This is a genomic window from Streptomyces sp. HD (assembly GCF_028369295.1).
Taxonomy (GTDB): domain Bacteria; phylum Actinomycetota; class Actinomycetes; order Streptomycetales; family Streptomycetaceae; genus Streptomyces.
Genome location: NZ_JAQMYP010000068.1, coordinates 1 through 43,383 on the forward strand (window position 1 = coordinate 1; position 43,383 = coordinate 43,383).

The 43,383-nt window shown below is 72.8% G+C and carries 28 protein-coding genes and 1 pseudogene; 17 read left to right on the forward strand and 12 right to left on the reverse strand.

Annotated elements, in window-relative coordinates:
• Window positions 1-9 precede the first annotated feature (9 nt).
• Window positions 10-1,554 (reverse strand): ATP-binding protein, encoded by a 1,545-nt coding sequence (locus tag POF73_RS40730; RefSeq protein ID WP_443049730.1) that lies wholly within the window; start codon window positions 1,552-1,554, stop codon window positions 10-12.
• A gap of 491 nt (window positions 1,555-2,045) precedes the next feature.
• On the opposite strand from POF73_RS40730, the gene POF73_RS40735 reads away from it, so the two are divergent.
• The 6 genes and pseudogenes from POF73_RS40735 to POF73_RS40760 form a co-directional block, all read left to right on the forward strand.
• Window positions 2,046-3,806 carry a fatty acyl-AMP ligase gene (locus POF73_RS40735; protein WP_272124450.1) on the forward strand — a complete coding sequence of 587 codons (1,761 nt, stop codon included), beginning with the start codon at window positions 2,046-2,048 and terminating at the stop codon, window positions 3,804-3,806.
• 128 nt (window positions 3,807-3,934) lie between these two features.
• Window positions 3,935-17,770: a type I polyketide synthase gene (locus POF73_RS40740; RefSeq protein ID WP_272124451.1), complete on the forward strand. Its 13,836-nt coding sequence runs from the start codon at window positions 3,935-3,937 to the stop codon at window positions 17,768-17,770.
• Window positions 17,771-17,862: 92 nt separating this feature from the next.
• Window positions 17,863-20,160, forward strand: coding sequence for a thioester reductase domain-containing protein (locus POF73_RS40745; protein ID WP_272124452.1), 2,298 nt, complete (start codon window positions 17,863-17,865; stop codon window positions 20,158-20,160).
• Window positions 20,157-21,305, forward strand: a complete 1,149-nt coding sequence (locus POF73_RS40750; RefSeq protein WP_272124453.1) for an alpha/beta hydrolase — start codon at window positions 20,157-20,159, stop codon at window positions 21,303-21,305. Before POF73_RS40745 ends, POF73_RS40750 begins: the two co-directional genes overlap by 4 nt.
• A gap of 66 nt (window positions 21,306-21,371) precedes the next feature.
• On the forward strand, window positions 21,372-22,151 hold the full coding sequence (locus POF73_RS40755) for an alpha/beta fold hydrolase (protein WP_272124454.1): 780 nt from the start codon (window positions 21,372-21,374) through the stop codon (window positions 22,149-22,151).
• A gap of 32 nt (window positions 22,152-22,183) precedes the next feature.
• Window positions 22,184-22,454, forward strand: a pseudogene (locus POF73_RS40760) (endo-1,4-beta-xylanase); the annotation flags it as partial.
• Here the strand turns inward: POF73_RS40760 and POF73_RS40765 are convergent.
• Window positions 22,418-23,134 carry a lipoprotein gene (locus POF73_RS40765; RefSeq protein ID WP_272124476.1) on the reverse strand — a complete coding sequence of 239 codons (717 nt, stop codon included), beginning with the start codon at window positions 23,132-23,134 and terminating at the stop codon, window positions 22,418-22,420. The pseudogene POF73_RS40760 and the gene POF73_RS40765 overlap by 37 nt on opposite strands.
• A 100-nt stretch (window positions 23,135-23,234) precedes the next feature.
• Between POF73_RS40765 and POF73_RS40770 the strand changes: the two genes are divergently transcribed.
• Window positions 23,235-24,026 carry a maleylpyruvate isomerase family mycothiol-dependent enzyme gene (locus POF73_RS40770; protein ID WP_272124455.1) on the forward strand — a complete coding sequence of 264 codons (792 nt, stop codon included), beginning with the start codon at window positions 23,235-23,237 and terminating at the stop codon, window positions 24,024-24,026.
• A gap of 10 nt (window positions 24,027-24,036) precedes the next feature.
• Here the strand turns inward: POF73_RS40770 and POF73_RS40775 are convergent, their stop codons facing one another.
• Entirely contained in the window at window positions 24,037-24,672 is a 636-nt protein-coding gene (locus tag POF73_RS40775) for a M15 family metallopeptidase (RefSeq protein WP_272124456.1), read from the reverse strand.
• An 87-nt stretch (window positions 24,673-24,759) separates the two neighbouring features.
• Here POF73_RS40775 and POF73_RS40780 point away from each other — a divergent pair, with 87 nt between their 5' ends.
• Together POF73_RS40780 and POF73_RS40785 are read left to right on the forward strand one after the other, a co-directional pair.
• Window positions 24,760-25,455 (forward strand): response regulator transcription factor, encoded by a 696-nt coding sequence (locus tag POF73_RS40780; protein ID WP_272124457.1) that lies wholly within the window; start codon window positions 24,760-24,762, stop codon window positions 25,453-25,455.
• Window positions 25,448-26,572 carry a sensor histidine kinase gene (locus POF73_RS40785; protein ID WP_272124458.1) on the forward strand — a complete coding sequence of 375 codons (1,125 nt, stop codon included), beginning with the start codon at window positions 25,448-25,450 and terminating at the stop codon, window positions 26,570-26,572. The genes POF73_RS40780 and POF73_RS40785 overlap by 8 nt, the downstream gene beginning before the upstream one ends.
• Here the strand turns inward: POF73_RS40785 and POF73_RS40790 are convergent.
• The gene (locus POF73_RS40790) at window positions 26,517-27,215 is read right to left on the reverse strand and encodes a VanZ family protein (protein ID WP_272124459.1); all 699 of its coding nucleotides are present in this window, start codon (window positions 27,213-27,215) and stop codon (window positions 26,517-26,519) included. The genes POF73_RS40785 and POF73_RS40790 overlap by 56 nt on opposite strands.
• A gap of 214 nt (window positions 27,216-27,429) precedes the next feature.
• Here POF73_RS40790 and POF73_RS40795 point away from each other — a divergent pair, with 214 nt between their 5' ends.
• Complete coding sequence (locus tag POF73_RS40795) at window positions 27,430-28,089, forward strand: class I SAM-dependent methyltransferase (protein ID WP_272124460.1); 660 nt, start codon at window positions 27,430-27,432, stop codon at window positions 28,087-28,089.
• A gap of 25 nt (window positions 28,090-28,114) precedes the next feature.
• Here the strand turns inward: POF73_RS40795 and POF73_RS40800 are convergent, their stop codons facing one another.
• Complete coding sequence (locus tag POF73_RS40800) at window positions 28,115-29,716, reverse strand: glycerol-3-phosphate dehydrogenase/oxidase (RefSeq protein WP_272124461.1); 1,602 nt, start codon at window positions 29,714-29,716, stop codon at window positions 28,115-28,117.
• A complete protein-coding gene (locus POF73_RS40805) occupies window positions 29,713-30,312 on the reverse strand; it encodes a TetR/AcrR family transcriptional regulator (protein WP_272124462.1) in 600 nt (199 codons plus the stop codon). Before POF73_RS40805 ends, POF73_RS40800 begins: the two co-directional genes overlap by 4 nt.
• A gap of 73 nt (window positions 30,313-30,385) precedes the next feature.
• On the opposite strand from POF73_RS40805, the gene POF73_RS40810 reads away from it, so the two are divergent.
• Both POF73_RS40810 and POF73_RS40815 read left to right on the forward strand, forming a co-directional pair.
• A complete protein-coding gene (locus POF73_RS40810; protein ID WP_272124463.1) occupies window positions 30,386-31,984 on the forward strand; it encodes an FAD-binding oxidoreductase in 1,599 nt (532 codons plus the stop codon).
• Between the two features lie 124 nt (window positions 31,985-32,108).
• Window positions 32,109-32,990, forward strand: coding sequence for a YegS/Rv2252/BmrU family lipid kinase (locus tag POF73_RS40815; protein WP_272124464.1), 882 nt, complete (start codon window positions 32,109-32,111; stop codon window positions 32,988-32,990).
• 43 nt (window positions 32,991-33,033) lie between these two features.
• Here POF73_RS40815 and POF73_RS40820 read toward each other — a convergent pair whose 3' ends face one another.
• Complete coding sequence (locus tag POF73_RS40820; protein ID WP_272124465.1) at window positions 33,034-33,399, reverse strand: helix-turn-helix transcriptional regulator; 366 nt, start codon at window positions 33,397-33,399, stop codon at window positions 33,034-33,036.
• Between the two features lie 135 nt (window positions 33,400-33,534).
• Here POF73_RS40820 and POF73_RS40825 point away from each other — a divergent pair, with 135 nt between their 5' ends.
• From POF73_RS40825 to POF73_RS40835, 3 genes are all read left to right on the forward strand, one after another.
• Window positions 33,535-34,197, forward strand: a complete 663-nt coding sequence (locus tag POF73_RS40825; protein WP_272124466.1) for an anti-sigma factor antagonist — start codon at window positions 33,535-33,537, stop codon at window positions 34,195-34,197.
• Between the two features lie 64 nt (window positions 34,198-34,261).
• Window positions 34,262-34,714 (forward strand): flavodoxin family protein, encoded by a 453-nt coding sequence (locus POF73_RS40830; protein WP_272124467.1) that lies wholly within the window; start codon window positions 34,262-34,264, stop codon window positions 34,712-34,714.
• A gap of 119 nt (window positions 34,715-34,833) precedes the next feature.
• The gene (locus POF73_RS40835) at window positions 34,834-36,924 is read left to right on the forward strand and encodes a DUF1996 domain-containing protein (RefSeq protein WP_443049732.1); all 2,091 of its coding nucleotides are present in this window, start codon (window positions 34,834-34,836) and stop codon (window positions 36,922-36,924) included.
• A gap of 284 nt (window positions 36,925-37,208) precedes the next feature.
• Here the strand turns inward: POF73_RS40835 and POF73_RS40840 are convergent, their stop codons facing one another.
• Both POF73_RS40840 and POF73_RS40845 read right to left on the reverse strand, forming a co-directional pair.
• The gene (locus POF73_RS40840; RefSeq protein ID WP_272124468.1) at window positions 37,209-37,970 is read right to left on the reverse strand and encodes a YqjF family protein; all 762 of its coding nucleotides are present in this window, start codon (window positions 37,968-37,970) and stop codon (window positions 37,209-37,211) included.
• A 48-nt stretch (window positions 37,971-38,018) separates the two neighbouring features.
• Window positions 38,019-38,669: a TetR/AcrR family transcriptional regulator gene (locus tag POF73_RS40845; protein WP_272124469.1), complete on the reverse strand. Its 651-nt coding sequence runs from the start codon at window positions 38,667-38,669 to the stop codon at window positions 38,019-38,021.
• 57 nt (window positions 38,670-38,726) lie between these two features.
• Between POF73_RS40845 and POF73_RS40850 the strand changes: the two genes are divergently transcribed.
• Window positions 38,727-39,413: a class II aldolase/adducin family protein gene (locus tag POF73_RS40850; RefSeq protein ID WP_272124470.1), complete on the forward strand. Its 687-nt coding sequence runs from the start codon at window positions 38,727-38,729 to the stop codon at window positions 39,411-39,413.
• Window positions 39,410-40,339: a carbohydrate kinase family protein gene (locus POF73_RS40855; RefSeq protein WP_272124471.1), complete on the forward strand. Its 930-nt coding sequence runs from the start codon at window positions 39,410-39,412 to the stop codon at window positions 40,337-40,339. Before POF73_RS40850 ends, POF73_RS40855 begins: the two co-directional genes overlap by 4 nt.
• A 33-nt stretch (window positions 40,340-40,372) precedes the next feature.
• On the opposite strand, the gene POF73_RS40860 is transcribed toward POF73_RS40855, so the two are convergent.
• From POF73_RS40860 to POF73_RS40870, 3 genes are all read right to left on the reverse strand, one after another.
• Window positions 40,373-41,365 (reverse strand): TAXI family TRAP transporter solute-binding subunit, encoded by a 993-nt coding sequence (locus POF73_RS40860; RefSeq protein ID WP_272124472.1) that lies wholly within the window; start codon window positions 41,363-41,365, stop codon window positions 40,373-40,375.
• Entirely contained in the window at window positions 41,362-42,780 is a 1,419-nt protein-coding gene (locus tag POF73_RS40865) for a sensor histidine kinase (RefSeq protein WP_272124473.1), read from the reverse strand. The genes POF73_RS40860 and POF73_RS40865 overlap by 4 nt, the downstream gene beginning before the upstream one ends.
• A gap of 9 nt (window positions 42,781-42,789) precedes the next feature.
• The coding region (locus POF73_RS40870; protein ID WP_272124474.1) for a response regulator transcription factor at window positions 42,790-43,383 on the reverse strand (594 nt) is incomplete at its 5' end.

Below are 43,383 nucleotides of genomic sequence, written 5' to 3' on the forward strand. Positions count from 1 at the left end.
TTAATTTTATTATAAGACGGGCGTCTCGGCCGACGCGGCGGCCACCCGCGAGCGGCGCCGCCGCTGCGGCAGACCACCGGCTTCGCGCGCAGCGTGATGCCCGGACGCAGTGCCTGAGGCGTCGTGATCGTGTTCGGCCCCGTACCCGTGCGAGGTGCCGGACGCCTCGCCCCGGGAGCCGACGGATGACTCACCCCGGCGGCCGACGGCCGCCGTGTCCTGCGGGCCGGCGGCTGTCTCGTCCCCGGCCTGCACGGGCGCCTCGCCCCGGGACCCGACGGGAGCCTCGCCCCTGGCGTCGACGTGTGCCTCGCCCCGGAACTCGACGCGTGTCTCGTCCCTGGCTTCGACGGCTGCCTCGTCCCCGGTCCCGGCGAGTGATTCGCTCCCGGTCCCGGCGGGTGGTGCGTCGTCCCGGGAGGCCCTGCGCGTGGAGCGCGGCGCGCTGGCGGCGGGTGGGCGTTCGGCGGAGTCGATGTGGCTGAGCAGGTGGCTCTCGACCCGCAGGACCGCCCGCACCCCGCCGTACGGCGACGGCGACGACACGTCCACGCTCAGGTCGAACTGCCGGGTCAGCTGCCCGATCGCGGCGAACCCCATGCGCGGCGGATCGCCCAGCTCGGTGAGCAGGATCGGCTCGGAACCCGCCACCAGCCGCTGCGCGCGGGCGCGTTCGTCCTGGGTCATGCCCAGACCGGCGTCGTCGACCGTGACGCAGACGCCGTGATGGACCTGCTCCAGGTTGACCACGACGTCGGTGTCCGGCGCGGAGTGCCGAAGGGCGTTGTCGAGGAGCTCGGCGACGATGATCGCGACCGGCTCGACGGCATGCGACACCAGCCCGGTGCCCGCCGCGAGATGGTTGTGCACCCGGATCCGGTGATAGCCCGCGAGCCGAGCCTGGCCGCCGGTCACCGCGTCCACCAGATGCGACTCCTCGCGGGCCAGCCCGACCCACGCCCCGCACACCACGGCGGCGACCTGGGCACGCCGCAGCGACTGCTCGTTCTCGTGGTCGAGCCGGAACAGGGTCTGTGCCAACTCGGGGTCGTCGTACTTCTGTTGAAGTCCGCGCAAAGCGTCCTGCAGCCGGTACAGGGCCGCCTGGATCTCGCGTGTCACCCCGCGCATGCCGGCCTGTGCGGCCGCGTCGATCCGCGTGCGCTGGGTGGCCAGCTCGGTGCGCAGCCCGACCAGGACATGCTCCAGTGCCACGGCCGACGGTGACCCCGCGGTCCGCGGGTCCAGCGGACCGGGCACGGTGACATGCGGGTGCGCCAATTGCCGGGCCGCGGCCGGGACACGCCGTGCCGCCAGATGCTCCACCTCGGCCGTGAACGCCTTGACCGCGCCGTCGAGTTGGTGGCGCAACGCGGCGATCTCGGCGCGCTGCCGCGCTTGTTGCCGCTGAGCGCGCAGCAGCCCGCCGCCCAGGGCGAGCGCGGACAGCATGCCGACGGCGAGCCCGCCGGTCGCCAGGTCCGGTAGTTCGATCATCGAGTCGGTTTCCCAGGTCGGTTCGGGGGCGTTCGGGCAGGGCTGTGCCAGAGCCATGGGACGAGGCGCTCGGAGCACAGTACACACCGTCATCGATCGATCTCGCACGGTCGGCGGACACTTCGATTCGAAACTGCCGGACTCTGCTCGCTTCTGCGTCAACTGTCGGAAATGGCGTACAGCAAGCGGGAGTTGGGGTGATTGCGTGACTCCGGGAACGCGTGGCCCGGTATCGGGAGTTATGGCGTCCCGGTGTACGGCACTTGCTTCGTCAACCACCTTTTGGACACGTAGGGTTTACTTTTGTTCGGCCCGTCGGACCGTACGGAGTTGCTATGGTGTTACTCGCCGGTAGCAAACTGGACGAGGGCGCGGAGTGTCGGCCGACCAGCGCCACGACTCGACCGGTGCCGCAACTTCTCGGCGGGTCGTCGAGAGGGCAGGTCCGGCAAGGGGGCCGGATCGACCGAGGCGTCCGCGCGTCCGCCTGACGCGCCCCTCGAACTCCACTTCCTCGCCCACCGATCCAGACAGGTGAGACTCGCAACATGGTTCGTTCCCTGGTCGATCTGCTGACCGAGCACGCCTCGCACCACCCCGACCGAACCGCCTACCGCTACCTCGTCTCCGGCGACACCGACGGTGAGATCCAGGAAATCTCGTACGGCCGTCTCGCCGACCGCGCCCGGGCCATCGCGGCCTGGCTGCAGGAACGCGGCCTGGCCGGTGCCCGCGCCGTGCTGCTCTACCCGCCCGGCCCCGAGTTCATCAGCGGCTACCTGGGCTGCCTGGCGGCCGGTGTGGTCGCCGTACCGGGCGTCCCTCCGCAGGGCCGCGCGCAGAACCACCGTGCCCTGATACGGATGAAGCGCCTCGTCGCCGACGCCGAGGCCAAGGTGATCCTGGGCGGCCGCGAGGTGATCACGGCCCTGTCCGGCATGGCCGAGCACCTGCCCGAGCTCGCCGACATCACCCGCGTCGCCACCGAGGACATCCCCGACGAGGCCGCCGCCTCCTGGCGAGAGCCCGACCTCACCGCCGACTCGGTCGCCTTCCTCCAGTACACCTCCGGCTCCACCTCCGCCCCGCGCGGCGTGATGGTCACCCACGGAAACCTGCTGGACAACGAACGGGTCATCACCGAGCGCATGGGCCACACGCCGGACGCCATCGCGGAGCACGGCCACGAGATGTTCGTCAGCTGGCTGCCCGTCTACCACGACATGGGCCTCATAGGTCCCGTTCTCAACACCGTCTACCTCGGCGTGACCGCCACCCTCTTCTCCCCCCTGCACTTCCTGCAGCAACCCCAGCGCTGGCTGACCGCGATCAGCCGCTACCGCCCGCACACCAGCGGCGGCCCCAACTTCGCCTACGAACTCTGCCTCAAGCACGCCGGGCCCCGGCTGCTCGACGAACTCGACCTCTCCAGCTGGAAGGTCGCCTTCAACGGCGCCGAACCGGTACGCGCCGCCACCCTGCGACGCTTCGCCGACACCTTCGCCCCGGCCGGCTTCCGCCACCAGGCCCTCTACCCCTGCTACGGCCTGGCCGAGGCCACCCTCATGGTCACCGGCAGCACCGTCCACACCCCGCCGACCCTGCTCCAGGCCGCCGAAACCGGCCCGCACGCCGGCCAGTCCGACGCCGCCGCCGTCAGCTCCGGCCGCCCGGGCCCCGATGTCACCGTCGCCATCGCCGACCCGGAGCGGTGCGAGGAACTCCCCGAGGGCGAGACCGGCGAGATCTGGGTGCGCGGCGCGAGCGTCGCCAAGGGCTACTGGCGCAACGCCCTCGCCACCCGCGACACCTTCCGCGCCACCCTGACCGGCCACGACGGCCGCTTCCTGCGCACCGGTGACCTCGGATTCCTGCGCGACGGCGAGCTGTTCGTCACCGGTCGCCTCAAGGACCTCATCGTCATCGACGGACGCAACCACTACCCACAGGACCTGGAGCTGACCGCCGAGATGGCCCACCCGGCCCTGCGCCCCGGCTGCACCGCCGCGTTCTCCGTGGACGGCGAGGCGACGGACGACGGGGAGCCCAGGGGTGACGGGGCGGCCGACGGTGAACAGGCCGTCGTCGTCGCCGAGATCGCCATGGACGCGGTGTCCGAGGCGGAGAAGATCATCGATGTCATCCGCAGCGGGACCGGCGAGGCCCACGGCCTGTCGCTGCGCGACGTGGTCCTGGTCCGGCCCGGCACCATCCCCAAGACGTCCAGCGGCAAGATCCAGCGCCACGCCACGCGGGCGGCCTACCTGAACGGCACCCTCGACGTCGTCGACGCGCCCGCCCCGAGCTGACCCCGCCCGGACCGCTGTCGTACCCGGCGCGCCGGCGCCGCGGCGGCCGCAGCAGCCGTACCGACACCCGCGCCCCGCGGGCCGTACGGCCCCAGCCCATGCCCGAATCCACGAGGACACCTGTCTAGATGCCTGCGCACGAGTCCCCGAAGCAGTCCCTCAACCCGTCTCTGACCACCCCGCAGAGCGTGCGGACCTGGCTGGAGTCGGCCGTCGCCGAGGCGACCGGGCTCGACCGGCCGGCCGTCGAGCCGGACCGGCCACTCGCCGAACTCGGGCTGGGATCAAGGCAGTTGGTGACGCTGGCCGCCGAGCTGTCCGCGCTGACCGGCCGGACCCTGGACCCGTCCCTCGTCTTCAACCACCCCTCCATCGCCGAGCTCGCCGAAGCGGTCTTCGAGGACGGGCCGACGGCGGCGACGCGCAGGGGCACCGGGAGCCCCGCTCCGGCCGTCGACCCCGTTCGGCAGCACGACGACATCGCGATCATCTCCATGGCCTGCCGCTTCCCCGGCGGCGCCGACGACCCCGAGGCGCTGTGGCGGCTGCTGGCCGCGGGCGAGGACGCCATCACCGAGGCGCCGGCGGGCCGTTGGGACACGCGAGGGCTGCACGACCCCGACCCGGAGGCCACCGGCAAGGCGTACTCGCTGCACGGCGGCTACCTCACCGGCATCGACCGCTTCGACGCGGCCTTCTTCGGGATCTCACCGCGTGAGGCCGCGGCCATGGACCCCCAGCAACGGCTGCTCCTGCAGACCGGCTGGGAGGCAGTAGAACGCGCCGGGATCGTCCCGGAGACACTGGGCGGCAGCTCCACGGGCGTCTACATCGGCCTGTACGACAGCGGCTACCTGGCCTCGGCCGCCCTGGACCAGCTCGACGGGCACGTCGGCACCGGCTCGGCGTCCAGCGTGGCGTCCGGCCGCATCGCCTACACGCTCGGCCTCCAGGGGCCGGCGGTCACCGTCGACACCGCCTGCTCGTCCTCCCTGGTCGCGCTGCATCTGGCGGCGCGGGCGCTGGCGGGCGGCGAGTGCGACCTGGCGCTCGCGGGCGGTGCGACGCTGCTGGTGACACCGCGTGGGCACGTCGAGTTCAGCAGGCTGGGCGGGCTGTCGCCGTCCGGGCGGTGCAGCCCGTTCTCGGCCGACGCGGACGGTGTGGTGTGGGCCGAGGGCTGCGGTGTGGTGCTGCTGAAGCGGCTCGCAGACGCACGCCGCGACGGTGACCGGATCCTCGCCGTCGTCAAGGGCTCGGCGATCAACCAGGACGGCCGCAGCCAGGGCCTGAGCGCCCCCAACGGCCCCGCCCAGGAACGCGTCCTGCGCGCCGCCCTCGACGCCGCCGGGCTCCGGCCGCACGACCTGGACCACATCGAGGCGCACGGCACCGGCACCCGGCTGGGCGACCCCATCGAGGGCCGCGCCCTGGCCGCCGTCTTCGGCCCCGACCGCCCCGCCGACCGCCCCCTCGGCGTCGGCTCCCTGAAGTCCAACATCGGCCACACCCAGGCCGCCGCCGGCATCGGCGGCGTCATCAAGACCGTACTGGCCCTTCACCACGAACGCATACCGGCGTCCCTGCACGCCGAGGCCCCGACCGAGCACATCGACTGGGCGCACAGCGGGCTGCGGATCCTCAGCGAGGCCCGAGCCTGGCCACGGGACCCCGAGCGGATACGGCGGGCCGGGGTGAGCGCCTTCGGCATCAGCGGCACCAACGCCCATGTGGTGCTGGAGGAAGCGCCGGAGGAGCAGCCCCAGTCGTCCGGCGACCTCACCGGTACGACCCTCTTCCCGCTGTCCGCCCGCACCCTCCCCGCACTCCGGGGGCAGGCGGACCGCCTCCTCGAAACCCTCGACCGGCAGCCCGAGCCGCCGCTCCCGGCCGTGGCCGCGACGCTCGCCCACCACCGTACGCACTTCGAGCACCGGGCCGTCGTCCGGGCGAGCGACCGGGCCGAACTGCTCACCGCCCTGCGCGCACTCGCCGAGGACCGGACCGACACGGACCTGACCGTCGGCCCCCAACAGGGCCTCCCCGCAGGCAAGTTGGCGTTCGTCTTCCCCGGGCAGGGATCCCAGTGGCCCGGCATGGCACGCGATCTGCTCGACCGCGACCCCGTGTTCGCCGACGAACTCGACCGCTGCGACGCCGCCCTGCGCCCGTTCACCGACTGGTCGGTGACATCCGTGCTGCGCGGCGACGCGGGCGCCCCGGACCTGGACCGCGTCGACGTCGTCCAGCCGGTGCTCTTCGCCGTGATGGTGTCGCTGGCCGCGGTGTGGCGGGCTCGCGGCGTCCGGCCGGACGCGGTCGTCGGACACAGCCAGGGCGAGGTCGCCGCCGCCTGCGTCGCCGGGGCGCTCAGCCTCAACGACGCCGCGGCCGTGGTCGCCCTGCGCAGCCAGGCCCTGACCGAGCTGTCCGGCACCGGCACCATGGCCGTCGTCGCCCTGCCGCACACCGAGGTCGAGGCCCGACTCGCCGACCACGACGGCCGGATCGGTGTCGCCGCCGTCAACAGCGGTCGCTCGACCGTCGTCGCCGGCGCCGTGGACGCCGTGGAAGCCCTGCTCACCGAACTCGACCGGCAGCAGATCTTCGTCCGCCGCCTCGACGTCGACTACGCCTCCCACACCGACCGGGTGGAGCCCCTGCGCACGACGATCCTCGACGAGCTCGACGGAGTCGCCACCTGCCCCACGTCCGTGGCCTGGTACTCCACGGTCACGGGCGAGCCGGTCACCGAGGAACTGGAAGCCGACTACTGGTACACCAACCTGCGCGAACCCGTCCGCTTCGCGCCGACCGTCGAACGCATGGCCGCCGACGGCTACCGCTACTTCGTCGAACTCGCCCCGCACCCCTCCCTGCTCACCGCCCTGCGCACCGTCGACGAGGACCTGGTCGCGGTCGGATCGCTGCGCCGCGACGAGGACGGCCCCGCCTGTCTGGACCGCGCCGCAGCCGAACTCCACGTCCACGGACGGCGGATCGACTGGCGCCGCCTGGTCCCGCACACCACCCCCGCGGACCTGCCGACGTACGCCTGGGACACCCAGCGGCACTGGACCGAGCCCGCCGCCTGCGCCACCGCCCCCTCTCTCTTCGACCGCGCGGCGCACCCGTTGCTGGGCATCCAGCTCCAGTCGGCCGACGAGACCCGCTGGACGTTCCGCAACGAGTGGTCCCCGGCGACCGCCGACTGGCTGCCCGACCACACCGTCTTCGGCCGGACCGTGGTCTCGGGCACCACCCTGCTGGAACTCTGCCGAGCCGCCCTCGACGTGGCCCGCCCGGACGCTCCCGCCGACGTCACCGACCTGCTCCTCCTGGCGCCCCTCGTCCTGCCGGGCACCGGCACGGTCGAGGTGTCCGTCGAGGTGGTGACCTCCGGTCCCGCACCGGAGATCACGGTCCACAGCCGACCACGCGACCCGGAGGCGATGGACTGGACCCTGCACGCCACCGCGTCCGCCGCCGAGCCGACCGCCCCGCCGTCCGACGAGCCACCGGCATGGCCCGAGACGGCCGAACCGGCCTGGTCCGAGGACACCTACGAGCGGCTCACCGCACTCGGCCTCGGCTACGGCCCCGCCTTCCAGGGCGTACGACAGGCAGCCGCGACCGGCGACGGCACCCTCCTGGCCCGCCTCTCACTGCCGCCCGTGGCCCGCGACACGGCCGACCCCTACCCGGTGCACCCGGCCCTCCTGGACGCCGCCCTCCAGGTGACCGCCGCCCTCGACACCGCCGACCAGCAGGTCCTGTTGCCGGTCGCGGTGGGCCGCTGTGTCCTGCCGCCCGGCGGCCCGACCGACCTCACGGCGTCCGTACACCGGACCGGCGGCTCCGGCACGGACCTCACCCTGGACGTGAGTCTGTGGGACGCCGACGGCTTTCCGGCGGGCCGCCTGGAGGGGGTACGTCTGCGTGCCGCGAGCCCGGCCGACCTGAGCAGCGGCTCGGCGAACGGCCGCCATCTGTACGAGGTGGCGTGGACGGCCGTACCGGAGACCCCCGGCGAGGCCGCCGAGAAGGGCGCTGACACCGTCGTACGAGTCTGGCCCGCCCCGACGCCCGGCACCGAACCGGTCGCCGCGGCACACGAGTTCGCGGCCACGGCCCTGGCCGAACTCCGGACGCTGATCGCCCTCCCCTCCGAAGAGGCGCCGACCCGCACCGTCTGGGTGACCCGCGGAGCGATCGCGGCCGCCGACGGGGACCCGGTGCCCCGGCTCGCCCAGTCGGTTCTGTGGGGGCTGGCCCGCGGCTTCCGTGCGGAACACCCCGACCTCGGATTGACCCTGCTCGACCTCGACGATGACGTCGACGTGTCGTCGCGCGCCGACCTGCTCCGCGCGGCCGAGCACGCCGACGAGCCCGAACTCGCCCTGCGTGACGGTGAGCTGCTCGCCCCGCGCCTGGTCCGTGCCCGTCCCGCGCCGTCCGACGGGTCTGCCCGGATCCCCGCCGACGGCACCGTGCTGATCACCGGAGGTCTTGGCGCGGTGGGCCGCCACATCGCCCGCCTGCTCGCCGAGAACGGCGCCCCGAGCCTGCTGCTGACCTCCCGTCAGGGCACCGCCGACCCCCGAGCGGCCGAAGTCACCGCCGAACTGACCGCGCTCGGCGCCGAGGTCGAGGTCGCCGCATGCGATGTCGCCGACGCGGCGGCGGTGGCGGCCCTGCTGGCCGGTATCGGCGACGGGGCGCCCCTGCGCGGTGTCGTCCACTGTGCCGGTGTCCTCGCCGACGGCGTGGTGGCGGAACTGACACCCGAACGGCTCGCACAGGTGCTGCGCCCCAAGGTCGACGGCGCCGCCCACCTGCACCGGCTCACCGCCGGACACCCGCTGGACCTCTTCCTGCTGGTCTCCTCGGCCGCAGGCGTCGTCGGCAACGCCGGCCAGGCCAACTACGCCGCCGCCAACGCCTTCCTCGACCAACTCGCCCACCACCGACGTGCCTCGGGCCTGCCCGCTGTCTCTGTGTCCTTCGGCGCCTGGGCAGGGGAGGGGCTCGCCGCCGAGCACGCCGACCTGGAGCGGATGGCCCGCCTCGGCCACCGTGCCCTCACGCCCGAACAGGGCCGTGAGCTGACCGAGCTGTCCCTGCGCCGCGACGCCGCGCACCTCGTCGCCTGGGCACTGGACCTGCCCCGGCTGCGCACCGCCGCACCGGCCGGAGCACTGTGGCGCTCCCTGCTTCCCGAACTCCGCCCCGACCGCCACGGCGGCACCGGCGTCCACACCCTGGCGGACCGGCTGGCCCGGCTTCCGGAGGCCGAGCGTGCCGCACGCGTCCTCTCCCTGGTCCGCGAGGAGGCCGCGCACGCGCTCGGGCTGCGCTCGGCGGAGTCCGTCCGCCCCGACCAGCCGCTGCGCGACCTCGGCATGGACTCCGTGACGGCGGTCGACCTGCGCAACCGCATCAGCGCGCGCATCGGCACCAAGCTCCCCGCCACCCTCCTCTTCGACCACCCGACGCCCACCCGCCTCGCCGACCACCTGCTGACCGGCGCCCTCGCGACAACCGCCCGTGCCGATCGTGCGGCGGCGCCCGCGCCCAAGGCCTCCCCGGACGAGCCCGTGGCCCTCGTCGCCATGGCCTGCCGGCTGCCCGGCGGCGTCAGCGACCCGGACGGCCTGTGGCGCCTCGTCGCGGAGGGACGTGACGCGGTCGGCCCCTTCCCGGCGGGACGCTGGGACGTCGAGTCGCTCTACGACCCCGACCCGGACGCCCCCGGCAAGTCCTACGCCCGCGAGGGCGGCTTCCTCGACGGCATCGACTCCTTCGACGCGGGGTTCTTCGGCATCACCCCGAAGGAGGCGGCGGCCATGGACCCGCAACAGCGCCTGCTGCTGGAGACGGCCTGGGAGTCGCTGGAGCGCGCCGGAATCGTGCCCGCCGACCTGGCGGGCAGCACCACGGGCGTGTACGTCGGCATGTTCGGCAGCGACTACCTCTCCGGCACCCGGCTCGACCAACTCGACGGCTACGTCGGTACGGGCTCCGCCCTGAGCGTCGCCTCGGGACGGCTCGCGTACACGCTGGGGCTGAACGGCCCCGCCCTCACGGTGGACACCGCGTGCTCGTCCTCGCTGGTGGCCGTGCATCTGGCGGCGCAGGCGCTGCGTGCGGGCGAGTGCGATCTGGCGCTCGCCGGTGGCGTCACCCTGATGGTCACGCCGCAGACCTTCGTCGAGTTCAGCCGGCTGCGCGGCCTGTCGCCGACCGGCCGCTGCCGCTCCTTCTCCGACGGCGCCGACGGTGCCATCTGGGCCGAGGGCGCCGGCATGGTCGTACTGAAACGACTGAGCGACGCCCGGCGCGACGGTGACCATGTCCTCGCCGTGCTGCGCGGCACCGCCGTCAACCAGGACGGCCGCAGCCAGGGCCTGTCCGCACCGAACGGACCGGCCCAGGAGCAGGTGATCCGGCGTGCGCTGGAGCAGTCCGGACTCCGGCCCGCCGACATCGACCACGTCGAGGCCCACGGCACGGGCACGACCCTGGGCGACCCGATCGAGGCGAACGCCCTCGCGGAGGTCTTCGGCGGCACGCGGCCCGAGGGGCGTCCGCTGTACCTGGGGTCGCTGAAGTCCAACGTCGGGCACACACAGGCGGCTTCGGGCGTGGTCGGCCTGATCAAGGTCGTGCAGTCGCTGCACCACGAGACCCTGCCGCCCACGCTGCACGCCGGCACACCCAGCCGCCACGTCGAGTGGGCGGACAGCGGACTGCATCTGCTGCGCGAGGAGGTGGCCTGGCCCGCGTCGGCGGAGCGGGTGCGGCGTGCGGGGGTGAGCGCGTTCGGGATCAGCGGCACCAACGCGCATGTGATCGTGGAGGAGGCTGAGCCCCTCGGGCTCGGGTCCACGGACGCACCTCCCGCGGGCAAGCGCCTGTTCGTCCTGGCCGGCCGCGGCGAGGCGGGTCTGCGCGGCCAGGCCGCCGCTCTGGCGCGTCATCTCGCCGACGACTCCGCCGCGCTGCCGGACGTGGCCCACACCCTGGCCCGCCACCGCAGCCACCTTGAGCAGCGAGCGGCGTTCGTCGCCGAGGACCGGAACGAACTGCGGTCCGCACTCGGCGAGTTGGCCACCGGACGGGTCCCGCTTCCCCCGCCGCGTGAGGAACAGACCGGCAAGGTCGCCTTCGTCTACGCCGGGCACGGTGGCCAGTGGCCCGGCATGGGGCTCGACCTGATGCGGGAGTCGGAGGCGTTCCACGAGGAGCTGACGCGGATCGACGAGGCCGTACAGCGGCACGCCGGCTGGTCCGTGCTCAACGCGCTGCGGGCGCCCGAGGAGTTCTCCCCCCTGGAGCGGACCGAGTATCTGCAGCCCACGCTGTTCGCGGTGAACGCGGCGCTCACGGCCGCCTGGCGCTCGCTCGGCGTCACCCCCGACGCCGTGACCGGCCACAGCCTGGGCGAGATCGCCGCCGCGTACAGCGCGGGCGCCCTCACCCTGGACGACGCCGTCGCCGTGGTGACCGGGCGTGCCGCGGCGGTCGTACCGGCCGCGGGCCAGGGAGGCATGCTCTCCCTGGACGTGCCTCGCCCCCGGGTCGAGGAACTGCTCGCCCCGTACGCAGGCCGGCTGTTCGTCGCCGCCGTCAACAGCCCGCACGCCACGGCCGTCTCCGGCGACGGCGACGCACTGGCCGAGCTGCGCCGGAGCCTGGACGAACAGGGGATCGAGGCCCGGCCGCTGTCGACACCGTTCGCCTCGCACACCCCGCTGATGGCCCCGCTGCGTGACGAACTGCTCGACCGCGTCCGCGGCATCCGGCCCGCCGCGCACCCCGCGACCGCGCTGTACTCGACGGTCCTCGCGGAGCCCGTGCCCGGCGACCGCCTGGACCCGGAGTACTGGTACGCCAACCTCAGCGAGCCGGTCCGCTTCGCGGACACGGTCCGTCGCATGCTGGACGACGGATACCGCTACTTCGTGGAGCTCAGCCCGCACCCCTCGCTCGGCTCGTCCATCGAGGCGGTGGCGGCCGACGCCGGGATCGACGCGGTGAGCGTCGGCTCACTGCGCCGGCAGCGGGGCGGGCGGGACGTACTCCTGGGCAGGCTGGGCGAGTTGTACACGGCCGGTCACACGCCCGACTGGGCGGCGCTGTTCCCGGCGGGCCACCGTGTCGACCTGCCGACCTACGCCTTCGCCCGCGAACGCCACTGGCTCGCACCCGCCCCGGCCGCCGCGACCGGCGCCTCACCGCTGCTCGGCACCCATGTGGAGGCCAGCGACGAAGCCGACCGGCATCTCTTCCAGAGCGAGGTGGACCTGCGGGACAGCCGCTTCGCCTATCTGACCGACCACAAGGTCACCGGCGAGGTGTGGCTGCCCGGCGCCGCCTTCCTCGGCATGGCGCTGGAGGCCGCGGCAGCCGTTCAGGACAGTGCCGAGGTACGGCTCGCCGACGTCAGGTTCGTCAGCCCGCTGCGCCTGGACGAGTCCCGGCCGACCAGGCTGCAACTGATCCTGCGCCCCGCAGCCGACGGCTTCCGGGACTTCACGGTCGCCTCGGCGCCTGCCGGGCCCGGAGGGCGCGCACACTGGGAACGCCATGTGAGCGGCCGCATCGCCGTCACCGAGGCCGAGCCCGACGCCGATGCGGGCGAGTCGCTCACCGCCCTGCGCGCACGGTGCACGGAACAGGTCGACCTCCCCGCCGTCTACGGCGCACTCGCCGCCCTCGGCATCGACTACGGCCCCGCCTTCCGAGGCCTGGAGTCGGGGCACCGCACCCACTCCGCGGGCCTCGCCCGACTGGCCGACCGGCCCGCCGCCGGTCATCTGCTGCACCCGGCCGTCCTGGACGCCGCCTTCCACACGGCCGCACTGCCCGCCGACGCACCCCAGGGCCGGGCGTTCGTGCCGGCCGGCGTCGGCCGGCTCCGCCACACCGGACGGCACACCGCGCCCGTCTGGGTGACCTGTGAACTGCGCTCCACGTCCGGCGACACCGCCACCCTGGACCTTCGGCTCTACGACGAGGACGAGCAACTCGTCCTGGCGGCCGAGGAGTTCGAGCTCGCCGCGCTGTCGCCTCTGGACGGCGCACTGTTCGAGACACGCTGGCAGACTCGTCCGGCCGCCAACGAGCCGCCCACGCCGGGGAGTTGGCTGATCCTGGCCGACGAGTCGGGTGTGGCCGACGAACTCGCCGACCGGCTGGGCGCCTCGGTGCCGTATGTGATCGCCCGCAGGGGCGCGGAGTTCGCCGCCGAGGGTTCCGGCCGCTATGTCCTCGACCCGGCCGACCCGCAGCACCTGGGCCGTCTCCTCGACGAGGCCTTCGCGAACGAACCGCCCGAGCGAGTCGTCCAGCTGTCGGCCCTCGACGCGCCCGCGATCGAGGACGCCGCCACGGCCGAGGAGGCCGCCCGGCTGTGCTGCCTGAGCACCCTGCATCTGGTGCGGACGCTCGCCGGCCGGGCACAGGGCCGGGCACCCCGCCTGTTCGTCGTCGTCCGGGGCAGCCAGGCCGCGGGTGACAGCACGCAGGTGACCCATCCTCAGCAGGCCCTCGCCTGGGGCTTCGGCCTCGCCGTGGCGCAGGAGCACCCGGAACTGCGGGTCACCCTTGTCGACCTCCCGCCGACGGGCGGCGCCGACGCCCTGTGGACCCAGCTGCGGGGCGCCGACGACGAACGGCTCGTCGCGCTGCGCGGGACCGGACGGCTGGTACCCCGCCTGACCCGCACCCGCCCGGACGACGGCGGCCACGGTGCCGTCACCGCCGACGGCGTGTATCTGATCACCGGTGGCCTCGGCGGCCTGGGGCGCGTCGTCGCCGAGCGACTGGTCCGCCGAGGCGCGCGCCGGCTGGCCCTGATGAGCCGCGGCGCACCCAGCGGGGACGCCGTGGACTGGATCCGGGATCTCGAAGGGCGGGGCGTGAGCGTGCACCTGGCCCGCGCGGACGTCGCCGACCGCGAGGGCCTCACCACCGCCCTGGACGCCGTACGGCACGCACTCGGCCCGATCACCGGCGTCGTCCACGCGGCCGGTGTCCTGGACGACGCCACGATCGCCAACCTGACCGACGAGCGCGTCCTGCGCGTCCTCGCCCCCAAGGTCCTCGGCACCGCCCTGCTCACCGAACTCACCCCGCACGCGGCGGACTTCGTGCTCTTCGCGTCGGCGGCGGGCCTGCTCGGCTCGGCCGGACAGAGCCCGTACTCGGCGGCGAACGCCTTCCTCGACGCCTGGGCCCACCACCTCTCCCGCACCGACCGCCGGGCACTGAGCCTGGACTGGGGCGCCTGGTCGGGCGTGGGCATGGTGGCCGGGTCCGGTGCCCGCGAGACCGAGACGGCCCGCTCCGGCCTGGTCGCCTTCTCCGCGCAGGACGGCGGCGAGCTCTTCGAACGCGTCCTGACCACCGCCCGCCGCCAACTCGCCCCCCTGGCCCTGGACTGGGAGCTGCTGGCCCTCGACCCCGACTCGGCCCGCACCCGTCCGATCCTGGCCGACCTGATCACCGTGCCCACGGGCAGCCCCGGCACGGACGACCTCGTCAAGAAGGTGTTCGCGGCGACGACCGAGACCGAACGGGCCGTACGACTGGAGGCATACGTACGCGCCCGGGTCGGTGAGGTCTCCGGCGGCGCGGTCCAGGCCTCCGCGACCACGGCCCTGAAGGAACTGGGCCTCGACTCCCTGATGCTCGTGCGGCTGCGCAACGCCTTCGCCCGTGAACTCGGCGTCGAACTCCCCGCCGCCACGGTCTTCTCGGCCGCCGACATCCGCGGCCTCGCCCAGGCCCTCGGCACGGCCCTCCCCGAACGGGCGACCACCGCGGAGGAACAGCCGCAGCGCACGGCGGACACCCCGGTGACCGAACTGCACCCGGCGACCCGCGATGTCGTACGCCTGCTGCGCAGTGCCGGGCCCGGCATGCCGGACGCCGCTCACGCCGTGGGCCTCGCGGTACGCCTCACCACGCCGACCACCCGCGAGACCCTCACCGGCATCATCGCCCGCCTCACCGCACGCCACGCGGCCCTGCGCACCTCGATCGTCACCGCGGACGGGGGCGGACGGCAGCTGAGCGTGCACCGCGAACTGCCGGAACCACTGCTGCGATGGACGGTCGTTCCACAAGGCAGGGCCCTAGGGCGTGTTGCGAAAGTCCCGCCTGCCGAGCGACGCCCGGCAGGCACTCTCGCCGCACCGGACGAAAGCCCACGTACAACCAGTACGAGGGCTTCCGCCCGGCACGCCGAGAGCACGCACCGGACGCCACTCGGCCCGCCCTGCGGGCGGACGACGGGACTTTCGCAACACGCCCTGGACGCGGCCGACCGGCTGCGCGAGCTCCTGGAGCCGCCGTTCGACCTGACCGCCGCACCCCTGTGGCGTTTCGAGCTGCTGGACGGCGGCGAGCACGGTCAGATCCTGGTCTACGGCGCCCACCACGCCGTCAGCGATCTGCAGTCACTGCTGCTGGTGGCGGGCGAGATCGACGCCGAGCTGTCCGGCGACGCGCTCGGCGACGGCGTCACCAACCGCGACGTCCATCTGCTGATCGAGGCACAGCAGACCGACGAGCAGCCGGGCGGGAGCACCGACGCGAGCGAGTGGCGCGAGGCCTTTCAAGGCAGCGGACGCCTCGACCTGGCCCTCAGCCGACCGCGTCCGCAGACCCGTTCGTACCGGGCCGGCAGTGTCACCGTGCCGATCCCCGACGGGCTCATGGACCGGATCTCGGCCGCCGCGAGCCGTCTCGCCGTGACCCCGGCCGCCTTCTGCCTCGGTGCCGTGACCGTCCTGCTGGCCAGGCGGCGCGAGCGCGAGCGTTTCGTCCTCGCCGTGCCCGTGGACACCCGCATCCACGCCGACGCCTACGACGCGGTGGGCTTCTTCGGCGTGCCGGTGCCCTTCCCCGCCGAGGCGAACGCGGGGGAGCGTGTCGAGGAGGTGCTGCGCCGCACCGACGGGCGTCTGCAGCGGGTGCTGACCAAGGGCGCCATGTTCTCCGACGTGCTGCCGGTGCTGGCCGGACAAGGCCTGTACCGGGCCAACGCGCCGCTGGTGGAGGTGTACTTCAACTACGTGCGCGCCGCGCGTGGGCTGACCGGCCTGGAGGTGCTGCCGGCGGGGACGGGCTACTCCGACCTCGACCTGATGATCACCATGACCCCGGACGCGGGCCGTGTCCGCCTCGACCACAACCTCGACATCCTGGACGCGGCGGCGGCCACCGGGCTGGGGGAGGAGCTGCTGCGTCTGCTCGCGGAGACGGCCGAGGATCCGTCGGGGCCGGTTCGTGCGACGCCGACCGGACGGGGCGCAGAGGTGAGTGCGGGGTCGCCCGCCGAGGAGCCCGAGTCGCGGCAGCCGCGCACCGACACCCTCGCCCTGGCCGCCACTTTCGCCCTCGGCAACCTGCCCCTGATGTGCGAGACGGCGGTCAGCGAGTCGGTACGGGACGGCAGCGTGACGACCGTCGCGGAGGCCCCGTACCACCACGTCCTGGCGAGCCTGCGCGACCCGTCCGGCGTGTTCGCCGACCAGGCCACCACGGCGGGCGTCGTCCTGCTGCGCGCCGCGGACCTGCAACGCTTCGGCCCGGTGGACGACGCGATGCTCGCCGAACTGCGCACCGCCTACCCCGCCGCCCTGCGCGCGGTGGCCGAGCGCACCCGCAAACCGCTGATCGTCGGCTTCCCGCCCACCGCACAGCACGAGGACCGCTTGAGCCGGTGGGAGCAGGAGATCGCCGCCGAGCTGGCCGACGTGCCCGGCATCGCCGTGCTCGGCCCCGACGACTGGACCCGCCACCACCCCGTCGAGCAGCCCTTCGACGAGCGCACCGAACGCCTGGCCCACCTCCCGTTCACCCCGCACTTCCAGGCGGCCGTGGCCCTGCGCCTCGCCGAGGTCGTCCGTGCGGCACGGCGTCCCGCGCCGAAGGTGATCGCGGTCGACGGCGACGAGACCCTGTGGGGCGGCGTGGCCGGGGAGATCGGCCCCGAGGCCGTCGACCTGACCGGCCCACGGGCCCTGCTCGCCCACCGGTTGGTGCGGTGGCGGGCGGCGGGCGCGCTGCTCGTGCTGGTCAGCAACAACGACGAGGACACGGTGCGTGCCGTACTGGACCGCGCGGACAGTCCCCTGGACGCGGAGCACTTCAGCGTGCTGTCGGCGCAATGGGGCCCGAAGCCCACCCGCCTGGCCGAGGCGGCGCGCACGCTCGGCCTCGGTCTGGACAGCTTCCTGTTCCTCGACGACAACCCTGCGGAAATTGCCAAGATGCGGGCCGCGCTGCCGCAGGTGCTGTCGGTGACCTGCCCGCCGGAGGCCGAACTGCCGGAGTTCCTGGACCGGTTGTGGCCGCTTGTTCCGGCGGCCGCGACCGCCGAGGACGCGCTGCGGGCCCGGTTCTACGAGCAGGAGCGGGAGCGGGACGCCGCACGGGAACAGGCCGGGTTCGAGGAGTTCCTGGACCAGCTGGAACTGGAGGTCGACATCCGGGCCCTGTCCGATGCCGATGTGACCCGGGCCGAGCAACTCGTCCGCCGCACCAACCAGTTCACGCTGCGCGCCCGCTCCGCCGACGGCGGCGACGTCGCCCGGTGGCGCGAACGCGGCGAGGTCTGGACGGCGTCCGCCCGGGACCGCTTCGGCGACTACGGCCAGATCGGCCTGCTCGCCGTGCGCCGCGAGGGCGACCGACTCGACGTCCTGGCCTGGCTGATGAGCTGCCGCGCGCTCGGCCGGGGCGTCGAGGAACGCCTGCTGCAATGGCTGGCCGATCGCGCCGAGGAACTGGACTGCGCCAAGGTCCGCCTGACCGCGGAACGCACCCCGCGCAACACCCCGGCCCGCCGTCTGCTGTCGGCACTGGGCGGCGGCGACCGGGACGACGAGCGGCTGGAGACCGTGGTCACGCCGGAGCACCTGAAGACGTTCCGGTCCTGGCGGCGGCCATGACGGCGCCGGGGCGGTGCCGAGCACGTGCGGACAAGCAGCGATGAGCGGACAAGCAGCGACGAAAGGACAGGGCAACACCGTGAAGGGCTCTCATGCGTGACGTGAACGACAACGGGTCGGCAGCCGCCGACCAGCGGGAGACCGCGGAGGCGATCGAGCGCGGCGGCATCGGCCTGACCGTGACCGACCTGCTGGCCAGGGTCACGGGGCCGGCCGAGCCGGCCGAGCGGCCGCGTGACCTCGGCGGACTCGCCGCGGCCATCGCGGCCTTGGCGGGCCGTTACGTCCCCGCGGGACAACTGGCGCCCGACGCCGACTTCTTCGACGCCGGGGGCACCTCCGTGAGCGCCGTGGAACTCGTCTCGGCGCTGGAGCAGGAGCTGGGCATGTCGGTCGACCTGGACGAGGTGTTCGCCGACGCCCGGCCGGTCGCCCTGGCCAGGCGCGGGCTGAACAGCGCGCAAGCCGCGACGGTCGTACCGGAAACGGCTGCTCCTACGGCACTTGAGGCTCCGCCGACGGCCGCCCCGCGCCGCGTCGCCACGCCGCCGGACTCCACGGCCCGCCCCGAGGACCTCACCCAGATCCTCGCCGACCTCGCCCTCGCCGACCGCCTCCCCTTCACCGCCGCGCCCGACCCCCTCCCACCCCGCCGCATCCTGCTGACCGGGGCCACCGGCTTCCTCGGCAGTCACATGCTCCTGGACCTGCTGCGCCACAGCGACGCCCACGTCACCTGCCTGGTCCGGGCCACCGACGAGGAAGCGGCCACCGCCCGGCTCGGCGAGGCACTCAAGGGGTATGCGCTGCCCTGGTCGTCGGAGGTCCGCCGCCGCATCACCGTGCTCCCCGGCGACATCCGCGACCCCCACCTGGGCCTGTCCGACGATCTCTGGAACACCCTCGCCCACGAACTGGACAGCGTCGTCTCGGTCGCGGCCGCCGTGGACTTCCTGCGCGGCTACCAGTCACTGCGCGCCGGCAACGTCCTCGGCGCCCTCACCCTCGCCGAACTCGCCGCGACGGGCCGCCCCAAGCCGCTGCACCACATCTCCTCCATCGCCGTCTTCAACGAGGTCGGCATCCCCTCCATGGGCGAGGACGACCCCCTCGCCCACATCGACCGCCTCGTCGCCGGCTACGACCAGACCAAGTGGGCCGCGGAAGTCGCCCTGCGCCGCGCCCGCGACCACGGACTGGTCGTCACGGCCCTGCGTCCCGGCGGCATCGGCGGCCACACGAAGACCGGCGCCTACAACGCCCAGGACCTCAGCAGCGGCCTCATCTCGGCCTTCGGCCGCTTCCGCACCGTCCCCGCCTTCCGCCATCTCAACGCCGCCCCCGTCGACTGGGTCAGCCGCGTCGCCGTCGCCGCCATCTGCGAACCCGACGCCTGGGGCTTCGACTACAACCTCACCGGGGTGTCCAACACCCTCGACGACGTCGTACGCGACATGGCCCTGGGCGGCATGCACGTCCGCGTCCAGGACTGGGACGAGTGGCGCACCGACGCCCTGGCCCGACTGGAGGCCGACCCGGTCCCCGAACTGGGCTTCCTCACCCGCGTGTTGCAGAGCCCGACGGCCCTGAAGCTGTGCGAGGCCACCCTGAAGGGCCCGGCCGCCACGGCCGACCGCACCACGGCACTCGTAGCGGCCCTCGGTCTCACACCCGCGGCTCGCTATGACGCCCGCGCCCAGCTGAAGACGTTCGAACGCCTCGCGCACGACGGCCTGGCCCGGCTGCCGCACAAGGACGACCAGCCCTACCTGTGGTTCACCGAGACCACCGAAGGCAGCGTCGGCCCCGTCGGAGCCACCCCCGACACCCCGTGCTCCATGTCCCTCACCCTCTCCGTCGCGGGCATGCACCAGCTGGTCACGGACCGCCGCATCGACGTCCGAGGCGAGGTCACCTGCCCGGCCCTGCACCCCGAGCCCCTGACCGTGGAACGCGGCGACATCTGGATCCGCCCCGAGGAAGGCATCCCGCACCGGCACGGCCTGCGTCACCAGCTCCTGCGCTATCGGCTTGAGTTGACCGGCCCCGACGGTGGCCGCTGGTGGCTGGAGGGCCACAAGTACGCCCGCGCCCGCCGCGACCTCTGGCGCCAGACCCGCGCCCTGACCGTGGAACTCGGCCGCGAGGGCGAACCCGCGAGCCTGGCGGGCGAGGTCGTCGTCCCCGCCGACTCCTACGTACGCGACCAGATCGACGGCATCAAGGTCGACCCGCGCCTCACCAGCCAGGAGAAGCGCGCCGCCAAGCTCGCCTGGCTCGCCTGGTTCGGCCTGGAGATGGGCCGCGGCCTGCTCGGCCCCTTCGCCCGGGCCACCGCGGACCTGCTCGACCTGCGCCGCACCCAGACCCCCACGGAGCACCACCGATGATCTTCCGCGCCACGAACCCCAGGACCACCGCCCGGCCCGCCCTGCGCAGGGTCAGGACCACCACCACCCTGCGCCCCCTCCACCACCGCCTCGACCCGGCGAAGGTCGAGGAGATCCCGTTCACGGCCGGTGACGGCGTACGCCTCGGCCTGACCCGCATCGATCCCGGCACCCGCGACCGCGACCGCCCCGCCGTCCTGCTCCTGCACGGACACACCGCGTCCGCCGACATGTTCCTGCTGCCCGAGACCCGCAACCTGGTCGACGTCCTCCTCGACGACGGCTACGAGCCCTGGCTGCTCGACTGGCGGGGCAGCTGCCGACTGCCCTACAACGAGACGGGCCGCCGCTACACCTACGACGACGTCGCCCTGTACGACATCCCCGAGGCCGTCCGCCACATCCGCACCCGCATCGGCGACCGCCCCCTGTTCGTCGTCGCCCACTGCATCGGCTCCCTCACCCTCTCCCTGAGCATGACGGCGGGCCTGGTCCCCGGCCTGGCGGGTGTCGTCTCCCAGGGCGTCTTCCTCACCCCCAAGCTCGCGGGCCGCACCTCGCTGCGCATGACGCTGGCCGGGGAACTCCTCAAGTCCCGTATCGACCACATCCCCGTCGACTTCCGCAAGGTCGGCCTGCGGTCGAAGTACACCCCCCTGTTCGCCCTGGCCTCCCGCAAGGCGCACTGTCCGGACCCCACCTGCCAGATCCTGCACAACTCGGCCTGGGGGACCGGCGCCTCGCTCTTCGTCCACGAGCATCTGACCGACACCACCCACCAGCGCCTCGCCGAACTCCTCGGCCCCGCCCCGCTGTGGATCCTGCCGCACCTGCGCCGCATCGAACTGGCCCGCACCGTGGTCCGCTGGCACGACGGCGACCACCGCTACCGGGCCCTCCCGCAGAACGCCCTCGACGCAGCCGCCGCCATCGACACCCCGGTCCTGCTCCTGTCCGGCAGCGAGAACGGTCTCTGGCTCGACTCCCAGCAGCTGTGCCGCGACGTCCTCGCCCACCGCCAGCCCCAACTGGACGTCAGGTACACCGAGATACCGGGCTACGGCCACCTCGACACGTTCCTCGGCCGGGGCGCCGCCCTCGACGTCTTCGGGCACATCCTCGACTTCCTGGGCGAACGCCGGTGACGGCAGCCGGTGCGGCCGGATACCGTACCGGTCAGTAACCACGGAATGCACTCCAGGAGGCCACCCATGCCGCAGCTCGAAGTCGACGGCGCAGCGCTGACGTACGACGACGCGGGCCCGCGCGACGGCGACGGTGTGCCCCTGGTGTTCGTCCACGGCTGGACGGCCGACCGGCACCGCTGGGACCACCAGATGGCCCACTTCTCCGAGCAGCGGCGGGTCGTCCGGCTCGACCTGCGCGGGCACGGGGAGAGCACCGGGGCGGGAGTACGGACGGTCGACGCCCTGGCGGCGGACGTCCTCGCCCTCCTCGACCACCTCAAGATCGAGCGGTTCGTGATCGTCGGCCACTCCATGGGCGGCATGATCGCCCAGACCATCGCCCTCTCCCACCCGGAGCGGGTCGAGCGCATGGTGCTGGTGAACTCCATCGCCAAGATGGCCTTCAGTCGCGGCCGGGCCCTGCTGATGTCCGCCTCGACCCTCGCACCGTTCAAGCTGTTCGTCGCCGCGAACATCCAGCGCGCCTTCGCCCCCGGACACCCGCGCGAGGAGATCCGCGAGTACATCCGTGCCTCCGCCGACACACCCCGAGACGTCGTCATGACGCTGTACGGCGCCATGCGGGCCTTCGACGTGCTGGACAGGGTCGCCGAGATACGGACGCCGACCCTGATGGTGCACGGCTACCACGACATCCAGCTCCCGGTCTCCCAGATGCTGCGGATGGCCAGGGCCTACCCGGACGCGGTGATCCGCATCGTGGACGCCGGCCATGAGCTGCCGGTGGAGAAGCCCGCCGAACTGACGACGGCGCTCGACCGCTTCCTCACCGACCATGGGTGAGCAGTCGTAGAGCCGGGCGAAACTCTCGAACCACCGACAAGTACTCGTGGCGCCCTGACAGAACGCCCCTGCTGTTCGACGGCAACTACAACAAGAAGCCCGCGTGCAACGCGGTGCCGACCATGCTCGGCGGCTCCTCCGGCGGCGGCACGCCGGGGCCCCGCCTGCACGGCCACCTACAGCAAGGCCGGGGAATGGAGTGACCGCTGCAACGGCAAGGTCACCGTCACCGCGGGAAGTTCGGCCGACCCACCGGCTCCTGCCGCTCAGCCGACCCGCAGGGTCCGCTTGGCGAGTTCGTAGGCCGGCAGCATCTGCCGGTGTTCCTCGGTGTCCATCCCGCCGAGGTGGATGACGACCGGGCCCTTCTTCGTGGTGACGGCCAGGGCGGACTCCTCCTTCGTCTCCTCCAGCAGCTTGCTGGTGAAGAGGTACTTCACCTCGACTCCGGAGAGACCATTCGCCTTGAACGAGCTGTACTTGGCCTTGCTGGTGTTCTTCTCCGCCGTCACGAAGGCCTCCAGCACGGCGCGTGCGTCGTCGTCACCCGGCTTGCCCGTCCAGATGCGGAGGAAGCCGATGTTGCCCGCCGGCTTGGCGTCCACCTCGCAAGCGGCCGTGACCGGGCCCTGGTGCAGCAGTGCGTCGGCGATCTCCTGGGCCAGCTCGGCCTTCTCGGGATCGGCGGAACCGCTGCCGCCGTCGGCCGCCTTCTCCTCGTCCGCCCCGGTTTCGACGGCCTCCGCCTCCCAGTACTGGGCGATGTCGAACGTGACCGGCAGCTCGCAGGCCGACCCGGCGCCGCCGATGGTGCCGCCGCTCTTCACCGCCGTACCGCTGTCACCCGCCGCCTCGGCCGACGCCGAAGCACCGGCCGAGGCCTTCGAGTCGTCCTCCGCCGCGTCCGAACAGCCCGTCAGCACCCCGGCCAGCAAGGCCACCTGGGCCAGCCCGCACCGGACTCGTCTCGCCCCCACCAGCATCGTGATCTCTCCCCACCCCTGATTTCTGATCTTGCTCAGCTGCATACGGTATCCGAGGCCACCGACAAGGCGGTGCTCCGCCCTGCGGCATCATGAGGCGATGACCTCGCTGACCTTCGACCGCCACTGCGAAGAGATCGTCACCCAGACCGAACGGCTCACCGCCCATGTGCGGGGCGCGGACATGACCGCGCCGGTGCGCTCCTGCCCGGGCTGGAACCTCGGCCAACTGCTGCGGCATGTGGGCGGCGACCATCGCTGGGCCGAGGAGATCGTACGGACCCGGGCGACTGCCCCGATCCCGGACGACCAGGTGAACGACCTGTCGGCCTACACCAGTGAGGACGAGTCGTTCCTGATCCCCTGGCTCCTCGAAGGCGCCGAACGCCTCGGCGCCGCCCTCCGCACCGCCGGACCCGATGCCCATGCCTGGAATCCCTCGGAGGACGGGTGCGCGCCGGTGGCGTTCTGGGCCCGGCGCATGACCTACGAGACCGTCGTGCACCGCGCCGACGCGGCACAGGCGGCCGGAGCGGAGTTCGCGCTGGAGAGCGACCTCGCCGTCGAGGCGGTCGAGGAGTGGCTGGAGTACTCGACGTTCCCCGAGGCGTTCGAGCCCCGGCCGGACCTGCCCGACCTGCTGGCCCCCGACCGCACACTCCACTTCGACGCGACCGACGCCGGAGCATGGCTCGTCGACCTCACCGGCGAACGCCCCGCCTGGCGCCGCGGTGCCGACCACGCGACCGCGACGGCCCGCGGGCCTGTCAAGGACCTGCTCCTGTACTTCTACCGGCGCCCCGCACCCACCATCGAGACCCAGGGCGACCCGGCGCTGCTCGACCTCTGGCGCACCCGCGCGGGCTTCTGGCTGGAGGCGCCGGGCGAGTGAACCGGACCGGTCACTGCTGCATCCTCGGGTCCTGGGTGGGGTCGGCATACATACGCGGGCAACCACGAGCGATCGCATCGGTGCGCAGTTCGTAGTGCCAGGGTTCGTTCCGGTAGATCTGGCACAGCCCGTACTCGGCGCCATGTTCGGACAGCCATTCCGTGGCATTGGAGCCCCCGATGTCGATCGCGTCCCCCGACACATGAGGAGACGTGTCCGCGGTGGCCACCCATCGGGCGGCTTCGTCCTCCGAGCCGTACTTCGAGACCGCCTCACGAAGAAGCTGGTTCTGGCGCTCCGGGGAACGCCAGCCGCTGTTGACGTAGAACTTGACGCCGTCCTCGGCGGCATCCGTCGCCGCCGCGCGCAGGGCGCGCAGCAGATCGGGGCGGAGTTTGGCCACGGCGGGATAGCCGTCGTCGAACACCGTCACACCGTCGGGGACGGCACCGCCGGCCTCGCCGAGCGCAAAGGGCTGCTCACTGCGCGGAGGGTTCAAGGAGGGGGCGGCCGAAGAGGATGAGGCATTCTGCGACCGGAAGCCGAGGGCCGCGGCGATCGCCGCTACGACGAATAACAGGCCGACGACATGGAGCCGGCGAATCCGGCGGGGCGTTTTCCGTGCGGATGGTTGGGTTCGAGGCATGCTTCCAGGCAAGGCAGCATGGTGTTGTCAGCACGTATGGGGATTTCGATATGCCGACGATATGCGCCGGCTCGTAGCATCGAGACCATGCGTGTGCTGGTCGTCGAGGACGAGCCCTATCTGGCGGAAGCCATCCGCGACGGCCTACGCCTGGAAGCGATCGCGGCCGACCTCGCAGGTGACGGCGACACCGCTCTGGAACTGCTGAGCATCAACGCCTACGACATCGCCGTCCTCGACCGCGACGTGCCCGGACCGTCGGGTGACGAGATCGCCAAACACATCGTCGCCTCCGGCAGCGGCCTGCCGATCCTGATGCTCACCGCTGCCGACCGCCTCGACGACAAGGCCTCCGGGTTCGGACTCGGCGCCGACGACTACCTGACGAAGCCGTTCGATCTGCAAGAACTCGCGCTCAGACTCAGAGCACTCGACCGCAGGCGCGCGCACAACAGGCCGCCCGTGCGGGAGATCGCAGGTCTGCGGCTGGATCCGTTCCGCCGCGAGGTCCACCGCGACGGCCGCTACGTCGCGCTCACCCGGAAACAGTTCGCCGTGCTCGAAGTCCTCGTCGCCGCCGAAGGCGGTGTCGTCAGCGCCGAAGAGCTGCTGGAGCGGGCGTGGGACGAGAATGCCGACCCGTTCACCAACGCCGTGCGCATCACCGTCTCAGCACTGCGCAAACGCCTCGGCGAACCCTGGATCATCGCCACCGTGCCGGGCGTCGGCTACCGCATCGACACACGACCGGAGGCCGGACATGAGGGAGGCGACGGTGGATAGAGCGCCCGGGCTGAGCGTTCGCTTCAAGCTCACCCTCAGCTACGCCGGATTCCTCATCGTCGCAGGCGCCCTGCTGCTCGCGGCGGTGTGGCTGTTCCTCCTGCGTTACGTCCCCAACAGGGCGATGCTGATCAACCCCGACGACAAGCCCACCAGCGGTGTTTTTCCCGTCCGGTCCGCCCTCCTGAACGTCTTCGCTCCGAGGGCAGTAGCAGTGATGGCGTTCCTGCTGGTGTTCGGCCTCGTGGGAGGGTGGATCCTCGCCGGCCGGATGCTCGCCCCGCTGACCCGGATCACCAACGCCACACGCACCGCCGGGGACGGATCACTCTCCCACCGGATCCGGCTGCCGGGCCGCAGGGACGAGTTCCGCGAACTCGCCGACGCCTTCGACGCGATGCTTGCACGGCTCGAAGAACACGTCGCCGAGCAGCGGAGATTCGCCGCCAACGCCTCGCATGAGCTGCGCACCCCGCTGGCGGTCTCGAAGGCGCTTCTCGATGTGGCCCGGGCGGATCCGACACGCGACGCCGGCGAAGTCATCGACCGCCTCCACGCCGTCAATACCCGGGCGATCGGCCTCACCGAGGCGTTGCTCCTGCTGAGCCGTGCCGACCAGCGGTCCTTCACCCGAGAACGCGTCGATCTGTCCCTCCTGGCGGAGGAAGCCACCGAAGCGCTCGTCCCCCTCGCCGAGAAGCGTGGCGTCACCCTCGAAACCTCCGGCGACATCACCCCCACCATCGGCTCGCACGCGCTCCTGCTGCAGCTGACGACGAACCTCGTGCACAACGCGATCGTCCACAACCTGCCTTCACAGGGCACCGTGTGGGTGAAGACGAGCGTCCGCGCCGAGACGGTGGCGCTCACGGTCGAAAACACCGGCGAGAACCTCACTCCACAGCTGGTCTCGACGCTCACCGAACCGTTCCAGCGCGGCACCGAGCGCATTCACACCGACCACGCGGGCGTCGGCCTCGGCCTGGCCATCGTCAAGTCCATCACCCAGGCGCACGACGGAACGCTCACCCTCACCCCGCGTCCTGCCGGCGGGATCCGCGTCACCGTGGAACTACCGGGACCGATCGAGGTCGGTCCGACGACCCTCCGGCCGTAACGCGCCACCAGGGGAGGGAGGCCAGGGCGGCCAGCCCGGCTCCGGCGGTGTTGAGCAGTACGTCGTCCACGGACGACACCCGGTCCAGCCGCAGGACGTACTGCACGGTCTCGACCAGGACCGAGCAGCCCCCCGCGAGCGCCAGGATCCGCGGTACCGACGCCAGCGCCGCGAACCGCAGCGGGGCGAGGAACCCCAGCGCCGCGAACACCAGCAGGTTGCCGATGATCTGGCTCGTCTCCATCATGAGCAGGTCCCGCAGTGGTACCAGGCTCACGACGGCGCCGTCCTCGTCGCCCGGCAGCAGGATGATCCAGACCCACGGCACTGTCCCGTAGACGATGCCGACCTCGGCCAGCGACAACCGCCACGCCGAAGTGACGCCGGTGGCACTGCGACGGCGCGCCAGGGCCCACACCGCCAGTGCGGCCAACGGCAGTGCGGCCACCGTGATGAGTGCCACGCCGTTGAACGTGCCGAACAGGACGTGCCATGTCGGCCTGCGCAGCGGCATGAACAGCATCCTCAGTACCGTGTCGACGGGCCCGAACGCTGCGATCGCCGCACCGAGGACCGCCAGTGCGGCGATCACGATCCTGCGCGTACGACGGGCCGGGGCTGACAGTGATGTGCTGTGGTCCATGCCTGCATTGAAGGCGGGAGGCGATATCGCGGGCGTATGCGTTTCCGTACTCCTCCGGTCCACGGTCGCCCGGTCCGTGGCCGTCGGCCGCCCGGGCGTTTTTGCCGAACCGGCAAGACCCTTCGCCCGAGTTCGTGGAGTCGCGCAGGCTGGCTGAACGTGGATCCGGTCCCGGACGGGTCCCGCCCCGACATCCGTGCACCCAGGAGGCGACATGACCGAGACCCCCGACGTGACCCAGCCCCCCGCCCTCAAGGCCGCCGAGTTCTGGGAGGCCCGCTACCGCGACGGCGGCCCTCTGTGGAGCGGGCGTCCCAACACGCTGCTCGTCCGCGAGGCCGGTGACCTCGGGCCGGGCACCGCGCTCGACCTGGGCTGTGGGGAGGGGGCCGACGCGGTGTGGCTCGCCTCGCGCGGCTGGCGGGTCACCGGCGTCGACATCTCGCACACGGCTCTGGAACGTGCCGCCCTGCACGCCGCCGAGGCAGGGGTGGGCGACCGTACCGTCTGGGAACGCCATGTGCTGGGAGAGACGTTCCCCGAGGGCTCCTTCGACCTGGTGAACGCGCAGTTCCTGCAGTCCCCGGTCGCACTCGACCAGCAGCGCGTCCTGCGTCAGGCCGCGGCGGCGGTGGCGACGGGCGGCACCCTGCTGATCGTCATGCACGCCGGCTGGCCTTCGTGGCAGACCGAGCCGCCCTTCGAGGCGGAGTTCCCGACACTGGAAAGCGTCCTCGACGAACTCGTCCTGTCGAAGACCGACTGGACCGTGCAGACCCGGGAAACGGTGCGCAAGGCGAGCGTCTCACCCGAGGGCGCCGAGGGCTTCCGGGACGATCACGTGTGGCGGATCCGTCGGCGCTCGGACGCCTGACGCACTCGCCGCCCGCCCCTACGGCTCACCCACCCGAGTACGGCTCACCCACCCCAGTCGATACCTCGCCCAGCACCTCGCGCACCGCGTCCAGCGCCGCCGCCCGGTCCGCGGGCACCAGCCCGATCCGGGTACGCCGGTCCAGCAGATCGGCCTCGTCCAGGGCACCTTCATGGCGTACGGCCCACAGCAGTTCGGCTCCGGTGACGGGATGCCCCGGCAGCACGGGTTCGTCGAGCCGGGGATCGTGCGCACCGAGCGCCCGCACGGCCGCTGCCTCGGTGCCGTAGCGCTGGACCAGGCGACGTGGTGCCCGCACGGAGCCGAGGGTGTCGGGCGATGCGGCGCCGACGAGGGGGAGGGATGCGGTCGGGGAGGGGCCGGCGGTGAGGCGGCGGGTGGCGACGGCCGCGTCCACGGCGTCCTCGGCCATGCGCCGGTAGGTGGTGAGCTTGCCGCCGACCACCGTGATCACCCCCTCCGACGAGGTGAGGACCGCGTGCCGACGCGAGATGTCGGAGGTCCTGGGCGCGGCGCCGGAGCGCTCGCCCGGTGTCGTGTCGAGCAGCGGTCGCAGCCCCGCGAACGCCCCTACGACGTCGTCGCGTCGGACCGGTACGTCCAGGACGGAACCGAGGACGTCGAGGAGGAAACCGATGTCCGACTCGGGCACCTCGGGGACGTCGGGGATGTCACCGTCGACGGGCTCGTCGGTGAGGCCGACGTAGACCCGGCCGTCGCCCTGGGGCAGCACGAGGACGAAGCGGTTGGTCTCCCCGGGGACCGGGACGTGCAGTCCCGCGGGCAGCGGGCCGAGGTGCTCGGAGCGCAGGACGAGATGGGTGCCGCGGGACGGGCGGATCCGGATGCCGTCCACCAGGCCGCCCGCCCAGACGCCGGAGGCGTTGATGACTACGCGGGCCCTGATCTCGCCCTCCTCGCCGGTGAGTTCGTCGCGTACGCGGGCGCCGGACGCGGTGAGCTCCAGGGCCCTGACGCGGGTCAGGACGCGGGCGCCCCGGGCCGCGGCGGTGCGGGCGATCGCCGTCACCAGACGGGCGTCGTCGGTGAGCCGGCCGTCCCAGGACAGCAGGCCGCCGCGCAGGCCCTGGGTGCGCAGGGCGGGGGCGAGGTGCCGGGTCTCGACCGTGGAGAGGCGGCGTGGGGCGGGCAGGGTGGCGCGGGCCGTGCGGGCGGCCAGGCGCAGCGTGTCACCGGCCCGGAAGCCGGCCCAGGCCAGGGCGGACTGGGCGCGGGACACCAGGGGCGTCAGGGGCAGCACGAACGGCTGGGCCCGCACCAGGTGCGGTGCCGTGCGCTCCATCAGCACCCCCCGCTCGACCGCGCTCTCGTGCGCCACGTCCAGCTGCGCCGAGGCGAGATAGCGCAGTCCGCCGTGGATCAGCTTGCTGCTGAAGCGGGAGGTGCCGAACGCCAGGTCATGGGCGTCGACGGCGGCCACCGTCAGACCCCGCGCCGCGGCATCCAGGGCGGCGCCGGCGCCGGTCGCGCCCAGCCCGACGACCAGGACGTCCACGACCGGACCGCCGACGGTCTCGGCCAGCTCGCGCGCGCGCCGGGCCGCGGACAGCGACGAACCGGGGACCGGGGGAGTGGCAGTGCTCATGGGGTGAGGGTCCTCTCCAGGATGCTGCGCAGCTCCGCCAGGAAGGCCTCGCTGCTCAGGTCGGTGTCGTCCTCGTCGGTCATCGTCCGCAGCGAGAGCGTGAAGGACTGGACGATCAACAGCAGGGCCCGCGCCTGCCGTTCGACATGGCCGTCACGGACGGACCCGTCGGCGTGCCCCTCCCGCAGCGCGTCCGCGACCAGGGCGAGCAGGGCCTCCTGGCTCGCGCCGCGGCGGTCGAGGACGTACGGCAGGAGCAGTTCCGGATCGACGTCCACGATCTTCTGGAAGAGCGGGTGGGCGCGGAAGTCCTTCGCCCCGGCCACGAGCCCCTCGACGATCAGACCGCGCGTGTCCGTCCCGGGCCGGCGCTCGGGCATGGCCCCGGTGGCCACCGCGACCCACTCCCGGGTCATCAGGTCCCCCACCAGCGAGCGCACATCGGGCCACCGCCGGTACAGCGTCATCCGGGAGACACCCGCGCGGCGGGCCACGTCGGTCAGCGTCGTACGGCGGACTCCGACGGCCAGGACACAGTCGCGCACCGCGTCGAGCACCGCGTCGCCGTCCGAGTGGTTGTGACGAATAGGCGTCATGTGTCACAGTGTAACGCCTGCGAGGCCGTGCGGGACACGGCATCGCTCGAATCGACCGGTGAGGACGACCGCCATGGACATGTTGTGGAGCGGCTGGGGCGACCCGGCCAAGGCGGCGCCGCTGCCCGAGACGGCGACCGGGCTGCTGCGCGACTGGCTCGGCGTCAAGCCGCGCACCGCCGGGCCGATCGCCCTGGAGGACATCGCCGTACCCGAGCCGGGACTCGAACCCGCCGCACGCCGGGCACTGGCCGACGCGGTCGGCGGCGAGGAGCACGTCCGCCACGACGCGGAGACCCGCATCCGGCACACCCGCGGCAAGTCCACTCCCGACCTGCTGCGCATCCGCGTCGGCGAGGTCGACGACATCCCCGCGGCCGTCGCGCTCCCCGCCACCCACGACGACGTGCTCGCCGTCCTGCGTGCCTGCGCCGAACACGGCCTGCCCGTCGTCCCGTTCGGCGGCGGCACCTCCGTCGTCGGCGGCCTCGCCCCCACCCGGCGCGGCCCCTTCGTGGCCCTGGACCTGCGCCGCATGGACCAGCTCCTCGCCCTCGACCCGGTCTCCCGCACCGCCACCCTGCAACCGGGACTGCGCGCCCCGCAGGCCGAGGCGCTGCTGGCCGAACAGGGCTTCACGCTCGGCCACTTCCCCCAGTCCTACGAGTGGGCCACCATCGGCGGTTTCGCCGCCACCCGCTCCAGCGGCCAGGCGTCGGCCGGCTACGGCCGCTTCGACGAGATGGTGCTGGGCCTGACCCTCGCCACCCCCGACGGCACCCTCGACACGGGCCGCGCACCGCGCTCGGCGGCCGGCCCCGACCTGCGCCAGCTCCTGCTCGGCTCGGAGGGCGCGTTCGGCGTCATCACGTCCGTCACCGTGCGGATCCGGCCCGTCCCCGAGACCCGTGTGTACGAGGGCTGGCGCTTCGCCTCCTTCGAGGAGGGCGCCGCCGCGCTGCGCCGCCTCGCCCAGGACGGCCCGCGACCGACGGTGCTGCGGCTGTCCGACGAGACCGAGACCCTGATCGGCCTCGCCCAGCCCGACGCGATCGGCGCCGCCGTCGCCGGACAGCAGCCCGCCGGCTGCATGGCGATCGCCGGCTACGAAGGCACCGACGAGGACACCACGTACCGCAGGGAGCGTGCCCGGGACGTCCTGCGGGAGTGCGGCGGCACCCCGCTGGGCGAGGAACCCGGACAGCGCTGGGCCCACGGCCGCTACTCGGCGCCCTACCTGCGGGACTCCCTGCTGGACGCCGGGGCGTTCGCCGAGACCCTGGAGACGGCGACCTTCTGGTCACGCGTCCCCGAGCTGTACGCGTCCGTCCGCGACGCCCTCACCACCACGCTCACCGAGTCCGGCACCCCGCCCCTGGTCATGTGTCACATCTCCCACGTCTACGAGAACGGTGCCTCGCTGTACTTCACCGTCGTCTCCGCGCAGGGCGACGACGCGGTCGCACACTGGGAGAGGGCCAAGCACGCCGCCAACGAGGCGATCCTGGCCGCGGGCGGCACGATCACCCACCACCACGGCGTGGGCACCGACCACCGGGACTGGTACGTCCGTGAGGCGGGCCCCCTCGGCATCGAGGCGCTGCGGGCGGTCAAGCGCCGGCTGGACCCGGCGGGCCTGCTCAACCCCGGCGTCCTCCTGCCGCTCGACTGACCCGGGCACCAGGACCGCCACCCCCCACACCTGCCCCGAATACGCCACCCCCCACACCCACCCCCCACACCCACCACCCGCCCGCCTCCGGCAGCTCCCTCCCGTCGGCCCGAAAGGCACCCCGATGAGACAGTTCACCGCCATCGTCAACCCCACGGCGGGCGGATCCGCCTCAGCCGCCGCGCTGCTGGACGTGGCCCGGCCGCTGCGGGAGGCCGGGGCCGACCTGGAGACCCAGTACAGCCGCAGCCTCGCCCATGCCCAGGAACTGGCGCGGGACGCCGCAGAGCGGGGCCGGGTGGTGCTCGCCGTCGGCGGCGACGGAATGGCCGGCGGCATCGGCGGAGCCCTCAGCGGCACCGACGCCCTGCTCGGCCTCGTCCCGGCCGGGCGCGGCAACGACTTCGCCCGGGCGCTCGGCCTGCCGACCGAGCCGTCGGCGCTCGCCCGGGTGCTGCTCCACAACGAACCCCGCAGGGTCGACACCATCGAGGTGGAGTCGGCCGTCCACGACCGGGCGGTGGTCCTCGGCAGCGTGTACGCGGGTGTGGACGCACTCGCCAACCGGCACGCCAACAACGCCACCCTGCTGCGCGGCGCCGCGTCCTACTACGCGGGCGGCCTGCGTGCCGTCACCGGCTGGCGCCCCGCCCGCTACCGGGTCACCGTCGACGGCCAGGAACACCTGCACACCGGCTACACGGTCGTCGCCGCCAACTCCGGCTACTACGGCTCCGGCCGTCTCATCGCCCCCGACGCCCGCGTGGACGACGGCCTGCTCGAAGTGGTGATGATCCGCGAGGCGCCGCGGCTGCTGTTCTTCACCCTGATGAACGAGCTCAAGACCGGCGCCCATGTCCACCGCCCCCAGGTGACGATCCTGCGCGGCAAGGAGATCCGCATCGCGGCCGACCGAGAGGTGCCCTACGGCGCCGACGGCGAGGTCGAGGCCACCCTCCCCGTCACGGTCAGGGTCCTGCCGGGAGCGCTGCGCGTGCTGTGCTGAGCCGCTGCCACGGGGGCTTGCGCGCCCTGGCCGGGGCGACGGATCACCCGCCGTCCAGCGGCCTGCGCGGGCGCGCCGCTCTCAGCTGCTCGGACGCCGTGCCGCGATCGACCTCGTCCTGGAGGAGCAGCGAGAGCAGCGCGGCCACCGGCAGCCCCGCTTCGGCGGGGTGCCGCAGCAGCTTGCCGGGCTCGATCCGGTAGGTGTTGGTGCGTCCCTTGCGCATGTGGGACAGATAGCCGTCCTGCTCCAGATCGGAAATGATCTTCTGGACGGCCCGTTCGGTGAGGCGGCAGTGCGCCGCGATATGCCGGATGCGGACGTTCGAGTTGTCGGCGATGACCGCCAGCACACGGGCATGGTTCGTCAGGAAGGTCCATCCGGTGTGCGGCTCAGGGGCTGCGTCCATGGTTCAACACTACGACTAGGCATTCACGTATACAAAAACACGTACTGCATTTCATGTATCTGTTGACGTGTTCGGTGGTTCGGGTTCAGTCTGGTACGGACGGATAGGAGACGAACACCCGAGGGGGAGGCGGTCATGCCTGAACTCGCGTCCCGCACACCGGTGGCGAGCCTGCTCGTGACACGCCTGCGCCCCGACGGCGACCGGGTCGTGGTCACGGTCCGCGGAGAACTCGACCTCGACACCAGCGAGCAGTTCCGAGAGGTCCTGCGGGAGGCCCTGAACCGTTCGGTCCACGGCATCCGTCTGGATCTTGAGGCCGTCTCCTTCTGCGACTGCTCCGCCCTCAACATCCTGCTCACCGTGCGCGACCTGGCCCTGGCGCAGGCCAAGAGCGTCTCCCTGCACTCCACCAGCACCGCGGTCGAGCGTCTTCTCAACCTGACCGGCGCGCGGACACTGTTCGCCAATGAATCCGAAGGCACCGACTCCGAAGGCACCGGCTCCGAAGCCACCGGTTCCGAAGTCACCGACGGCGATCTGCGGATCGAACTCGCCCAGCTGCGCCGGGCCATGCAGACCCGGCCGACCATCGATCTGGCCCGGGGCATCCTGATGGCGTCCTTCGGCCTGAGTACCGAGGAAGCGTGGAAGGTCCTCGTCGCGGCCTCCCAGAACACCAACACCAAACTGCACTCGCTGGCCGGCGAGGTGGTCACCGCCATCAAGGGCGACCCGCTGCCCGAATCGGTGCAGGAGCAACTCTCGTCCGCGGTCTCCAGGGTCACCTCCTCCTGAGCGCCCGTCAGCCGCCAAAGCGCCCCGGTTGCGCCGATCGGCAGCGCGACGGCAGGGTTCGGGTGTGCCTACCTTGCTGATCGTCCATCACACCCCCTCGCCCAACTGCCAGGCCATGCTCGAAGCCGTCGTCTCCGGGGCCACGGACCCGGACATCGAGAACGTCGAGGTCGTACGGCGCCCGGCGCTGTCGGCCACCGCGACCGACGTACTGGAGGCCGACGGCTACCTCCTGGGCACCCCGGCGAACCTGGGCTACATCTCGGGGGCCCTCAAGCACTTCTTCGACCAGGTCTACTACCCGTGCCTGGACGCCACACGGGGGCGGCCCTTCGGCTACTACGTGCACGGCGGCAGCGATGTCACCGGGGCCGTGCGGGCGATCGACTCCATCACCACCGGCCTCGCCTGGCGACCCTCCGCGCAGCCGGTCACCGTGACGGGCGAACCCGGCAGGAACGACATCGAGGCGTGCTGGGAACTGGGCGCGACACTCGCCGCCGGCCTCATGAACTGACCGTTGCGATAAGAAATTTCTGTGAATTCGTGAGGCGTTTGAACACGATGCGGCCCGCCTCCGTATAGGACCGGGGGATTTTCATGCCCTGACCGACCACGAGGCGTAGGAGTACTTCCTTGGGACGCAGCACGCGAAGACGCCCCACGGGCGCACGGCGAGCGACCTTTGCAGCGGTCGCGCTGATGTTGGGGGGCGGCGGCCTGGTCGCGGCCAACGTCTACGCCTCCGCCACCGAGGACGGGGGGACGGACCAGGCCCGGACCCTGTCCTCCCCGGCCGGCACCATCGACTGCCCGGACGTGGGCACAAAGCTCACGGCCGTACCGGAGGGGGCGAAGGAGGACGTCGCCAAGGAACTCGCCCTCCTGGACCAGCAGATCGCCGACGCCTACCAGCGACTGCAGGAGTCGGCACAGGCCATCCAGCAGGACGCGGGCTTCGCCGACAACGCGATCATGAATCCGCTGAAGGAGAAGCGCGGCGCGACGATCGAACGCATCGCCATCGCCGTCGACCGAGAGGGGGACCGGCCGCAGGGCCTGGAGTCCCTCGCCTCCTGCACGCTGCGCGCCCCCGACGGCGGCCAGGGCAACGGCGGCCAGGCCGACGGCGGCGACCAGGCGGGTGCCGAGCAGGGCGCCCAGCAGCCGGGCGACGGCGGACAGCAGCCCGGCAACGGCGGTCAGGCGGGCAACGGTGGCCAGGCCGGAAACGGCCCCGTCGCCGCGGACTACGTGGACATCAAGGCCGTACAGCCGAACGTGCCGAGCCCGGCCCTGCAGTCGGATGCCTCCCGCGGCACCTTCGCCACCAGCTGCGGAGTGAACGAGAACGGCCTGTTCAACTCCGACAACGTGATCGTGGCCCCCGGCGTCTCCAACGGCGCCCACCACTTCCACGACTACATCGGCAACCAGTCCAACACCGCCTTCGCGAGCGACGAGGACCTGGCGAACGCCGAGACGAGCTGTGTCGACCAGGGCGACAAGTCCACGTACTACTGGCCCGTGATCCGTCTGCAGAACGGAGCGCAGGAACAGGACGCCAACTCGCCCGGCGGCGGCATCGAGGGCAACGCCGGCGAGATCGTCACTCCCAAGGAAGTGACGCTGAACTTCGTGGGCAACCCGCGCAGCAAGGTCACCGCGATGCCGCGTCTGCTGCGCATCATCACCGGTGACGCCAAGGCGTTCGTCAACGGCACCGCCAACGCCAACGCCTCCTGGAGCTGCACCGGCCTTGAGGACCGGCAGCTGAAGGACAAGTACCCGCTGTGCCCGCAGGGCAGCGACGTGGTGCGGACCTTCAAGTTCCAGAGCTGCTGGGACGGCCAGAACATCGACAGTGCCAACCACCGCACCCACGTGGCGTTCGCCGCGGCCGACGGCAGCTGCGCGAACGGCTTCAAGGCCATCCCGCAGCTGGTGCAGCGGATCGTCTACGACGTCGACACGCCCAGCCTGCAGGACGGCGGCAAGACGACCCCGCTGTTCGCGGTGGACTCCTTCCCCGAGCAGCTGCACAAGCCGGTCACCGACCACGGCGACTTCATCAACGTCTTCAGCGAGGACCTGATGGGCGAGATGGTCGACTGCATCAACGCGGGCCGCAAGTGCGGCGCCGGCGCGGACGAGGGCGGCGACCCGGGCCAGGAGGAGCCGACCGAGCAGCCGACCGAGGCCCCCACCACTCCGCCGGCCGGTGACGACAAGCCGGAGCAGCCCGGCAATGGAGGCGACGAGCAGACGAAGCCGCCGGTGACCGACGAACCGGCCACCGAGGCCCCCGAGACCGAGGCCCCCGAGACCGAGGCCCCCGAGACGGAGGCCCCGGCGAACGAGGACCCCGCCACCGAGGCCCCCTCGAACGGCGACGCGGGTGACGACCCCGGTGCCGACGACCCGGCGAACGACGACAAGCCGACCGTGTCCAGCACGGTCGCGCCCAAGTCGTACGGCACTCCGTCGGCCGCCGCGGGCGACGACCAGGCGCAGGGTGGCTCGGGCGACGACGAGAACGCGGGAGGCGCCGCAGCGCAGACGCAGCCCCCCGGCGACGACACCGAGGACAGCCTGGGGACGAAGCCGCAGGCGGTCGGGGGCAACCTCGCCGAGACGGGCACCACGCTGTGGCCGGCCGCGGCCGGTGCCGTCCTCCTCATGGGCGGTCTCCTGGTGCTGGTCCGCGCCAGGCGCAGCGCCCGGTAGAGGTGACGACGCGAGGAAACGGCGCGTGAGGCGCTGACGCTCCGCAAGGGCCCGGACCGGTCGACCCGGTCCGGGCCCTTGCGCGTTCTCCGCCACGGCACGACGTCGGCAGCCACGCCCCCGACGTCCGCGAGGGTCGCCGCCGCCCGGCCGGGATTCCGGCACCCCGTCGGACCTCAGGGTCGCGATCCGGATGCCGTCCGGCCCGGCTCGGCCGCCAACTGGCAGCGCCAGCCTCATCCGCTACGTCGGCGCCGGGCCCCGGACTTCGACGGCCGGGCGGATCACGGAGTGGGAATGCCCGCCGGGCGCGCGGGCCGGCCCAGACGGACCGGCACGCCGGGGGAGTACAGGACGCTCACCGGGGCGGCGTCCGGAGCGGGCAGCCCGGCCGCGGCGACCAGGTTCTCCTCGCAGGCGATCAGCTCGGCGCGGTACAGGGGCCAACGCGGGTGGTCGTTGGGCAGGTACGCCAGCGGCTCGGGCCCGCCGAAGAAGGCGTTGTGCATGCCCCAGCGTGCAGTGAGGAAGTGCTCCAATTCGGTCGGCTCGTCGATGCGTTCGCCGGTGCGCACGCTGATCCGGCTGGACGCGCCGCGCGGGCCGGGCCAGCGCCGGGAACTCGTGTAGGTGACGGTGTCGCCGTCCGCGTGCACGGTCATCCGCGACCACAGGTACGGCAGCCGGAAGCCGACGCGCCCCATCACGACCGGGATCAGCCGCGACGCGTCCATCGACCGGAACACCACGCCGCGCCGCCCCTGCGCGTCCACGGAGTACAGGCGCACATTGGTCTCGGGAAAGGTCCCGAGATACGGCATCCCGGGCAGCCGCAGCCAGCCGACCCGATGCATCCGGAAGGCGACGAGCCCGATGTACGTGACCCCGTCGTGCGTGTCCGGAACGGTCCCCCTCGGCAACAGCCCCGCCACCGCGTCCGGTTCGACGGCCCAGTGGACGAAGGCGAGGTCGAGCCACTGCTGGGTGAGGAGCGGGGCACGTATCAGGGCGGGCGCGTCCGGGGTGACCGGCGTGGTATTCGGCACGACCCCCAGGATGGCAGAGCCCGGATCCGCCCCGCTGCGGGCCCCGAGTCATCGGTAGCGCGCGGCGACACCGGTGAGATAACCGCGCAGCATCAGCCCGGCTTCGTCGAGGAGTCCCGGATCGCCCTCGGGGTCGCGGCGGAACGCCTCCTGGGCGAGGGCGTCGGCCGCGAGGACCGCGGCGTGGCAGGCACGGGCGAGTGCCTCGTCGTCGTGGGCGAGGCCCAGGACCAGCAGAATACGCCGGACTCCATCCGCCATACGGCGCTTGTGCTCGCGGTCCGCCGCGCGGGTCTGCTCGGTCAGGCTGCTGCCGAACCACAGCGCCCGGAACCCGTGTCCGGTGCGGTAGATCGCGGCGTACGCGTCGATGAGGACGCCGACCGGGTCGTCCCACCGCTCCGCCTCGGCCGCGGCGACGAGATCGTCCATCGCGGCTTCGAGACGGGCGAGATAGCCGGCCGCGAGGGCGTCGATGATGGCGTCGCGGTCGGGCAGGTACTGGTACAGCGAACCGACCGAGACGCCGGCCTCCGCCGCGACCCGGGTCGTGGTCAGCGCCTGCACCCCCTCGCCGACCAGGACACGCTCGGCGGCTTCAAGCACCCGGGCCAACCGCGCTCTGCTGCGCGCCTGCTGAGGAGTACGGCGCAGCGGAACGGGCCAGCTTCCGCCGTCTGCCGCGGCCGGATCACCCATGCTCGGCCTCCAAAGCTGAACGTGACTTTGTTTCAGGTTTACGTTACCGTCGCGCACATGACAGGCTCAAGCTCGGTGCTGGGTCAGGAACGCGCCGCCGTGGCCGAGGCGTGCCGCCGGCTGGGGGCGGAGCGGCTGCTCATCGGCACCGCCGGCAACGTCAGCGCACGGGCGGACGACCGGGTCGCGATCACGGCGACCGGCGCCGTACTCGCCGAACTCACGGCCGACGAGGTGACCGTGGTCGACCTCGACGGAAACATCGTGGCCGGGACACTGGAGCCCACCTCCGAACTCGACCTGCACCTCGGCGTCTACCGCCGCTACGGCGCGGGCGCGGTCGTCCACACCCACGCCCCGCTGGCCACCGCACTGTCCTGCGTGCTCGACGAACTGCCCTGCATCCACTACCAGTTGCTCACACTGGGCGGCTCGGTGCGGGTGGCACCGTACGCCACGTTCGGCACACCGGAGCTCGCCGAGTCGGTCCTCACGGCGCTTGAGGGCCGCAGCGCCGCGCTGATGGCCAGCCACGGCGCCCTCACCCACGCCCCGACACTGGACAAGGCCGTCGAGCACGCGCTGCTGCTGGAGTGGGCGTGCGGCGTCTACCAGCACGCGGCCGCCCTCGGCACGCCCCGCGTCCTCGACGAGCGGCAGCAACTCGCGGTGATCGAGGCCGCGATCGCCCGGAACTACGGCACCACCCACCCCGTACCACCCGTGCAGGAGGGAAATCGATGAAGGTCGTCACGATGGGCGTGCACATCCTGGACGTGCTGGTGCGGCCGGTGGAGGCGATACCCGAGGGCCAGGGCGCGACGCTGGTGGAGGACATCAGGATGACCGCCGCCGGTACGGCCGGCGGGACCGCGCTCACCCTCGCCAAGCTCGGCGCGCTCGTCCGCAGCGCCGGGGCGATCGGCTCCGACCCCACCGGCGACATGCTGGTCCAGCTCCTCGACACGGCCGGCATCGACACCCGCTTCCTGGTCCGCCGCACGGACACCCCCACCTCCGCCAGCGTTCTGCCCATCCGCCCGGACGGCGACCGCCCCTCACTCCACCTCCTCGGCGCCAACATCACCTACGGCCCCGACGACGTGCCCTGGGACGCGCTCGCCGAAGCCGACCACCTCCACCTCGGCGGCCCCGAGCTGATCGGCGTCGACACCGCCGCGCGCATCCTCGCGTACGCAAAGGAGCACGGCGTGGTCACCTCGGTGGACCTGCTCGCCCCCGGCGCGCTGGGCAGTTTCGAGCAGATCGAGGCAGCGCTGCCGTACGTCGACCACATGCTGCCGAACGAGGATCAGGTCCTCGGCTTCACCGGCGAGGCGGACCTGGTCGCGGGCGCGCACAAGCTCCTCGCCGCCGGAGCCGGACTGGTCGCGGTCACCCGGGGCGGCGACGGCGCGCTCCTGGTGACCCCCGACGGCACCGAGAAGGTGCCCGCCTTCGCTGTCGACGTGGTCGACACCACCGGCTGCGGCGACGCGTTCTCGGCCGGGTTCGTGCGCGGCATCGGCCTGGGCCGCACCCCGTACGACTCGGCCGTCCTCGGCTGCGCGGCAGAGGCCCTGGTGGCCCAGGGCCTCGGCAGCGATCACGGAGCCTTCGACCTCGCGGCCGCCGACGCGTTCGCCGCCGCACACGAGCCCCGCTCGTAGGAAGCGTCCCTTCGTGGCAGAGCCTGCCGACGGCTAACCGTGCAGCTCGCGGTACGCGAGGACCGCCCCGGGATGCAGCGGCACGGCGCCCGTGGAGATCAGGCTGCGGACGTCGAGGAACTGGGTGCCGAGGGCCGTGGCGGGGACGAGGTGGGTGGCCCGGCGTACCAGGACGTCGGTGAGGGCGGCGGCGACGGATGCGGGCAGGTCGGGGCGGCACAGGAGGAGGTTGGCCACACCGATGGTGGTCACCTCGGGAGTGCCGCGGTACGCCCCGGCCGGGACCGTCACCGCTTCGAGACCCGGCCCGGGGCTGCTCGTACCGGAACGCAGGCGGGGGAGCAGGTCGGCCAGGGGCAGCAGGCGGATGCCGCTTCGGGCGTCGAGGCCGGAGAGCGTCGGCAGCGGTAGGCCGCCCGACACGAGCAGGGCGTCGATCGCACCGTCCCGCATCGCCCGCGCGGCCTGCGGCAGCAGCAGGTGGCGTACGCGGACATCGGCGCCCGGGGTGAGGCCCGCCGCGCGCAGGAGTCGGTCGCCGAGTACGGCACCGCCGGATGCCGGGGCGCCCAGCGAGACGGTGCGCCCCGCCAGTTCGGCGACCGTGCGGATCGGCGCCTCGGCACGCACGGCCAGCTGAAGGTAGTTCTCGTAGACCCGGCCGATCGCACACAGCGGGACCCGGCGGCCGAACGGTGCCGAGCCCCCGTGGGCGGCCCACGCGATGTCGGCCAACGCCAGCGCGACCTCGGCCCGGCCCGACTGGAGGAGCCGGATGTTGGCCACACTGGCCTCGCTGTTGATCACCTCGCAGGACAGCCGGGGATAGACGGCCCTCACCTGGTCGGCGAGCAGCTGACCGAATGCCGCGTAGAAGTTGCCGGACTCGCCGGTCGCGATCCGCAGCCTGCCCTGCGGGCCACGGTCCGCGTGCCGGGCGTCGGCCGCCGCGGCGGCTGCCACCAGCCCGGTGCACGCCGTACCGAGTGCGGCGCGCAAGGCGGTGCGGCGGGTGGGACCGGTCATGCCGAACGCCCCTTCGGACCGGGTGCTCCGTGATCGGCGCGGGGGAGTACGACCCGGACGCGCAGGCCGTGCGGGTCGGCCGTGGCGAACTCGACGCGTCCGCCGTGGCCGGCCACCAACTGCTCGGCGATCGCCAGGCCGAGTCCGCTGCCGCGTACGTCGCGATGGCGTTCCGAGCGCCAGAAGCGGATGCCCGCCTGGCCGAGTTCGCCGGTGGCGAGTCCCGGGCCGTCGTCCCGTACCTCGAACACCGCGTCCGCGCCGTCGGCGAAGCAGCGGGTCTCGACCCGGGCGCCGTGCCCGGCGTACTTGATCGCGTTGTCGAGCAGGATGTCGGCCACCTGGGCCAGGTCGCCTTCCGTGCAGGTCGTCAGCACGGCCGGGGCGGCGGTGACGTCGAGCCGGACTCCGGCCTGTTCGGCCACCGGCTGCCACAACTGTGCCTGCGCGGCGGCGACCGTCGTCGCGTCGCACCACGCCTCCGGCGCGTTGGTCACGGCCAGTTCGCCCGCGCGGTGCTCGGCGTTGGCGAGGGCCAGCAGGTCGTCCAGGAGGTGCTCCATGCGTTCCAGCTCGGCGGTCACGCCCGTGTACGTACGGGTGGCGGAGTCGGGCAGCCGCAGCTGGAGCGAATCGATGCGCAGCCGCAGCGCGGCGAGCGGGTTGCGCAGCTGGTGCGAGGTGTCCGCGACCAGCCGGCGCTGCTGCTCCAGCGCGGTGGTCACCGCGTCGGCCATGCGGTTGAAACCCGTGGCCAGCTGGCGCAGCTCGGGCGGACCACCGGCCCGGGCGTGCTCGGCCGGCAGTCCGGCGGCCAGCGCACCGACCGCCCGGTCCAGGTGATGCAGGGGACGTACGACCCACCGCGTGGCGGCACGGGCGAGCAGCACGCACGCCACCGCGATCAGCCCGGCACCGGCCAGGACCAGCGCCCAGCGCAGCGCGATGTCGTCGGCGGCGTCCCGCACCGCCGCCCGCAGCACGACCGCACCGGACACCCGGGTGCCGGTGCCCACCGGGCGGGCCAGCAGTTTGGTGCCGCGGGACCAGGGGCGCAGGGTGCCGCCGGGCGACACGGGCTGATTGCGCAGCGCCGCGTCCACAAGGCGGGTGACGGCCGGGTCGGCGGCGCGGATGCCGCCGGTCTGCACCACCGGGGCGCGGCGTGCGTCGACGACCACGACCGCCTCGTCGTACAGCTCGGTGTACCGGGTGACCTCGGCGGTGAGCGCGCCGGTGTCGCCGCTCTCGGCGGCCTGGTCGGCCAGCGCCGCGAAACGGTCGAGATCCGCGGTGCGGGCGGCCACGAGCTGCTCGGTGCGCTGTGTGGCGGTGACACCCAGCAGGGGTACGGCGAAGCCCGCCACCGCGAGCACCGCGAAGGCCAGGACGACGGTCAGGACCCGGGTACGCATGGGCCCGGCTCAGTCGCCGAACCGGTAGCCGAAGCCACGGATCGTGATCAGGACGTCGGGGCGGCCGAGCTTGGCCCGCAGCTGCGTGAGATGGACGTCGAGGGAGCGGGACACCGCCAGATAGGCGTCGCCCCACACCTCGTCCATCAGCTGCTGGCGGCTGACGGCCGTGCCCGCCCGGGCCGCCAGCGCGGCCAGGACCGCGAACTCCTTGGTGGTCAGCCGCACTTCGGCCCCGCCGACCGTCACCCGGCGCGCGTCGAGATCGACCTCCACGTCACCGGCGCGGACCGTCCGCGGCGCCGGAGCGGCCGGTGTCGTGGAGCGGCGGGTCACGGCCTCGATACGGGCCAGCAACTCGGCCAGCCGGACCGGCTTGACCAGATAGTCGTCGGCGCCGAGGCGCAAGCCCCGCACCACCGACCGTTCGTCGCCCCGCGCGGTGAGCACCACCACCGGCATTCCGCTCACCGCCCGCAGCTTGCGCAGCACCTCCAGGCCGTCGAGGTCGGGCAGCCCGAGATCGAGCAGCAGCAGATCGGCCTGGCGGTGGGGGGGGGGGGGGGGGGGGGGGGGGGGGGGGCGGGGGGGGGGGGGGCGGGG

Coding starts and splice junctions, on each gene's coding strand:
- POF73_RS40730 (WP_443049730.1), bottom strand. CDS start 1,554: ATGGCTCTGGCACAGCCCTGCCCGAACGCCCCCGAACCGACCTGGGAA.
- POF73_RS40735 (WP_272124450.1), top strand. CDS start 2,046: ATGGTTCGTTCCCTGGTCGATCTGCTGACCGAGCACGCCTCGCACCAC.
- POF73_RS40740 (WP_272124451.1), top strand. CDS start 3,935: ATGCCTGCGCACGAGTCCCCGAAGCAGTCCCTCAACCCGTCTCTGACC.
- POF73_RS40745 (WP_272124452.1), top strand. CDS start 17,863: ATGCGTGACGTGAACGACAACGGGTCGGCAGCCGCCGACCAGCGGGAG.
- POF73_RS40750 (WP_272124453.1), top strand. CDS start 20,157: ATGATCTTCCGCGCCACGAACCCCAGGACCACCGCCCGGCCCGCCCTG.
- POF73_RS40755 (WP_272124454.1), top strand. CDS start 21,372: ATGCCGCAGCTCGAAGTCGACGGCGCAGCGCTGACGTACGACGACGCG.
- POF73_RS40765 (WP_272124476.1), bottom strand. CDS start 23,134: ATGCTGGTGGGGGCGAGACGAGTCCGGTGCGGGCTGGCCCAGGTGGCC.
- POF73_RS40770 (WP_272124455.1), top strand. CDS start 23,235: ATGACCTCGCTGACCTTCGACCGCCACTGCGAAGAGATCGTCACCCAG.
- POF73_RS40775 (WP_272124456.1), bottom strand. CDS start 24,672: ATGCCTCGAACCCAACCATCCGCACGGAAAACGCCCCGCCGGATTCGC.
- POF73_RS40780 (WP_272124457.1), top strand. CDS start 24,760: ATGCGTGTGCTGGTCGTCGAGGACGAGCCCTATCTGGCGGAAGCCATC.
- POF73_RS40790 (WP_272124459.1), bottom strand. CDS start 27,215: ATGGACCACAGCACATCACTGTCAGCCCCGGCCCGTCGTACGCGCAGG.
- POF73_RS40795 (WP_272124460.1), top strand. CDS start 27,430: ATGACCGAGACCCCCGACGTGACCCAGCCCCCCGCCCTCAAGGCCGCC.
- POF73_RS40800 (WP_272124461.1), bottom strand. CDS start 29,716: ATGAGCACTGCCACTCCCCCGGTCCCCGGTTCGTCGCTGTCCGCGGCC.
- POF73_RS40805 (WP_272124462.1), bottom strand. CDS start 30,312: ATGACGCCTATTCGTCACAACCACTCGGACGGCGACGCGGTGCTCGAC.
- POF73_RS40810 (WP_272124463.1), top strand. CDS start 30,386: ATGGACATGTTGTGGAGCGGCTGGGGCGACCCGGCCAAGGCGGCGCCG.
- POF73_RS40815 (WP_272124464.1), top strand. CDS start 32,109: ATGAGACAGTTCACCGCCATCGTCAACCCCACGGCGGGCGGATCCGCC.
- POF73_RS40820 (WP_272124465.1), bottom strand. CDS start 33,399: ATGGACGCAGCCCCTGAGCCGCACACCGGATGGACCTTCCTGACGAAC.
- POF73_RS40825 (WP_272124466.1), top strand. CDS start 33,535: ATGCCTGAACTCGCGTCCCGCACACCGGTGGCGAGCCTGCTCGTGACA.
- POF73_RS40845 (WP_272124469.1), bottom strand. CDS start 38,669: ATGGGTGATCCGGCCGCGGCAGACGGCGGAAGCTGGCCCGTTCCGCTG.
- POF73_RS40850 (WP_272124470.1), top strand. CDS start 38,727: ATGACAGGCTCAAGCTCGGTGCTGGGTCAGGAACGCGCCGCCGTGGCC.
- POF73_RS40855 (WP_272124471.1), top strand. CDS start 39,410: ATGAAGGTCGTCACGATGGGCGTGCACATCCTGGACGTGCTGGTGCGG.
- POF73_RS40860 (WP_272124472.1), bottom strand. CDS start 41,365: ATGACCGGTCCCACCCGCCGCACCGCCTTGCGCGCCGCACTCGGTACG.
- POF73_RS40865 (WP_272124473.1), bottom strand. CDS start 42,780: ATGCGTACCCGGGTCCTGACCGTCGTCCTGGCCTTCGCGGTGCTCGCG.